We start from the raw sequence: 48,296 nt of genomic DNA, 5'->3' as shown, positions 1-48,296 counted from the left end.
GCCCGGGACCGACCACCCTCTTGCAGCCGACCGCCGACCTGGAGCACCGATGAGCCACGTACCCGACGTCGTCGTCACCGGACTGGGAGCCACCACGCCTCTCGGCGGTGACGTCCCCAGCACGTGGGCAGCCGCGCTGAACGGTGAGTCGGGCGCACGACGCTTCGACAACGACTGGGTCGAGCGATTCAGCCTCCCCGTCGAGTTCGCGGCGACCATCAAGGTCGACCCCTCCGAGGCCCTGACGCGGCCCGAGATGAAGAAGATGGACCCGTCCGCGCAGTACGCGGTCATCGCCGCCCGCGAGGCCTGGGCACACGCGGGCTCGCCCGAGGTGGACGGTGACCGGCTGGGTTCCGTCGTGTCCTCCGGCATCGGTGGCATCCGCACGATCCTGGACGCCTGGGAGGGCCTGCTCGCGAGCGGCAACGCGCGCCGGGTGCTGCCCATGACGGTGCCGATGCTCATGCCCAACTCCCCGACGGCCTACGTGTCGCTCGAGTTCGGCGCTCGCGCCGGAGCCCACGCCGTCGTGTCCGCCTGCGCCTCGGGCGCCGAGGCCATCGGCTACGGCGTCGAGATGATCCGCAGCGGGCGTGCCGACATCGTCATCGCCGGCGGCACCGAGGCGTCGATCCACCCGATGAACGTGGCCGCGTTCGCCGCGTCGCGCACGCTCTCGCTGCGCAACGAGGACCCGGAGCGGGCCTCGCGCCCCTACGACGTGGACCGCGACGGCTTCGTCATGGGCGACGGCGCCGGTGTGGTCGTCCTGGAGAGCGCCCAGCACGCTGCTGCTCGTGGCGCCCGCGTGTACGCACGCATCGCCGGTGTCGGCCTCTCCGCCGACGGGTACCACATGACCTCCCCCGAGCCGTCCGGCGAGGGCCAGATCCGCGCCATGCGCGCCGCGCTCGAGGAGTCCGGGATCGCCCGCCTCGACGTGGTGCACGTCAACGCGCACGCGACGTCGACGGTGGTGGGTGACCTCATCGAGGCTCGCTCGATCCGTGGCCTGCTGGGCGACGAGGCCGACCACGTGGCCCTGTCGGCCACCAAGTCGATGACCGGCCACCTGCTCGGCGGCGCCGGTGCGCTGGAGACGATCTTCACCATCCTCGCGCTGCACGACCGGCAGGCTCCGCCGACGATCAACGTCGACAACCCCGACCCCGAGCTCGTCCTCGACCTGGTGCGCGACAAGCCCCGCACCCTGCGCGACGGTGACATCGCCGCGATCAACAACTCGTTCGGATTCGGCGGCCACAACGTCGCCCTGGTCGTCGCGTCGGTCTGACGACGCGCGCACGACCCGGCGATCACCGGCGCGGGGCGAGTCCGTCGCGTCGGTGATCGCCGGGTCGCTCAGTAGCCGCTGAACGCGTCCGTGCGGATCCGGCGGACGCCCGAGCGGCGCAGGACGCGGCGCGAGTGGTCCACCATGCCCGGTCCCCCGGAGACGTACGCGACCCGTCGGCCGGCGTCGGGCACCGTGGCGTCCAGGATCGTCCCGTCGATCGTCGGGCCGGTGACGAACTCCCAGCCGTCCGGCAGCGCGGGCGGGGGTTCCGGGCTCACGACGACCACGCGTGCCCCGGAGCCGACGAGCACGTCGGCGTACGGCGCCTCGTCACCGGGACCGAGCAGCAGCACCACGACGACGTCCCGCTGCTGACCCGACCGCGCGAGGTCGGCCAGCTGGCTCACGAACGGCGTGATGCCGATGCCACCCGCGACGAGCAGCAGGGGGACGGCGGAGTCCTTGGGCAGGACGAAGTCGCCGCCGACGCCGGTCGCGCGCACGAGGCCACCCTCGGGCAGCGCGCTGAGCGCCTGCTTGAACGAGCTGAGGGACTCCGTCACCCGGAACGCGACGGCGACCCCATCGGCGTGGTCGGGCGGGGTGGCCAGCGAGAACACGCGTCGCGACCCGCGCGCGTCGGCACTCGTGTGCGGGACGTGGAGCTCGATCCACTGCCCGGGCCGGAACCGCACCGTGGCATCGGACGCGAACGCGACTTCGCGGATGCCCGGCGTGACCATCCGCTGGGCGCGCACCCGCAGGTGGACGGCTCGGCGCTGGCCCAGCGTGAAGGCCAGGACGTTGCCCACGACGAGCGCGAGCTCGGGTGACGCGTACAGGACGCCGAGGCTGAACGGTACGACGGTGAGCGCGCCGACCAGAGCGGCCTCCGACAGCTGCTGCCAGCGGCGCGGCGGCAGCGTGAGCGGCTCGGTGAGCATGAACCCGGCCGCGAAGACGAGCGGGTACGACTGCAGGGCCGTCAGGAGGGCGTCGAGCGGGGCGGCGCCGGCGGTGACGAGCCGAGGCAGGAGCACGGCCAGCGCGACGGCGAGGTAGGTGGCCACGAGCGCGAACCGACGGGTGCGCAGCACGACGACCAGTGCGGCCACGGTGACGACGGGCAGCAGGGCGGGCGTCGCMACCCACCAGGTGGCCCCGAAGCCGCCGAAGACAGGCGCGAGCAGACCCGCAGCGAGCGCGCCCGCCGCGGCGGGGTTGAGGACGTGTCTCGCGCGGACCGCCATGACGAACTTGGACAGCGCGGCGAGGGCGGCCGCCAGGGCGACGACGCCGAGCCCGGCCGGCGTGGTCTCCGGCCAGAACAGCAGCGCCAGGATCAGACCCGTGATGACGGCGGACTCGGTGTGCACGCGAGTGCGCCAGAGGGCGCCGCACACGCGACCCGCGAGCACGCTGACCCCCACGGCGACCACGGTGCTGACGGCGACGGCGACGGGGTCCTGCTGCACGGGACCGAGGACGGACAGCACCAGGGCAGCCAGCAGGACGCCACCGAGGGCGAGCGTGACCAGCCGGTACATCGTCACGCGGCCGAGGACGGCGTCGACGGCGCTCACGAGAACAGCTCCCCGGGGAGGCCGAGCGAGTAGCGGACGCGACCGTCCGCGTGCACCCGCACGTAGGTGTGGTCGAACGCCGCCTCGAGCCGGTCGGGGTCCGCGAAGAAGTGGGCCGTGCTCAGGCCGTCCGCGACCATCGCGGTGCCGGCGACGACCCAGGTGGCGACGACGTCCCGCGTCGGCTGCCCCGTGCGTGCGTCGACGACGTGGTGGAGCCCGTCGCCCCACGCCCGGCGGTCGACGGCCGACCCGCACAGCGCGGCACCGTCGAGCTCCACGACGCCGATCGCCCGCGTCGGGTCCCCGGGCTGCTGCAGGGCCACCCGGAACGCCGCGCCGCCGCGGTGCACCAGGTCACCGCCGGCGTCGACGACGTACTCCTCGATGCCGCAGTCGCGCAGCTCGGCCGCGACGAGGTCCACGAGCTGCCCCTTGCCCGCCGCACCCACGTCGAGCAGCACGGGCTCACGGACGACGAGCGTGGTTCCGTCGCGTTCGAGCACGTCGTCCCACGCCGGTGCCGGTTCCGGCTCCCCCGCGGGCCGCAGCGAGTAGCCGGCGTCGTACCCGAGCCGGACCAGGCTGCGGGCGACCAGCGGAGACACGGCACCGTCGGTGCAGCGGCCGAGCGTCGCGTACAGGTCGAGCAGCGGGCCCGCGTCCGCAGGGAGCCGGTACGTCCCCGGTTCGCGGGACATCCGGGCGACCACGGAGTCGTCGCGGAACCGCGACCAGACGGCGTCGTACGCCGCGATCCGGGACCTGACCCGTGCGAGCGTGACGACGTCCAGCGGTCCGTCGACGTGGATCGACCACCGCGTCCCGATCGCGTCGAACGACGCCTCAGGCGTGCGCATCCGCGGCGATCTCCACGAGCGCCGCGTTGAACCCGTCGGGGGTCAGCGACGAACCGGAGACGGTGTCGACGGTGAGTCCCTCGATCGGCTGCCCGACGACGACGTCGGCGACGCCGGAGGCGAACTGGGACTGGAACTTCTGCGATGCCGGGTTGGTCGCCTCCGGGGTGACCACGACGGCCGACACCACACCGTCCGCGAGCGTGATCGAGACGCCGACCGTCTCGGGCCCGGCGGGAGACTCGTACGAGCCGGTCGCGGTGTAGGTGCCGTCGGCGTACTCGGGCTCCTCGACGGCGGCTGCGGTCTCGGCCGGCTGCTCGACGGCCTCGTCCGCGGTGTCCGGGCTCGCGGCTCCGCTGCTGCACGAGGCGAGCCCGAGTGCACCGGCGACTGCGGACACCCCCGAGACGAGCACGATCGTGGTCCTGCGTGGCGTCCTCATGCGTGAAGTCCCCTCATCGTGTCCCCCTGGCCCGACCTGCGACGGCCGTATTGCAACAGGTCAGGACGCTAGGGTCCCCGGCTGGGCGCACGCTGTGAACGTCCAAGGGGCGAGCGAAGCGATTAAGCGCTCCTCAGCCCACGCGGTGCAGCCAGCGGACGGGCGCGCCGGCGCCGGCGTACCGGAACGGCTCGAGCTCGTCGTCCCACGCCTGACCGAGCGCGAGGTCGAGCTCGGTGCGCAGCCGGACCGGGTCGGCGGCGTGCTCGAGAGCGGCACGGATCCGGTCCTCCGGCACGACGATGTTGCCGTGCACGTCGGTCGCGGCGTGGAAGATGCCCAGCTCCGGCGTGTGGCTCCAGCGGGAGCCGTCGACGCCGTGGCTGGCTTCCTCGGTGATCTCGTAGCGCAGGTGGGCCCAGCCGCGCAGCGCGGACGCCAGGCGCGCGCCGGTGCCCTGTGCGCCCTGCCACGAGTGCTCAGCGCGGTAGAACCCCGGACCGGCCGGCTGCGCCGTCCAGTCGAACGTGGTGCGTGAGCCCAGCACGTTGCCTGCCGCCCACTCCACGTGGGGGCACAGCGCGCGCGGTGCAGAGTGCACGAAAAGTACACCGCGGGTGATCGCACCAGCCATGTCGTCCTCCTGAACGGGCTCGAGGTTCGCCTTCCCCAACGACCTCAGTCACGTTCCCAGGCTCACGCATGACATGCAGACAGCTTCGCGGCGTGCTGGGGACAGCATGCCGGACGACGGGCGAGGACGCCAGCGAGCTACAGCGTGTCGCGGATGGCGCGCATGGCTTTCTTGCGCACGGATCGCTCCAGGCGGTCCAGGTAGAGCATCCCGTCGAGGTGGTCGACCTCGTGCTGGAGGCAGCGGGCCATGAGCTCGACGCCCTCGACGACGACCTCCTTGCCGTCGAGGTCGGTGCCGACGACCCGCGCGTACCAGGACCGGTGCGTGGGGAACCAGAGGCCGGGGACCGACAGGCACCCCTCGTCGCCGTCCTGGTACTCGTCCTYGGACAGCTCGACGATCACGGGGTTGAGCACGTAGCCGACCTCGTCGTCGATGTTCCACGAGAACGCCCGCAGGCTGACGCCGATCTGGTTCGCCGCCAGGCCCGCGCGCCCGTCGGTGTCGACGGTCTCGAGCAGGTCGTCGACGAGGCCGCGCACGCGGTCGTCGATCGTGGTGATCGGGTCGCAGGGGGTGCGCAGGACGGGGTCCCCGACGGTCCGGATCTCTCGCATGGCCATGCGGAAGATCCTCGCACGACGTGCCGGTCCACGAGGCAGGGACAGGGCACCGGGGCGGTTGGGGCGCGCGAGTGTGAGCAGGACGACACCCCCGTCGGGCGCGCACGGGCGTAGTATTTTGTACTGACCGGTCAGTTTAAGGAGTCGTCATGATCGAGCCCGCCGTCACCGCCCTCGGCCTGCAGCTGCACGGCGACCGAGGACCCGTCTTCGGGCCCGTGGACCTCGAGATCGCCGCCGGGACCCTCACCCTGGTCCAGGGGCCGCAGGGCGCCGGACGGACCAGCCTGCTGCTCGCGCTCGCCGGGCGGATGGTGCCGGACCCGTCGTCCGACCTCGTCGTCCTCGGGCACCGGCTGCCGAGGCAGCGGACCCTGACGCAGCGCGAGGTCGCGCTCGCCGGCTTCACCGGCATCGACGAGCTCGACGACTCGGTGACCGTCGGTGACCACGTGCGCGAGCGGCTCGCCTGGCTCGCGCCCTGGTACCGGCKCGCACCCCGGGCCGACCAGGCGATCGTCGACCGCGCCCTCACACCCGTCTTCGGCGACCTGCCCCTCCCCGGCGCCCGGACGGTGGTCTGGCACCTCGACGAGGTCGACGCGCTCCTGCTGCGGATCTCCCTGGCGATGGCGCAGCGGCCCCGGCTGCTCGTCGTCGACGACGTGGACCAGGTGCACGACCGCGCCCGCCGGCGGATCGTCTGGGACCGGCTCGACGCGCTCGCCGCCTCCGGCGTCACCGTCGTCGCGTCCTGCGCCGACCCGGACGAGGCCGCCGGCACCCGCTGGACCGTCCTGCCCGTCTCCGCCCCGACCCTCTGAAGGACCGTCATGCTCTCGCTCACCTCCGGTACCGAGCTGCGCAGGTTCGGCCGCGGCCGCCTCCCCCGGCTGGCCGTCGCCGCGATGCTGCTGGTCCCGCTCCTCTACGGCGCTCTGTACCTCTGGGCGTTCTGGGACCCGACGGGCCACCTCGACGCCATGCCCGTCGCGCTGGTGAACTCCGACGTCGGCGCCGACCGTGACGGCACCCGGGTCACCGCGGGCCAGGACCTGACCGAGGAGCTGACCGACGGCGCCGCGCTCGACTGGGTGGTCACGGACCCCGCCGACGCGGCCGCGGGCGTACGCGACGGGGACTACTACTTCGCGGTGACCATCCCCGCCGACTTCTCGGCGGACCTCGTCTCGGCGGGCGGGGACGAGCCGACCGCCGCCCAGATCGACGTCACCTACAACGACGCCAACTCCTTCATCGGCACCACGCTCGGCCGCTCCGCCATGGACCACGTGCGCGACGGGGTCGCGGCGACCGCCGGCGAACAGGCCGTCGGCCAGGTGCTGGTCGGGCTCGGGTCGGCACGCGACGGCATGCTGCAGGCCGCCGACGGCGCGCTGTCCCTGCGCGACGCGTCGGAGCAGCTCGGGGACGGCGCGCAGCAGGTCGCCGACGGCGCGGTCGACACCCGTGACGGTGCCGCACAGCTCGCCGCCGGGGCCGCGACGCTCGACGACGGGATCGGCGCGGTGGCGGGCGGCGCCGACCGGCTCTCGTCAGGCGCGGCGCAGCTGTCGGACGGCGCGCGCACCGCCGCCGACGCGAGCGGCACCCTCGCCACCGGCACGCAGGCCGTCGCCGACGGCGTGCACAGCGCCACCCAGCAGGTGGACGCCGTGGCAGGAGAGCTGCCCGCGCTGGCCGACGGGCTCACGCAGGTCGGTGCCTACCTCACCGCCCGCGCCGCTGCGGGAGACCCGGACGCCGCCGCGCTCCTGGCGAGGCTGGGCGGAGCGGACCTGCCGGACGCAGCCGCGGTCTCCGCGATGACCGACCAGCTGCACGCGCTCGACTCCGGTGCTGCACAGGCCGCCGCCGGCGCGCAGTCGCTCAGCACGGGCCTCGCCACGCTCTCCGACTCGTCGACCACCCTCGCGTCCGGCGCGTCGACCCTCGCCTCCGGCGCTGACCGGGCCGCAGCCGGCGCCGACACGCTGGCCGAGGGGTCGGCGTCGCTGGCCGCAGGCACGGCCACCCTCGCCGACGGCGCCGCCCAGGTGGCGGACGGGACCGGCCGGCTCGGCGGMGGCGCCCAGGAGCTGGCCGACGGGCTGACGGACGGCGCGACGCAGATCCCCGACGACAGCACCGCGCAGCGCACCGCCCGCGCCGACGCCCTGGCGACGCCGGTGGCGATCGACGACGAGGACGTCGCCCCCGCCGCGAGCCTCGGGGAAGGATTTGCTCCCCTGTTCATCCCGCTCGCGCTGTTCGTCGGCGGCCTCATCACCTGGCTGCTCCTGCGCCCCCTGCCCACCCGAGCCCTGGCGACGCCCGCGTCCGGGTGGCGGGTCGCCCTCGCCGGCTACCTGCCGTCGCTCGTCATCGGCGCCGGACAGGTCCTCCTGCTGCTCGGCGTCGTCGGGTTCGGGCTGGGCCTCAGCATCGGGCACCCGATCGGGACCGTCGCGTTCCTGCTCCTCGTCGCCGCGTCGTTCCTGGCCGTGCAGCAGATGCTCCTGTCCGTGCTCGGCTCCGCGGCGGGCAAGGTGGCCGCGATCGCGCTGCTCATGCTCCAGATCACGTCGGCGAGCGGCACGTACCCGGTGGAGACCACGCCGGGGTTCTTCCAGGCGATCCACCACGTGCTGCCCATGACGTACGCCGTCGGCGGTCTGCGCAGCCTCGTCACCGGATCGCCGGACGCCCGCCTGTGGACCGCCGTCGCCTACCTCGCGATCGTCGCCGTCGCGTCGCTGGCGGTGACCGCGTGGAAGGCGGGGCGACTGCGGACGTGGACCGTGGCGCGACTGCACCCCGCGCTGAGCATCTGAGAGGCTGACGAGCATGCGCGCCACGGCCACCCGGGACCACATCGTCGAGGCCGCGCTCTCCCTGGTGGCAGACCGCGGGTTCACGGCCACGTCCGTCGACGACATCGCGTCGGCCGCCGGGGTGGCCAAGGGCAGCGTCTTCTACAACTTCGGCTCGAAGTCGGGGTTGTTCGAGGCGATCATCACCGAGGGCGTCGCACGGCTCACCGCAGCGCTGCGAGCCGCCACCGACGGCCTGCAGGGCCGTGACGCGCTCGAGGCGCTGGTCACCGAGCTCCTCACCCAGATCCGGGCACACCCCGACTTCGCGAAGCTCATGGTCGCCGAGACGTTCCGGACCGGTCGCAGCTGGCAGGACTCCATCCGGCTGGTGCGCGACGAGTCCATGGGCGCGTTCGCGGCCGTCGTCGCCGAGACCTGGCCCGACCGTGACGCGTCGCTGACGGCCGCCGCCCTGTTCGGCGCGACGCTCCTCGCCGGGCTCGAGTGGCTGGTCTTCCAGCCCACGCGCACCCTGGAGGACGTGCGAGCAGCTGTGCTCGCGACCGTGCACTGAACCCACCGGAGGCGCCGAGATGCCGACCGACCCACCGAACGGCGTGCACTCCGAGGTCGGGCGCCTGCGCCGGGTGCTGGTCTGCGAGCCCKGCCTCGCGCACCGCCGCCTGACCCCGACCAACGCGTCCGACCTGCTGTTCGACGACGTTCTCTGGGTCGAGAACGCGATCAGCGACCACCGCGCGTTCGTGGCCGAGCTGCGGGCGCGCGACGTGGAGGTGCTCGAGCTGCACGACGTGCTGGCGCAGACGATGGCGGTGGCCGGGGCGCGCGACTGGTTGCTCGACCGCAAGATCGTGCCGGACGACGTCGGTCTGGAGCTCGTGGACGACACCCGGGAGTTCCTCGAGCGCCTCGAGGCCCGCCGGCTCGCCGAGTTCCTGATCGGCGGGCTGGCGACCGTCGACATCACCGGCGGGTTCGACGACGACCACTTCGCGCTCGCCGAGTACTCCCCCGACACCCGCGAGTACGTCATGCCCCCGCTGCCCAACACCCTCTACACGCGCGACACCACCTGCTGGCTCTACGGCGGAGTCACCCTCAACCCGCTCTACTTCCCGGCCCGGCACGACGAGACCCTGCTGATGAAGGCCGTCTACCAGTTCCACCCGGCGTTCGTCGGCTCCACCGTCTGGTGGGGCGACCCGGAACAGCACTGGGGCCGCTCGACCCTCGAGGGTGGCGACGTCATGCCGGTCGGCAACGGCACGGTGCTGGTCGGCATGAGCGAGCGGACGTCACGGCAGGGCATCACCCAGCTCGCAGCCGCCCTGTTCGCGCAGGGTGCCGCCGACCGCGTCGTCGTCGCGGGGATGCCGCGGCTGCGCTCGGCGATGCACCTCGACACGGTCTTCACCTTCGCGGACCGCGACGTGGTGACCCTGTACCCGAAGATCGTCGACGCKATCCACTCGTTCACCCTGCGTCCCGGCGACGGCGGCCGCGTGCACCTCACCGACGAGGGCACCACCCCGTTCGTCGACGTCGTCGCCACCGCCCTGGGGCTGCCGGGGTTGCGCGTCATCGAGACCGGCGGCGACGTGTACGCGTCCGAGCGCCAGCAGTGGGACAGCGGCAACAACGCGGTCGCCGTCGAGCCGGGCGTCGTGTTCACGTACGACCGGAACACCACCACGAACGCCGCGCTGCGGGCGGCGGGAGTCGAGGTGCTCGAGATCCGTGGGGCGGAGCTGGGGCGTGGTCGCGGTGGTGGGCACTGCATGACGTGCCCGGTCAGCCGCGATCCGATCGACCTGTGAACAATGCAGAAAGCCCCCCGTGCTCAATGAGCTCGGGGGGCTTTCCGAAGTGCTGTGGAGAGTGGGTTCACTCCGCCGTGCGCTGCGTGGGAACGCCGGTGAGGAGCGAACGCACCTCGGACTCGTGGAAACGGCGGTGGCCGCCGAGGGTGCGGACGGCGGAGAGCTTGCCGGCCTGGGCCCAGCGGGTGACCGTCTTCGGGTCGACGCGGAAGAGAACGGCGACCTCGCCCGGCGTGAGCAGTGCGCCCTGCGAGAGGGGGGCGTCCGTGGTGGTAACAGCCATGATGGATCTCCTGTCGTTCGGTAGCTCGGCTGGCCCTGTAGGCCCCGTGGCTTTGCGTCCCCGCCTTGCAGCGGGTTTGCCGTTGTCGCTGACAAAAGGAACTATGCCCGAAACTGGACGCTTGTGCAACAACCTCCGACGCACGATTCGCGCGCAAACGGGTGATTTAGATGCGGCCATATCGGGCGCGGACGAACGAGTAGATGCCGTAGGCCACGAAGCCCAGGGCGACGATGACCAGCATGAAGACACCCGCGGGCTGGTCACGCAGGGCGTGCAGGGCGCCGTCGAGCCCCGTCGACTTGGACGGGTCGGCCGTCACGGCAGCGGTGACGAAGAGCACACCAACGATGCCCAGGGCAACTCCCTTGGCCACGTAGCCGAGCACTCCGAGGCGCCGGACGACAGGCCCGGCCGTCCCGGACGGCAGCCGCTGGAGGTCCTCGAGGAACTTCTTCTTCCACCCCTTGTAGACGTGGTAGAGGCCCACCCCGATGATCGCGAGACCCACGGCACCGACGAGCAGCCGCCCTCCAGGGGCAGCCATCAGCTTGGCGGTCGCGTCCGCCGTCTGCGTCGACGCGTCCGAACCGCCACCGCGGGCGAAGCTGAGAGCCGCGAACGCGAGCGCGAGGTACACCACAGCCCGCCCGACGGCCTTCGCGCGCTCCCCCGTGTCGTTCGACCCGAAGCTCCCGTGGATCGCCTTGGCCACCTGCCACGCACCGAGCGCGACGAACGCCAGGACCGAGAACCACAGGACCAGGGCGCCGAACGGGGTGCTGGCGATGGTGCTCAGCGCACCGGACTGGTCCGCCTGCTCCCCGCCGTTCCCGAAGGCCACCCGGAAGGCCAGCACACCGATCAGGATGTGCAGCACACCGCTGACCGCGTACCCCGCCCGCGCCGCCAGCTCCCATGACCGTTGTGCGTTCGCCGTGCTGCTCGTCGTCACCGCTTCATCTCCTCGCCTCGGGCCCCCGGCGCCGATCGTGGCAGCAGAGGGGCACTCCGGCGACCGGAGAGCACGGGAAGGTGGTGGGGCAGGTGGGGCTTGAACCCACGACCGACGGATTATGAGTCCGCTGCTCTGACCGGCTGAGCTACTGCCCCGAGGCACCGCACACCCTATCGAGGCCGCACGGGTGCGCCGGGCCCGACGCACGCGCGGGTACCGTGAGTCGGTGGCCCTGTTCTCCCGTCATCGACTGCCCGCGACCGACCGCACCCGGCTGGACCTGCGGTCCGGCGACGCCGTGCTGGTGAGCACCGAGCTCTCCGACGGTCGGTGGGCCGTCGCGTCCCGGCGGGCCCTGCACCTCGTGCCGGCCGACGGTCCTGTCGTCCGGCACCCGTGGTCCGACGTCGACCATGGCTCCCTGGACCCGGCGACGCGCACCATGACGCTGCGCTGGGTGTGGGGCGAGTCGGAACGACTGACCTTCTCCGAGGTGCCGGGGTCGTTCGCGTTCTCGCAGACGTTCCGCGAGCGCGTGCAGCAGTCGGTGGTGCATGCGGTGTCCGTCACACTCCCCCGCGGTCAGCGCGCGCGGGTCGTCCTGCGGCGCGACGAGGCCGGGACGATGTTCACGCAGGTCCTCGGGGACGCGTCGATCGACCTGTCGGACCCGGCCGTGGCGGCCGTCGTGGACGCGGCCGAGGACGAGGTCCGTGACGCCGTCGGCCTTCCTCGTTGACGTGCCCCGCTGACCTGTCCGGGGCACCCGTCGACGGCTGCTAGAGTTTCTTCCCGCACGATCCCTCGTAGCTCAATTGGCAGAGCATCCGACTGTTAATCGGACGGTTACTGGTTCGAGTCCAGTCGAGGGAGCCAGAGTCACCGCAGGTAAGGCCCCCTTTCGAGGGGGCCTTCGTGCTGTCGTGCCCACGACGTGCTGATGTCCTGCGTGCGTCGTCTGACGCTGCTCGGCGGCGTCACCCGGATGCGTCGTCGAGCAACCCGTCACGCGTACCGATGATCGGTGTGGGTCCTGACGGAGGGCCCTGCGAGGGGGAATGGTGAGAACCGAGCTGCGGGCGTCAGCAGTGTTCCTCTCGCTGCTCCTCCCTGCATCGCTCCTGGTCGGCTGCCAGAGCGCCTCGGCGGGATCGAGCCAGGACACGTCACCGCTCCGTCCCACGCCCACGGCGGGTCCTGAGGAGCCCAGGCGGACACCGGCCTCCGTCCCCGTTCCGACAGCGGACCCGAGCCCGAACGTCCTGGGAGTGGCGCCCGGGTCGGACGCGTGCCGCGCGGCATACGCGCAGGAGCTGCTCGCCCAGGACCCGACGTACTTCGACCACCGCCCCGCCGACGACCCGGTCGCCCTGCTGACGTACGACCGTCTCAGCGAGACCATCACTGCGGACGAGCACGCCCGCTGGGGGATACAGCGGCTCTTCGAGCCGGAGGCCGTCCCGCAGGAGTACCACCTGCCCGACCTGAGCGGCGAGGGCCCTGATCCCTTGACCGGCATCCTGCTCCTCTCGATGTGGGAGGCGGAGTGCCTCCCGATGGAGACGCAGCAGTGGGTCAGCGACACGATGACCCCGACCATGCTGCCCTAGCGTCGCGCTGGCCGGACCAGGTCCGACCCTGCCGGCATACCTGGGCGCTGAATCAGTCATCACCCGTACGGCCTACAGTCAAGGCGACTACAACTGCTTTACGTTCTCCTATGACAGGCAGGGGGAACTCCTAGGAGGCCCCTTCCGCACGGGCCGCAATGGCGCGGTCGTGATCGATCGAYGGGGGATGGAATGTCCACAGCACCTCGCAGGACCCTCTCACTGGCCACTCTCATGGCGACAATTGCCGCGCTCTGCTTCGGAGTGGTGGCAGCTCCGGCAGCCCAGGCGGCGTCCGGCACGGGAACCACCTGTTTCGGAACGGTCTGGGCTGGAACCGACGCGCAGTACTCCTTGCTGCGTATCAAGAACTGCGCCGCCAGCCCGGTGTGGATTGCGATGGATCCCGGAACCACGACGTTCGACGTGTACGCGTACTGCGTCGCCTCGGGCGGCTACCGGACCATCGACCGCACGTACCGGGCGGGACCGATGAAGACCGGAGGCGGCTACCCGATCTACTGCTCGACGGGCCAGGTCGGGACCAGCACGGTCGTGGCAAAGAACAGCGTGTCCTGGGGGCAGAAGACGATTCCCATCAGCTAGGCATTCACGGAAAGGTGCGCCTGTCTGTCGGCGGTCGTCGCAGGACGTATCGCCGCAGTAGAGGCGCACCTTTCTGGGTTGCGCGTCCTGAGGGATTCCGTCATGGCCGCGGTGGAATGCTCCCCAGCCCAGAAGGACCCAGGTCTGCAGGTGGTCGACCGGTCATCTGGCGAGCGCGACAGGGGGCCGTCGAGAGCCTGACCCGCGCCTACGCTGGGGCGATGGCTCTGACTGACGTCGACGTCGCGCTCGCTGCTGCGCAGGCGGGCGCGGTCGTCGTCCGGCGGGACTACGCCGTGGACCACGTGCGCCACGCGAAGCGCGGGATCGACTTCGCGACCCAGACCGACCTCGACGCCGAGCGCGCCATCGTCGCCGTCCTGCGCGCGCACCGCCCCGACGACGCCGTTCGCGGCGAGGAGCTCGGAGCCTGCGGGGGCACGTCCACGACGCGGCGGTGGCTCGTCGACCCCCTCTGCGGGACGTTGAACTTCGCCGCCGGAACACCTCTGGTCGCCGTGAACGTCGCCCTGACCGATCAGCAGCGTGTCGCAGCGGCGGCGGTGGTCGACCCGATCGCGGCGGACGTGTTCTGGACCGACGGGACGGCGGCGTTCGTCAGGGTCGACGGGTCGGACCGGCCGCTCCGACCGAGCCCTGCCTCGTTGCTGGTCGACGTCAACTGCGACGGACCGGTCKACCGGGCACTCGTCGGTCCCCAAATCCTGGCCGACCCCCGGTTCCGGACCAGGTTCGGCCCGCGCGTCATCTCCTCGACCCTCGCGGTGGCGTGGGTGGCCGCCGGGCGTCGCGCGGCCTACGTCTCGGACGGGGGCTTCCGGGACGACCTGCACTTCGCGGCGGGCATCGCCCTGTGCGAGGCGGCCGGGTGCGTGGTGAGCGACCTCGCGGGCGACCCGCTGCACACCGGTCGCGGGCTCGTCGTCGCGGCGGACGAGGACACCCACGGCGCGCTCGTCGAGATCGTGCGGCCCCACCTGGCGGGCGCCTCCGTGTCAGTGGCCGGCGCCGAGGGTCCGCGCGGGCCGTGAGCGGCGGTCGGCGCTGTCCGGGTCGATGCCGACGATCGTGACCGGCCGACCTCGCAGCGTCGCCCTGCGGACCTCCCCGGGGCTCAGCCGGCGGCGGGCGACGCGGCCAGCACCTCGGCGTAGAGCCGCCAGACGGCCACGTCCGCGTCCGCCTTCCGGCCCTCGATCACGGCGGTCGCGTACTCGCGGATCATCGCGCGGCCACGCTCGGAGGAGATCGCACTGCTACGGACCGCGTACCACCGCAGGCGGGCAGTGAGCAGGTCGTCGATCTCGCGGACGACTGCGCTCTCGCTCGCTCGTTCGATCGCGGCTGAGAGGCGGACCGTCGAGTCGAGAACGGTCCCGGAGCCGGGCGTCGCATCGAGTGCGTCCAGCACCTCGAGAGCCGCCTCGAAGTCGCGCGCGAGCTCGACCGGGTGCTCGTCCATGGCCCGCTGGAGCCGAACGCGGCGCACGACCCCGATGGCTCGCATCCCGTCGCGGAAGCCCTCGTCGTCGACGGTGGCGATGCTGGCGGCGCGATGGTGGTGGAGCACCACGAGCCCGCGCCGTGCGAGGACGGCGAGTGCCTCCCGCACGGGCGTGCGGGACACGCCGAGCCACGTCATGAGGTCGGACTCTCGAACCTGCTCCCCCGGGACGAGGGTGCCGTCGATGATCGCGTGCTGAATGGTCTCCACCGCCTTCTCCCGCAGCAACGGCACGGACGGCCGGGCCTCGGCATCCCGCCCGATCGCCGCCGTCGTGACGAACGCGTCGTCCGCGATGCGCCGCACAGCAGCCCAGGCGCCCTGTGCGGAGTCGAGGTCTCCGGTCAGTGAGGCGTCGACGACACGGCGCAGGTCCGGGAGGGCGGCGTCGAACCGGTCCGAGGACATCGCGAGGGCGCGCTCGACGTACGGGCCGAGGGTCTCCGCCAGCCGCTGGTACTCCGTGTTGCGCGCMGCCTGGAGGAACGGGCCGTGCAGGTCACGCAGCACCGTCGCGGCTCGGAGGCCTGCCCGCAGGGACTCCTCGCTCGCGAGGGCGGTCGTGCGGAGCTGGGCGAGGCGCTCACGTCCGGCGGGGGTGAGTCGGGTGAGCCCCTCCTCCATCGCCTGGCCGACGACCGCACCGAGCAGGTCGGCCGAGTCCCGCGCGCGAGGGTCGTCCAGACGGGTGACCTCGGTGAACCTCCGCGGCGACACGGTCACCAGCCCGACGGCGGCGAGCCGGTTCAGCGCCTCGCGCAGCGGCGCCCGCGACGTGCCGGTGATCTCAGTGAGGTCGTGGTCGGTCAGCCGCGAGCCGGGCGCCAGCTCGCCCGAGATGAGCAGGGCCTCGAGGCGCGCGTAGGCGCCGGCGCGCGCGGGGACGCCCTTGATGTCGATCGGCGTCGTCGGAACGGGCACGTGGCCATTGAACCGCATGCCGTTGACATCAGGACGTTGGTCCCACGCTCATCGATGAACGGTGAAATACGTTGTTGATATCAAAAATCGACTAGACCACCGAGGGATCACGATGAGGACCGGAACCACCACCCCCCCGAGGACGAGCGTGGCCTCCCGCACCCCAGCGCGGCGACTTCTCCTTCCGACGGTGCTCGTGGCCGGCCTGGCCGCGGCCTCGGTCGCGACAGCGGGACCGGCCTTCGCCGACGGTTCCGACTCGACCACCCCGTACACCGTGACGGCCGCCGGCCTGACCCTGCCCGACGGCAGGACCTTCGAGGAGAACGGGCACATCAACTATCGCGTCACGGCGCTCGACGGGTCCGGCGAGAAGACGTTCAACGTGCACCAGTCGGTGCCGCACAACGGCGTCTGGCCGCGCGCTGCGTACGTCGGAGCGTCCTCCTACCCGTGGACGGACCACCCGGATTTTGCGGCTGCCTTCCCCGACGACTACTGCATCTCGTGGGTGCAGGTGAGCGGCTACAACGAGCATTTCGGAGAAGGAGGGCAGGCGCCGGTGTGCACCGACGACTCGGACCCGGTGGATCCCGTGGACCCGGTCGAGCCTGTCGACCCGGTTGACCCCGTCGACCCGGTTGACCCTGTTGACCCGGTTGACCCCGTCGACCCCGTTGACCCCGTTGACCCGGTTGACCCCGTCGGCCCCGTCGACCCGGTTGACCCCGTCGACCCTGTTGACCCTGTTGACCCTGTCGACCCCGTCGACCCCGTCGACCCCGTCGACCCCGTCGGCCCCGTCGGCCCCGTCGACCCGGTTGACCCCGTCGACCCCGTTGACCCGGTTGACCCGGTTGACCCCGTCGACCCCACCACGCCCGTCGACCCGACCACGCCTACGAACCCGGAACCGGTCTCCGCGCAGGTGCTGGTCGCTGACGACGAGCTCGGGGCCGACGTCGGCGTGCTGGCAAGCACGGGGTCCGAGGCCGGCGCCCTCGCCGCCCTGGCCGCGGGGATGGGCGTCGCCGGTGGAGCGCTCGTGCTCCTGCGGCGCCGGCAGGCTGCGACGAGCTGATCCGACGAGCTCGAGGCCGCACCCACCGCCAGGCATCCTGCGGCGGGTGCGGCCTCGTCGCGAGCCTGGCGATGCTGACGGCCGCCGGGCCGCGGCCGCCTCGCCGCGGACGCGGGCGGGGCGACCGACCTGTCGATCGCGCTGGAGACGACGAGCGGGTCGAGGTCGGCCGCAGCCCAATAGCGTGCCGTCGGCAAATTGGTTGCCGTTCTTGGTCATATTCACCCGTTCGCGTGCCGATAGAGCGGGTGAGGCCGACGTCAGACACCCCCGTCGGACGGGACGGCCTCTCCAGCTGAACCGACGTCACACCGCAGGAGGCCCCCCGTGACCAGCCAGCAGACCCTCCCCATGCCCACTGTCGGCCTGAGCGCCCTGACCCAGCGCGAGCGCGTCGTCATGGGCGAGCTCGGCGAGGACATCACCCTCGAGGACATCGCCGCGCGCCTGTGGGTGACCCGCAACACCGTGAAGACGCAGCTGCGCAGCGCGTACCGCAAGATCGGCGTGTCCACGCGCGCCGAGGCGGTCGCCTGGGCTCGCGCCCACGGCATCTGACCTCGCTACGCCGGCTCCGCACGGCGCTCGAGCGGGTCGAGGACGTCCCGCTCGTCGCCCGGTCGGGCCGGCGGGTGTGGCCCCGGCTGAGTCCCGCGGCCCTGGAGGAGCACCTMCGCGGCGTGGTCGGCCAGCGCGAAGCCCGCCGAGCCGTACAGGTGGAACACCGCGTCCGCACCGTGACGCTCCAGCTCGGCGACGTCGTCGTCGTACCGGGCGACCGCGGCCACCTTGCCCGTGAAGCCGGCGGCCTGGAGCCGTGCCAGGGCGATGAGGTTGGCGTTGTGGAACGGCATCGCGAGGACGGCCATCTTGACCCGGCCGGCGCGCTGCACACGGTTCCAGAACTCCAGGTCGGTCGCGTCGGCGCGGACGACCTCGTAGCCCTCGTCCTGGAGCGCGTAGACGCGGGTCTGGTCGTGCTCGACGCCGACGACGGACAGCCCGTACTCGTCGCGCAGGCGTGCGTAGGTGGCGGAGCCGACGCGGCCCAGGCCGAGGACCAGCGCGTCCGCGTCGCCGACGTCGACCAGCCGGTCGTCGGGGTGCAGCCGTTCGCTATCCCGTGCCGGGAGCAGGCGCGACAGCCGTGAGGCGAGCTCGACCCCGCGACGGTTGACGATCGCGGACAGGCCGAAGCTGAACGCCACGGCGAGCGAGATGACCACGACCCACTGCCCGTCGAGCAGGCCGGTGCTCGCTCCGACCGCGACGACGATGATCCCGAACTCGGAGTAGTTCGACAGCACGAGGCCTGCCAGGAAGGACGTGCGCCGGCGCAGCCGCATGAGCCAGAGGACGACGGCGTAGGCCGCGACCTGCAGCGGGAGCAGGAGGAGCAGGAGCAGCGCCAGGCCGACCTCGAGCATGTGCGGCGTGCCGTGCAGCCCGATCTRCACGAAGAACGCGACCAGCATGAGGTCCTTGAACGTCATGAGGGACCGGGACAGCTCGCCCGCCTGGGGGTGGGACGCGAGCAGCACGCCCACCACGAGGGCTCCGACGTCACCGGCGATGCCGACGAGCTCGAACAGCCCGTACCCGAGCACCACGGCGACACTGACCCCGAAGAGCGCCTGCAGCTCGCCGTGACCGATGCGGTCCCAGATCAGGTAGAGGATCCGCCTGCCGGGGATGAGCAGGACGAGCAGCAGCGCCCACGGGCTCGGCGGCTCGCCGCTGGACAGCGACAGGAAGATGACGGCGGCGACGTCCTGCATGACGAGCACACCGACGGCGATCCGCCCGTACAGCGCGGTGGTGTCCGAGCGGTCGTCGAGCACCTTCACGACGAACACCGTCGAGGAGAACGACAGCGCGAACCCGACGAGCGCGAGCGCGCCGAACGACTCGCCGCCCAGGAACCCGAACCCGATCACGGCGAGCAGACCCAGGAAGCCGAGCGCGATCGCGACGCTGATCCCCAGGTGCACCACGGTGGTCAGCCAGATCTCGCGGCGCAGGAGGGTGCGGACGTCGAGCTTCAGCCCGATCGCGAACAGCAGCAGGACGACCCCGAAGCTGGCGATCGGCTCGAGGTACGGCAGCTCCGGCGCACCCACGGCGCCGAGGGCGAAGCCGGCCGCGAGGAAGCCGACGAGCGGCGGGAGGCGCAGGAGCACTGCGAGGAGCCCGCCGAGCAGAGCGGCGCCGAGGTACAGGGCCGCTGCTGCCATGAGGTTCCTCTCGCCGAAGCGGTGGTGAGCCCCTATCTTGCCCGCTCCGCGGAGACCCACGACGCACCGGGCGGTCCGGACCACGTCGGGGCGACCTGCGCGAGCGTCGACCCCGCGACAGCGAGCAGGTCGAGCCGCCGGTCGCGTGCCCGATCGCGAGCTGCGCCACGGCCGATGCCGGACGTCAACAGGCATAGTGTGGATCTGCGTCACGGCGTCGTGGCGAGCGTCCCGGAGGTTCAGCAACGGGTCTTGCGTTGCCGATCTCCACGGTGCCGGTCCTGGGGGTTCCCGATGACGGCGACGAGCACGCAGGTGGGCAGCTTCCGGTTCGGTGCGGCGACCGGTCGCTGGTGGTGGTCCGACCACATGTTCCTCATCCACGGCATGCAACCGGGCGACGTGGTGCCCACCCGTGAGCTCCTCCTCACCCACGTCCAGCGCGAGGAACGTGCCGCGGTGGGCGATGCGCTCGACCGGTGCGTCGGCGAGGGCGAGCCCCTGGCGTGCGACTACCTCCTCGTGGACATGACGGGTGCCCTGCGTCGCGTCGTCCTGGCGGTGGCCGGCGAGGGGGACGGGGACATGACCGGGTTCCTCGTGGACGTCTCCCCGGCCTACGCCGCGCTGCTGGCCGAGCGGGTGAACGCCGAGCTGACGCTCGCACTGGAGTCCCACGCGGCGATCGACCAGGCCAAGGGCATCCTCATGCTGACCTACGGCGTCGACGAGGACGCCGCCTTCGGCATCCTCAAGGAGAGCTCGCAGCGGCACAACACGCGGCTCCGCGAGCTCGCCCGTCGGGTGGTGGAGGTCGCGGCCCGCGGGCTGGAGTCGACGACGAGCGAGCTGCTCGACGAGACCCTGTGCGGGACGTCCGCCGACCAGAGCCCGCCGCCGACCAGCCGGCGGCGGCACCTGGACGTCTCCGTCGAGCGCACCGCCGCCGGGTCCGTGGTGCGGGTCTCGGGGGCGGTCGACCTGTCCAACCGGGACGAGCTGGCCGACGCGCTCTCGGTGGCGATGCTCGGGGCGGGCGACCTCGGGCGGGTCACGGTCGACCTGCGCGGGGTCGGCCGGATCGGGCCCGCGGTCGTCGACCTGCTCACCGCGGCCCTGCGGCGCAGCGCCGCGCACGGCATCGTGCTGACGATCGTCGGCGGCGGGGGCCCGGCCGACGCCTCGAACCCGGCCGCGCAGCGGTCGTCGATCGCCTCCCGCAGCTGACCCGCACCGGTAGCGCCCGGCGAGGTCCGTCGCCAGACTGAGCCGGTGCGATCACGGACACCTGGAATGTGGTGGGGACCGGCCATCGAGGCACCCGACCCGTCGGCCCTGGCGGCGTTCTACTCGCAGCTGCTCGGCTGGCCGGTCGTCCACGAGGAGCCGGGTACCGCGGTCATGGCGGCGCCGGGCGGGTCGACGTTCTTCGTGTTCCAGCAGGCTGACGGGTACCGGTCGCCCGTGTGGCCGCCGGTCGACGGCGAGCAGCGCCCGATGATGCACCTCGACTTCCAGGTGGGCGACCTCGAGGGTGCCGTCCAGGACGCCGTCGCGCTGGGGGCCACGGTGGCGACGTCCCAGTTCCGGGAGAACGTGCGCGTGCTGCTGGACCCGGCGGGGCACCCGTGCTGCCTGTGCCTGGACGAGGACTAGGCGCTCACCGTGTCCGGGTGCTGCACCCGCCCTCAGGCGGAGCGCAGCACGAGCAGGAACTGACCGCCGCCCGGCTCGACGTCGGCGGTCACGCGCAGGTCGGGCGCGTACCGGGAGAGCCGGTCGACCAGCCAGACCGCGGCCGCCTCGCCGTCCGCGCGCGTGGGGCAGCGACCGACGACCTCGCGGCCGCCCTTGCGCGTGAGCCGTTCGACGCTGGCGACGATCGGTGCCGGGTCGACGACGAAGAGGTCCGGCGACCAGGCGACGACCGGCTTCACGGCGCCCTTCTTCGTGTTGCACGCCCGGTGCGCTAGCCGCTCGGACCCGGGGGTCGGCTTCTTGCCCTTGGGCGTCGCGCCGCCGTCGATGCTGGGGCCGCGGTCGGCATTGACGGAGGCGTCCGGGTCGACCGGCTCGTCGCAGAGCCAGCATCGCCAACCGTCGCGTTCGCCGACCTCGTGAAGGGTGCTCATGGCCCGGAGACTACGGCGCTACCGTCGGTGGATGGGTTTCGACGTCACCCCCGACGTGTATCTCCGGTTCATGGGCCGGTTCTCGGAGCCGCTCGCCGCGCAGTTCGCCGCCGCGCTCGACCTCCCGTCCGGTGCCCGGGCGCTCGACGTCGGCTGCGGACCGGGAGCCCTGACCGCCCACCTCGTCGCGCGCCTGGGCGTCGATGCCGTCACGGCGGTCGAGCCCTCCGAGTCGTTCGTCGAGGCGGCGCGCGCGCGGTTCCCCGGGCTGCGCGTCCTGACCGGCGTCGCGGAGAGGCTCCCGCTGCCCGACGACTCCGTGGACCTGACGGTCGCCCAGCTCGTCGTGCACTTCCTGACCGACCCGGTGGCCGGGCTGACGGAGATGGCGCGGGTGACCCGACCGGGCGGGGTGGTGGCGGCGAACGTCTGGGACCACGCGGGCAACGGTGGACCCCTCGACGCGTTCTGGCGCGCGGTGCACGACCTCGACCCGGCCGCGCCCGGCGAGGCTGCCCTGCCGGGGACACGGGAAGGGCACCTCGCCGAGCTGTTCGGCGCAGCGGGGCTCCGGGACGTCCGGTCCTGGAGCGAGGCGGTCGGCGCGCGCTACGAGACCGTCGACGAGTGGTGGGCCACCTTCACCCTCGGCGTAGGACCGGCAGGCGCGTACGTCGCCTCGCTCGGGGACGCCGACCGGGACGCGCTCCAGGCCTGCTGTGCGGCGCGGCTCCCGCCGGCGCCGTTCGAGATCCCCGCCGTGGCGTGGTGCGCGAGCGGGTCGGTCGCCTGACCGGTCAGACCGTGGCGGCGCGTCTCGCGAGGTCCCCGATCTCCCCCGCGACCGTCGGCCACAGCTCGGCGGGCAGGTCGTGGCCGACGCCGGGCAGCGTGACGAGACGCGCCCCGTCGATCGCCTTCGCTGTCGCTCGTCCCGCCGCGACCCGCAGGATCGGGTCCGCCTCGCCGTGGAGCACGAGCGTCGGCCGGTGCAGGTCACGCAGCCGCGGGCCGTGCCACTGCGCGCCGATCTGGCGGCTCTGCGCCTTGGTGTCCCGCGGCCCGCTGTCGACCGCGCGCTCGATCCACTCCCGGGCGGCGGTCTCGTCGAACGGGTAGGCGGGCGACGCCACCCCGCGGGCGACCGCGAGGCTCGCCTCGATGTCGCCGTCGCGGCCGTCGGGGAACGTCGTGCGCGCGAGCCGCGCGAGCAGCCCGACGCGCAGGTAGCGGGCGACCCCGAGGCCCGAGACGTCGCTGGGCAGGGCCGCCGAGGACACGACGCTGAGGACCCGGTCGGGGTGCCGCAGGGCGATCCGCTGGGCGACGACGCCGCCCATCGAGTGCCCGACGACGTGCGCCCGGTCCCAGCCGAGCTCGTCGAGCACCGCGACGGCGTCGTCGACCATGTCCTCGGCGGTGTACGCGTCGCCCTTCTTCGCGAAGAGCGCCCGGAACGGGTTCGACCCGGCGACGTCGGGCAGCCGGGTGGACTCGCCCGCGTCGCGCTGGTCGTAGCGGGCCACCTCGAAGCCCTGGCGCGCGAGCTCGTCGCACAGGCCCGTCGGCCACCAGAACCGCGAGGTGGCCAGTCCCATGACGAGCAGCAGCGGCATCCCGGCGGAGCCGGCGAGGCGGTCGTACGCGATCTCGACGTCGCCGTTGCGGGCGTGCTGCGTGGGGGTCCAGGTAGTCATCGGGGCGCTCCTCCGTTTATTGCGATCAGTGTTCGCAATTCTAGCCTACGGGTGAGAGGGTGAGCGCATGGAGATGGAGACGGAGCACACCAGCATCTGGCTGCGCCCCGTGCGCGGCAGCCGGGGCCGGGCTCCGGAGCACACCCGCGACGGCATCGCCGCGGTCGCGGTGCAGCTCGCCGACTCCGACGGGCTCGGCGCCGTCACCATGCGCTCCGTCGCGCAGGCCCTCGGGGGCGGCTCCGCGTCGCTCTACCGGTACGTGCAGTCCCGCGACGAGCTCGTCGCGCTCATGGTCGACCAGGTCAACGGGGAGATCGACTACTCCGTCCTCGGGCACACCGACTGGCTCGCGGACCTCCTCGCGCTCGGAGGGCAGAGCCGCGCCGTCTACCTGCGGCACCCGTGGCTGACGGACACCCCCGCGGCGCCCGGCGACCTGGGTCCGCACGCCGTCGAGTACCTCGAGCACGCCCTCGGCGCCCTGCAGGGCCTCGACGTCGAGGGCCACCGCAAGCTCGAGGCGATCGGCGTCTTCAGTGCCGTCGTGCGGCTGCTGGTCCGCACCGAGATCGAGCAGCTCGGCACCGACCCCGTCGACCGTCGTCGCCGGCTCGCCGCCGCCGCCCACGTCGCGCACCTCGTGCAGGACGGCGCCCACCCGCACCTCGCCGCCGCGCTGTCCGCACCACCGGCCGAGGCCGACGAGAACCAGACCGAGCGGCTCCTCACGCGCGTCCTGCGGGGGCTGCTCGGCGTCTGACTCCTACGCCGCCCGGTCGTAGCCTGCGCGGCGCCCTCGACCCGAGCCCGTCACCGCCGCGCCGTCCGGAACCACCTGATCGGCCGCCACGGTGGCCCGCTGCTCGATCGAGACTCCCTGACCGACACGCGCACCCGCACCGACCCTCGCACGGGCGCCCACGCGCGTCGCGGCGCCCAGGTGCACGTTGCTCCCGACGACCGCTCCCGCGCCGACCACGACGTCCACGTCGACCCAGCTGCCCGGGCCGACCCGTGCACCGTCGTGGACCACCGCGCCCGCCTCGACGTAGGACGTCTCGGCCAGCCACGCGCCCTCGTGCGCGTGCGCGGCCGGCGAGACCAGACCCCCGCCGTTCGCGTGCCGCACGTAGCGCACGACCGCTCCGCGGTCGTCCTCGAACTCCACCAGACCCTTGATCCGTCGCGACATGCCTCTCCTTCGCTGGGACTCCTGCAGGACATAACGACGTTGCGTCCCGGGAGTTTCCCGAAACGGCTCAGCCCGCGGCGAACACCCCTGAGAGACTGCGCGGCATGATCGAACGGGTGCTGCCGGCGGGGGTGGAGGTGGCCGAGCACACCGGTCCCCCGCTGCCCGCCGCCCTGCACCCGTCCGAGGAGGCCGGGGTCGTGAACGCCGTGCCGGCCCGTCGCGCCGAGTACGCCGCCGTCCGCGGGTGCGCCCGCACCGCCCTGCGCCGGCTCGGCCTGGTGGACGCCGTCGTCCCCGCCGGGCCGGACCGCGCGCCGGTGTGGCCGGCGGGGATCGTCGGGAGCATGACGCACGTCGACGGGTACCGGGCGGCCGCCGTCGGTCGCAGCGAGACCTGGGCGGGTCTCGGGATCGACGCCGAGGAACGGGCGCCGCTGCCKCCCGGGGTCGCGGACCTGGTGCTGAGCCCGGACGAGCAGGCGGCCCTCGTCCGCACCGACCCGGCGCTGTGCCTCGACCGCGTGCTCTTCTCGGCCAAGGAGTCCGTGTACAAGGTCTGGTACCCCGTGACGCGGACGTGGCTCGGGTTCGAGGACGTCGAGGTCCGGCTCGGTGACGGCACGTTCGTGGCGCGGGTCGGCCTGCCCGGGCTCGGGACCGACGTGCTGCACGGTCGGTGGGCGGTCGGCGACGGTCTGGTGGTCACCGCGGTCGCGCTGGCTCGGGTCTGAGCGCTGCACCCGGCCGTCCTCGACCACGAGGACCTCCCGGGGCCGGCGCGAGCGTCGACCACGCGGGCGCTGTGCCTGCCCGAGAGCCCAGGACCCCAGAACTCGCCGAGCCGACCACGCTCGGCGGTGTCCTGGTCGGGCGGCTGGACGGTGTAGACGACGGGCACTCCCGCGTCGGCCGCACCCCGCCGGAGCCCGATGATCTGCGCGATCGCCGACTCGACAGGACCCTGCGGGACGAAGGCGTCGACGAAGTACGCCTGCATGTCGTGCACCAGCAGGGCGGCGCGGTCGAGGTCGACCCGCCAGTCGACCCGGCCGGCCGGGAGCTCGACGGCCGTCGGCACGGCGTACCGCTCGATGCGCGGGAGTGCCGTGGTCGTTCCTTCCGTCAGGCGCCGGCGACGGCGCCGTCGAGCACGGGCAGCAGACGCACGAGCGCCCACGTCTGGCTCAGCGGCGTCGGGTACGCCAGGGGTGAGGCAACGTCGTCGTCGACGACCGCGTAGTGGCCGTCCTCGACCGCCGGGACCTTCAGGAAGAGCGCGTCGGCCTCGAGGGCGTCGCGGCGGATCAGGCCCGCGTCACCGAACGGGTAGCCGACGAGCAGGACGTCGGCGTCGAGCAGGTCCATGTTCTCCTTGCTCACTGCGCTGTCGGTCTCGTTGAACTGGGACGCCGTCTCGGGCAGCGTGAAGCCCAGGTCGGTGAAGAAGCTGACGTCGCTGCCCGCCGTCGAGATGTAGGTGATCTGGTCGGGGTGGATGACGGCGTACGTGTAGCTCTTGCCCTCGAACTGCGGGTGTGCGGCGCGCGCGTCGGCGAACGCCTTCTGGACCCCCGCGATGACCGCGGCACCCTCTTCGGACAGGCCCAGCGCGTCGGCTGCGACGGTCGTGCGCTCGGCCCACGTCATCGCGGAGAGGCCGTCGTCCCCCTGGAACGACACGATGGGGGCGATCGTGGCCAGCTGGTCGTAGTCCTCGTCGAGGGTCCACCCGCTGGTCGCCAGGATGACGTCGGGCTCGGCCGCGGCGATCGCCGCGTAGTCGGTGCCGTCGGTCGAGTCGTAGAAGTCGACCTCGTCCTCGACGTCGGCCAGTGCGTCCTGCGTCCACGGGTCCGGCGGGTAGTCGCCGAACTTCGGCGCGGTGACGGGCACGATCCCGAGGGCGAGCGCGATGTCGAGGTCGACCGCGGAGACCACGGCGACGCGCTCGGGCTGCGCGGTGAGCTCGGTGGTGCCGAACGGGCTGTCCAGCGTGATCGGGTAGACGCCGTCCGCCGCGGTCGCGGCCGGCGGCTCCGGCGTGATCGCCGCGTCGCTGCAGGCGGCGAGGCCGGCGGCGAGAGCCATCGCGCCGACGGTGGCGAGCGCCCGGGTGAGTCGGGTGGTCATGAGTCGTCCTTCGCGTCGGTGCGGGCGGGACCCGCGAGGAGAGGACCGGCTGGAGCGTCCATGCGGCGTCCGGACGGTCGCGCTTGCGTCGCGACGACGAGTCCGGCGACCAGACCCACCGTCACCAGCACGGTGCGTGCGCCGCTGGCCGGGCGTGGTGCGGGCGGTGCCTGCGGGCGTGCGACGAGGACAGCCGTCATGCGTCGCTCCCCCTTCGTCGGATCCAGGTGCTGCCGGTACCGGCCAGGTCGCAGGGTGACCGGTACGACCGGATTGCGAAGATACTGTCCAGCACCTGCGTCGGGCTGCTCACACTCAGCGATCGAGGTCTCCCCTGCAGCGCTCGGCGTCGGTCACACTCGACGCTCGGGTCTCACCCATCGGGACGATCGATCCCGACGGGCCGGCGGACCGCGTCGACACGTGGCCGCCGGACGCCGGCCGGTACGCGGACCGTGGACGCGACGCACGCCGTGTGAATCCCCGCGGGGTCGAGCACAGCGCGCGCTCCGACGCGGAGTTCTGCCCGGTCGCGCTCTCGGCACCGACCCGCACCGCGAGGACCGTCCGGACGATCGCCCTGGACCTCGCCGCGCGCGCAGCGCTCCTGGCCAGCCACAGGGACCCACCGGCCACCGTCGAGGCGCTCCTGGCCGCCTGCCGCCGCCACCTCGGCCTCCCGCCGTCAGCGATGCACCCGGCGGCCTGAGCCGAGCCGGGGGGCTTCGTCGGCGGGGTGAACGACCCCGTGCCGGTGCGCCGGGACGGCCGTCGGCTGGACGTTCTGGACACCGCGCGGCGCACCGACTGACGGGCCGGACGGGGACGCGGCGCGATGACCGGCTACTCATCGGTAACCTCTCTCGTCGCGGCCCTCGACGGAGGCGTTGACGAGAGTGCGAGGCGGGCCTCTGACCTGCGGTTTCATCAGGGTGTGTCCGCGGGCTGGACGGATCGCCCCGCGAGCCTCACACTTGCGCCTGCCCCCCTGATGGTCCGGCCGCCGATGGCCGGGAAAGGACCCCCGGCCGTGCTGCGCACCGTCACCTCGCACCTGTCCTTGGACGTGCGCAACCCGCTCGAGATCCTGCTCTCCGTCGCCGTCGCGGACGKGGCGTACGACCGCTCCGAGATCCTGTCGGTGCGCCACGAGGACGGCCCTCTGGACGTCGCCGAGATCAAGATGGCGCACGGGGGTCGCATGCACCGCGTGCTGTCCCCCGCGGGCCGCCTGGTCGTCGACTACCAGGCCACCATCACCGGCCAGAGCGACCTGCCGGCCGTCGAGGACGTCGACCTCGTCGAGTACCGCCGGCCCAGCCGCTACGCCGACTCGGACCGCCTCCTGGCGTTCGCCCGGGACCAGTTCCGCGGCATCGAAGGGCCCGAGCTGCTCGACGCGGTCGTCGCGTGGGTCACCGGCCACGTCACCTACCTGTCGGGCTCGAGCCTGCCCACCGACGGCGCCACGGACACCCTCCTCAAGCGTCGCGGCGTGTGCCGTGACTTCGCGCACCTCGTCGTCGCCCTGCTGCGCGCCATGGACGTCCCCGCCCGTCTCGCCTCCGTCTACGCCCCCGGCCTCAAGCCGATGGACTTCCACGCGGTCGCGGAGGCCTACGTCGACGGCGCCTGGCACGTGGTCGACGCGACCCGGCTGGCCCCGCGCGAGTCGCTGGTCCGCATCGCCACCGGCCGCGACGCCACCGACACGGCGTTCCTGTCCTACTACGGCGGCCAGCTCTCGATCCGCGCGATGACCGTGACCGCAGCCGTGCACACGGTGCCCGCTGCGCTCCCGGCCGACGACGGCACGGGACTCGTCGCGCTGCGCTGACCGGACGGCTAGATCGTCAGCCCGACGAACGCGCCGACGGCGTACGTCACCGCCATCGCCACCGAGCCGCCGAGCACGTTGCGCACGACCGCCCGGTGCGGCTCGGCATCGCTGAACCGCGCCGCCACGAGGCCGGTCACGACGAGCGCGGCGACGACCGCGGCGAACGTGGCCGGCACCCGCGCGCTGCCCCACGGCGCCAGCACCACGAGCAGCGGCACCAGCCCACCGACGAGGAACGCGCCGAACGAGGCGACCGCGGCGTGCCACGGGTTGGTGAACTCCTCGGTGTCGGCGACGACGAGGGTCGGCAGGACACGTCCTCGCCGCACCGCCGACCGCTCGGCGTCGCGCTGGCTGCTCACCGACACGTACTCCCCTGCCGCCATCGACAGCGCCCCCGCCACGAGCGCGGCGATGCCGGCGACGGCGATGGTGCCGACCGCGGTGGCCGCTCCCGCGACGCCGAGCACGGTCGCCGCGACCGAGACGATGCCGTCGTTGGCGCCGAGCACCCCGGCGCGCAGCCAGTTCAGGCTGCGCAGCGTCGGTACGGGACGAAGGTCGTCCGTGGGGCGACGTGTCGGCAGGACGGTCATATCTCCACGTTAGGCACCCGCGGCACTTGTGTCATCGAAGCAAAGCCTGCCCTGACCTGCAGTGATGCAGGATTGCCTTGCCTCAGTCAGGCGCTCTCGCGCAGGTTGCGACGGCGCCCTTCGACCTCGACCAGCTCCGCGAACGCGGCCTGGTACGCGGCGGGGTCGGCCTCGGCGTCCATGCGCTGGAGGCGTCCGCGCAGGTCGGCGATGTGCCGCGTGAACCCGATCTCGACCAGCCGCAGGACGACGCCCTTGACGTAGCCCTCGAGCGACTCGGGCCGGTCCTCGGGCAGGGGCGCGACGGCGAGCTCGGTGACGAGGGGGCGGACAGGCTCGGCGGCCTCCTCGATGACGGCGCCGACCCACCCGGTCGAGCCGCCGGACGCCTGCAGGAGCGGACGCGCGGCAGTGAGACCGCCTGCCGCGCGGATGGCCTCGTGCACCGCTCGGTAGGCGGGCGCGCCGAACGCGTCGGACGGGAGCTCGTCGAAGTCGGCGGCCACCAGGTCGGGACGCTGGAGCACCACCTCGAGGGCGGTGCGCTCGATCTGCGCGACCGGGTCCCGCCGGTCCGGCACGGGCATCCGCTGGACGGGCACCGGAGTCGGTTCGGACGACGGGACGGGACGGTCCTGGCGGCCCGTCGCCTGCGGACGCGTCGACGCCCCCTGCACGGCCCGGCGCACGGAGTCCTGGTCGTCGATGCCGAGCCACCCCGACAGCAGCCGGGTGTACTCGGGGCGCAGCGCGGCGTCGCGGATGCCGGCGACGATCGGGGCGGCCGCGCGCAGGGCGCCGATCCGGCCCTCGGCGGTGCGCAGGTCGTAGGACGCGAGGGTCGAGCGAATGACGAACTCGTACAGCGGCGTCCGGCCCGCCACCAGCGCACGGACGGCGTCGGGGCCCTTGGCCTGGCGGAGCTCGCACGGGTCCATGCCCGACTTCTCGACGGCGACGAACGTCTGCGCCGAGAACGACTGGTCCTCCCCGAACGCCCGCAGCGCGGCCTTCTGACCGGCCGCGTCGCCGTCGAACGTGAAGATGATCTCGCCGCCGACCGAGGCGCCGGACGCCAGCTGGACGCCGCCCGAGGATCCCGAGTCGCCGATGAGCCGCCGCACGATGCGCGCGTGGTCGGAGCCGAACGCGGTGCCGCAGGTGGCCACGGCCGTGCCGACCCCCGACAGGTGCATGGCCATGACGTCGGTGTACCCCTCGACGACGACCACCCGCTTGTCGCGCTGCAGGTCCCGCTTGGCCAGGTCGATGCCGTAGAGCACCTGCGACTTCTTGTAGAGCGGGGTCTCGGGGGTGTTCAGGTACTTGGGGCCCTGGTCCTCGGCGAACAGGTGCCGTGCCCCGAAGCCGACGGTCTCCCCCGTCACCTCGCGGATCGGCCACACGAGCCGCCCGCGGAACCGGTCGTAGACCCCGCGCTGCCCCTGGCTGACCAACCCGGACAGCGTGAGCTCGGCCTCKGTGAACCCGCGGCCGCGCAGGTGCCGCATGAGCGAGTCCCAACCCTGCGGCGCGAACCCCACGCCGAAGTCCGCGGCGGCGGCCCGGTCGAAGCCCCGCTCGGCGAGGAACTGGCGGCCGGCGGCGGCGGCGGGGGTGCTGAGCTGCTCCCGGTAGAACTCCTCGGCCACCTTGTGGGCCTCGATCAGCCGACGGCGCTTGCCGGGCTCCTCGCCGGGACGGGGGGCGCCGCCCTCCTCGTACCGGAGCTGGAGCCCGACCTTGCCGGCCAGGTACTCGACCGCCTCGGAGAACCCGAGCCCGTCGACCTTCTGCACGAAGTCGATGACGTCGCCGCCCTCGCCGCAGCCGAAGCAGTGGTAGCGGCCGACCTGCGGGCGCACGTGGAAGGACGGGGAACGCTCGTCGTGGAAGGGGCACAGGCCCTTCATGGAGCCGACGCCCGCGGACCTCAGCGTGACGTGCTGGCCGACGATCTCCTCGATGTGGGCACGCTCGCGGACCGCTTCCACGTCCTCCCGCCGGATGCGTCCTGCCACGCGGAGAGTCTAGGCGTCGGCGCCCTCAGGACCGGACCGTTCTCAGACCAGGACGGGTGGTCCGCCATGCCGGGGCGGGTGAACCAGCCGGGCATGCAGCTCGGCGGCGGACACGTCGGTGAGCGAGGCCACCTGGTCGATCACGACGCGGAGCCGGGCGGCGTCGTTCGCGGCCTCCACCCAGTCGGCCGCGAACGGAGGCTCGAGGGCGATCGGGGCGCGCTCGGACAGCACGTGCACCAGGTCGACCAGCACCTCGCGCTGCCGGTGGTAGAGCGGTTCGAGCTCGCGCGGGGCCATCACGTAGGTGACGGCGAGGCCCTTGAGCACGAGGATCTCGGCCAGCGTGTCGTGCGGCACGATCAGGTCGGCCGCGTACCGGGTCAGCGGTCCGGGGCCGTACTGCTCGCGCGTGGCCAGCTGCGACGCCTTGGCGAACCGGCCGATGAGCTGGCTGGTGGAGTCCTTCAGCGACGCCAGCGCGGCGCGGGAGCCGTCGAACCCCGGACGCCACAGCCGCGCGGCCACCAGCCGGTCGATCGCGTCCTGCAGCCCCTCGGCGCTCACCGCGTCGCCGTACCAGGTCTGCACGGCCTCGACGACGCGGTCACGCTCGCCGGGGACGCCGAGCACCTCGAGGTCGAGGCGCCCACCGACGACCGCGTCCTCGACGTCGTGCACCGAGTAGGAGATGTCGTCGGCCAGGTCCATGACCTGCGCCTCGAGGCACTTGCGACCGCCGGGCGCCTGCTCGCGCAGCCACTCGAAGACCGGCAGGTCGTCCTCGTACACGCCGAACTTGTGCGTCGGCCTCCCGCTCGCGGCACTGACCGGGCCCTGCAGGTGCCGCCACGGGTACTTCACCGAGGCGTCGAGGCTGGCGCGCGTGAGGTTGAGCCCGACCGCGCGCCCGTCGGGGGCGACGACCTTGGGCTCCAGGCGGGTGAGCAGCCGCAGCGTCTGGGCGTTGCCCTCGAACCCGCCGATCCCCTTGGCCAGCTCGGCGAGCGCGCGCTCGCCGTTGTGCCCGAACGGCGGGTGGCCGAGGTCGTGCGCCAGGCACGCGGTGTCGACGATGTCGGGGTCGCAGCCCAGCGCCTTGCCGATCTCCCGGCCCACCTGCGCGACCTCGAGCGTGTGCGTCAGCCGGGTGCGCACGAAGTCGTCCGACGACGGCCCCAGCACCTGGGTCTTGGCCCCGAGGCGGCGCAGCGCCGAGGAGTGCACGAGCCGCGCGCGGTCCCGTTCGAACGCCGTCCGCTCGCGCGACTTGACCGGCTCGGGGACCCAGCGCGCCCGGTCGGCGTCGACGTACCCGTCGAGGTCGAGAGACTGGTCCAGTGCGGTCACGGGGCCAGCGTAACGATCAGGCCAACCGCCAGACCTGCACGCCCGGACCGTCACCCGGCAGCCGGAGGCGATCCGGATGCACCCCGAGGTCGCCGTCGCCGTAGAGGTTCTCCGGCGACGCGCCCGGAACCAGCAGGTGCCGCGGCAGGTCCGTGCCCTCCCAGGGCGCCCGGGCGACGAGCACGAGCACCCGCTCGTCGAGCGTCTCGCGCAGGTACGCGACCGCGTCCGGCGTCACGACGGCCCACCGCATCCCACCCTCGCGCAGCGCGCGGGAGCCGCGGCGTACCGCGATGAGCGACCGGTAGATCTCGAACGTGCCGGCGTCCCAGCGCGGTCCCCCGCCGGCGTCGATGTCGTCCCAGGGCATCGCGACGCGGGAGTGCTCCCCGTTGGTGCCGGTCAGCCCGCCCTCGTCACCGGCGAACATCGCCGGCGTCCCCGGGTAGGTGAACAGCAGGCCCGCGGCCAGCTCGACGCGCTCGCGCGTGCCGACGACGGTCCGCAGCCGGGCGGTGTCGTGCGAGCCGAGCATGTTCCACTGGTGGGTGGTCACGGCCCACGGCACCGTCGAGTCGAAGTCGCGCATCGTGTCGACCATGGACACCCCGTCGCGACGCGGGATCGGCACCGGCATCCCGAGGAAGCCGAGATCCAGGTCGGGGTCGACGAGCCACGTCCACACGGGCCGGGTGAACGCCGAGTAGTTCATGTTCGCGTGCCAGCCGCCCGCGGCCAGGTCCGTGCCGGCGTCGTGGAAGTGCTCGGAGACCAGCACCGCCTCCGGGTTGAGGGCGTGCATGGTCGACCGGATCGTGCGGGCCACCTGGAGCGTCAGGTCGTCGTCGGCGTACCGGCCGGTCATGTTGGCGACGTCGATGCGCCAGCCGTCCAGGGAGTACGGCTCGACGAGCCAGCGTCCGATCACGGAGTCGGGGCCCTCGACCATGCGGCCGGCGAGCGCCGGGGCGTTGTAGTTGAGCTTGGGCAGCGACGCGTGCTCGAGCCAGCCGACGTAGCCGGGCTCGTCGTCGGTCCAGTAGTAGAAGGACCCCTCCTCGCTCGACCGGTCGGCCAGGGCGCGGCCGAACCACTCGTGGCCCGCCCCCGTGTGGTTGGTCGTGAGGTCACCCAGGATCCGCATGCCGCGCCCGTGCACCGCGCGGCTCAGGGACGAGAGCGCCTCGTCGCCGCCCAGCAGCGGGTCGACGACGTCGAACGTGCTCGCGTCGTAGCGGTGGTTGGAGCGGCCCGGGAACACCGGGGTCAGGTAGAGGGTGTCGACGCCGAGGCGCTGCAGGTGGTCGAGCCGCTGCTCGACACCGGGCAGGTCGCCGCCGAAGTACTGCTGGGCGACGCCGGGACCGGACGCGATCGGCTCGTCGTCCCACGACGCCGGAAGGGCCCAGTCCGGGAGGGGGCCGGTCTGCCTCCCCGACCGCGCGAACCGGTCGGGGAACACCTGGTAGACGACGGACGTGTCCATCCAGGCAGGCGCGGGGTCGTGCACGGTCAGCCGGAAGTCGCCCGCGTCCGGCACGTCACGGGAGTGCAGCCCGCGACCGTTCAGCCAGCGGTAGCCGCCGGGCTCGTCGAGGAGCACGCGGTAGCCGGCGACCGGGTTGTGCACCGGGACCTCGCCGACGTACCAGCGGGCGTCGTCGTCGACCCGTTCGAGCCGCGTCGGCACCATCCGCGGCTCCGCGTCGCGCACCGTGCGCAACCAGACGGCCCGCTCGGTCCCCGACGCCGGTACCCGGATCCGCACCGGGACGACGTCGCCCAACCGCGGCGTGGCGCGCCGGACGTAGACCTCGGACCCGTCATGGTGCGGCTGGTCGAGGAGGTGGCGCGGCGCGCTCAACCCTTGACCGATCCTGCCGTGAGCCCCGAGACGATGTACTTCTGCAGGAAGAGGAAGAGCAGGACCACCGGGATGGCGGCCAGCACGGCGCCCGCCGCGAACAGGCCCCAGCGGGCATTGCGCTCGTCGGCCGCCCAGAAGTACAGGCCGACGGCGAGCGTGAACTCGTCGGGCCGCTGCAGCACGACCTTGGCGATGACGAACTCACCGAACGTGCCGATGAACGACAGCAGCCCGACGACGGCGAGGATGGGCGCGACGAGGCGCAGGATGATCGTCCAGAAGATCTGCGCGTGCGAGGCGCCGTCGATCTTGGCCGCCTCGTCGAGCTCGCGCGGAACGGTGTTGAAGAACCCGTACATGAGGAACGTGTTCACGCCCAGCGCGCCGCCGAGGTAGACCGCGATGAGGCCGAGCCGGCTGTTCAGGCCGAGCATCGGGAACACGTCACCGAGGGAGAGCAGCACCAGGAAGATCGCCACGAACGCGAGCATCTGCGGGAACATCTGCACGATCAGCAGCGCCGTCAGACTGCCCTGCCGCCCCTGGAACCGGAACCGCGAGAAGGCGTAGGCCGCCGCGCCACCCATGAGCACGGTGCCGAGCGAGGTCACCGTGCAGATGACGATCGAGTTGGCGAACCACTGGGGGTAGTTGCCCTCGAGCAGCTCGTTGTAGTTGGCGAGGTCAATCGTGCGGAACAGCTGGTTCGAGCCGGTCAGCGTGCCGCCCGGGTTCAGCGACGCGGACAGCACGTAGATGAGCGGAAAGACGCAGAGCACGATCGTCACGATGCCGACGACGTGCCGCCACCCGATCTCGATCCACCAGCGGCGCCCACGGGGTGCGGTGTCGCGCTCCAGAACGGTGCTCCGTGGCTCGCGGTCCACGACGGTGCTGGCCATCTCAGATCTCCTCGAGCTTGCGGGTCTGGCGGAAGCCGACGTAGCTGATCAGGCCGACCACGATGAAGATGAGGATCGACAGGGCGCTCGCCAGGCCGTACTGCTTGTTCCCGCTCTCGAAGGCCACGGAGTAGACCATCGTGATGAGGATGTCCGTGTGGCCCACCACGACAGGGGTCCCCACGAAGTTCGGGCCTCCGCCGGTCAGCATGTAGATCAGCGTGAAGTTGTTGAAGTTGAACGCGAACGACGCGATCAGCAGCGGAGCCACCGAGATCATCAGCAGGGGCAGCGTCATGGCCCGGAAGATCCGCCACGCCCCCGCACCGTCGATCTTCGCGGCCTCGATGGTGTCCGCCGGGATCGCCTGCAGCGCGCCGGTGCAGACGATGAACATGTACGGGAAGCCGAGCCAGAGGTTGACGCCCAGGATCGACAGCTTGGCCAGCCACKGGTTGGTGAGCCAGCCGATGTCGGCACCGCCCAGCAGAACCTCGTTGATGAACCCGAACCGCGGGTTGAGCAGGCCCTTCCAGACGAGCGCGGACAGGAACCCCGGGAACGCGTACGGGAGGATCAGCAGCGACCGGTAGAGCTTGCGGCCGCGGATCCGCGGGTCGTTGAACACGATCGCGAGGAACAGCCCGACCGCGAACGTGGTGAGCACCGAGAGGAACGCGAAGGCGAACGTCCACGCGGTGATCTGCGCGAACGGTCCCGCCAGCCGGGAGTCGGTGAAGACCCGCGTGAAGTTGTCGAGTCCGACCCCGACGCGCCAGCCGGGGGTGAGGACGTCGCCGTCCTCCGACACGAAGTTGCCGGACTCGGACGGGGTGTACGTCTCGCCCGTGGCCGAGTCGGTGAAGGTGTCGGTCGCGTCGTCGTACACGAGCGTCGACTGGTAGACGTAGCCGGTCGAGCCGTCCTGCGTGCGGACCGACCCTTCCGACGGGTCGTCGGAGAACGGGACCCGCAGCTCGGTGATCGCCGCCTGCTGCTCGGCGATCTGGGCGAAGCCCAGCACCTCCCAGCCGGGGACGGCGGTGACGCGCTCACCCTCGACGGTGGCGTCGTCGGCCGCGGTGAACGGTTCCTCGGCGGTGCCGACCTCGGCCTCGCCGTCCTGCACGACCGCGAACCCGAGCTCGCCGTCGCGCTGCACGACGGTCAGCGGGAGCGTGGGTGACCCCTCGACACGCGTCTCGTTCTGGATCGAGATGGCCTCGATCGCGTCGGACTTCGTGGAGTTGTGCCCGTCGCCGTAGTTGGTGAACGCCACGTAGCCCGTGTAGGCCATGACGAACAGCTGGTAGACGAGGAGGAACAGCAGTCCGGGGATGAGGTACTTGCCCGGGACAGCGCGCTTGGAGAAGTAGATCCAGTTGACGGCCACGAGGGCCAGCACGAGGAACGCGAGGATCCCCCACGACTGGACCGCCAGGGCCGCGAGGACTCCGTACACGCCGAGCGCGTCGACGAGAGCGACGAGGATCAGCTTGACGACGAAGCCCGCCGAGAAGTTGCGGGCGTGGGAGCCGTCGCCGCGCGAGCGCCGAGGCGACCCGGGGCCGGGCGCCTCCGGAGGGGCAGGGGGCTCCAGGGTCTGCTGGTCGGTCATGCGAGTCCTCCGGGACGACGGTGTCAGCTTCGGGATCGCCGGGTAGGCACGGCGTGGGAGAAGGACGTCCCACCGGGCGGCTCTGCGCCGCCCGGCGGGACGTCCTCGACCGTCAGACCTTGTCGACGGCGTCCTGCACGTTGGCGACCATCGTGTTCCACGTGCTGACCGGCTCGGCCTGCCCGCTGATGATCTGCGCCTCGGTGGCACCCCAGAAGGCCMACACGGAGCTCATCGCGGGGATGGCCGGCATGGGGGCGCCGGTCGCGCCCGCCTCGCCGAAGCCCTTGAGGATCCCGTTGTCGACCTTCGCGGCCGACGCGGAGTTGGCCGGCATGCGGCCGCCCTCGGCGTACAGCGCGTCCTGCGCAGCCTCGGTCGACAGGAAGTTCACGACGAGCTCGTTGGCGAGCACCGGGTTCTTCGACTTCGCGGAGACGAACGCACCCTGGACGCCGACGAACGGCTGGGCCGGCTGGCCACCCGCGCTCGGGACGGGGAGCACGGCGATGTCCATGCCGGCCTCCTCGAACGCCGAGGTGTTCCACGGACCCGTGATCATGTACGGCGCCTGGCCGTCGAGGAACGCCTGCTTGGCCTTCTCGCCGTCGACCGCGAGGTCGAGGACGCCTTCCGTGCCGAGCTTCGCCAGGTAGGCAGCGAACGCGTCACCGGCGGGGCCACCCATCGCGAGGGTGTCCGTGTAGGAGCCGTCCGCGGACTGCTCGAACACCGGGGCGCCGAACGAGGTCTGCAGCGGGTACAGGTGGTACGGGTCCGAGTCGGGGCCCTGCTGGACGAGCACCGAGAAGGGGGTGCCGGCGGTCTTGGCCTGGGCGACCAGGTCGTCGAACGTCGTCGCGGGGGTGTCGGCCAGCAGCGCGTTGTTGCGGACGAGCGCGATGTTCTCGATGGACAGCGGGGTCCCGTAGACCTTGCCGTCGTAGGTGACACCGGCGATGGCCGAGTCGGAGAAGTCGCCGGCCTTGTCGCCGAGCTCGAGGGGGGCGACGACGCCGTTGTTGACCCACTCGCCCAGGCCGTCGTGCGCCGAGATGATGACGTCGGGGCCCTCGCCGGTCGGGACCTGCGCGACGAAGTCCTTGCCGATGTCGCCGGAGGCCTTCTGGACGAGGTCGACCTCGATGCCCGTCTCCTCGGTGAACGTGGCGACGACCGGCTCCATCTCCTTGATGCGGGTGTCGTCGACCCACATCGTCAGGGTGCCGGTCGCACCGGCGCTCTCGCTCGGTGCGCTCGACGCGTCGTCGCCCGAGTCGTTCGAGCTCGAGCACGCGGTCAACGCCAGCGCAAGGCCGATCGTCGCCGCGACGACAGGGATGCTCCGTCGCATCGTCATCTCCAAAGTGGGGGTGTGTGCCGCGCGGCGGAACCCCACCGACGCTGGCCTGATTCGCCGAAGTTAGCGTCGTTGCCACAGCGCTTGCAAGTCGTTACGGTAACTTTCAGGCAACGGTTTCAGAGGACGTGCAGACGCGTCGCTGCGCCCACGACGAACCACCCATGAACGATTACGGACGAGGAGGTCCGGTGTCCCCTACGCTGCCGCCTGTGCGCACCCGACTGACGGATCTGGCCGAACAGGCCGGCGTCAGCACGGCAACGGTGTCTCGGGTCCTCAACGGCAAGCACGGCGTGTCGGCCCAGGCGCGGCAAGCCGTGCTGGCGGCCCTCGACGTGCTCGGGTACGAGCGACCCGAGAAGCTGCGCACCCGGTCCGCCGGCCTCGTCGGCCTCGTCGTGCCCGAGCTGTCGAACCCCGTGTTCCCCGCGTTCGCGCAGGTCATCGAGACGATGCTCACGGAGCGGGGGTACACGCCGCTGCTGTGCACGCAGTCCCCCGGCGGGACCACCGAGGACCAGTACGTCGAGATGCTGCTCGAGCACGCCGTCGACGGGATCGTCTTCGTGTCCGGCCTGCACGCCGACACCACCGCCAGCAAGGAGCGGTACCACCGCCTGCGCAGCCGCGGCATGCCGATCGTGCTGGTCAACGGCTTCGCCGAGKGGGTCGACGCGCCGTCGGTGTCGACCGACGACTCCGCGGCGCTGGACCTCGCGTTCCGGCACCTGGTCTCGCTCGGCCATCGCTCGATCGGCCTAGCCATCGGGCCGGAACGCTTCGTTCCCGCCGCCCGCAAACGGGTGGAGTTCGCGGTCAACCTGGAGCGCCACCTCGGTGTGACGGAGGCGGACGAGCACGTCGTGACGACGCTGTTCACCGTGGAGGGTGGCCAGGCGGCCGCGCTCGAGCTCATCGACTCCGGGCACACGGCGATCATCTGCGGGTCGGACCTCATGGCGCTCGGCGCCATCCGCGCGGCCCGCTCGCGCGGGCTGTCCGTGCCGGGCGACCTGTCGGTGGTCGGCTTCGACGACTCCCCGCTGATCGCGTTCACCGACCCGCCGCTGACCACCGTGCGTCAGCCGGTGCTGTCGATGGGGCACGCCGCGGTCTCGGCGCTCGTCGGCGAGATCAACGGCACTCCCGCGTCCCGGACCGAGCTGAAGTTCCACCCCGAGCTCATCGTCCGCGGCTCCACGGGCGCCGCACCCGTTCTGACCTCGGTCGCTGTGACCGCTGAGGCCCCCGCCGTACTCTGATCGGACCGTGAGTCCTCCGGGACCCCTGTTCGGCAACGGCGCCTCCCCCTTCTGACACCCCCCGAAGTGAGGCATGCCCGCATGACGACGATCGACACCCGACCTCTGCGCACCCTGGTGCACACCGCCGGCGCGCCTGACGGCGAGTGGTGGCGGGACGCCGTGATCTACCAGGTCTACCCGCGCTCGTTCGCCGACGCGTCGGGCGACGGGATCGGTGACCTGCCCGGCGTGACCTCACGCCTGGACCACCTGGCCGAGCTCGGCGTCGACGCCGTGTGGCTCTCGCCGTTCTACCGGTCCCCGCAGGCCGACGCCGGTTACGACGTGGCCGACTACCGCGACGTCGACCCGCTGTTCGGGACGCTCGCCGACTTCGACGAGATGCTCGACCGCGCGCACCGCCTCGGCCTGCGCGTGATCGTCGACCTGGTGCCCAACCACACCTCCGACGAGCACGTCTGGTTCCAGGCGGCGCTGGCAGCCGCACCCGGCTCGCCGGAGCGCGCCCGCTACCTGTTCCGCGAGGGCCGCGGGGTCGACGGGACCGAGCCGCCCAACAACTGGCAGTCCATCTTCGGCGGGCCGGCGTGGACCCGGACGACGGACCCCGACGGCACTCCCGGCGAGTGGTACCTGCACCTGTTCGACTCCCGCCAGCCCGACCTGGACTGGGAGCACCCCGACGTCCGGTCCGAGTTCGAGGACGTCCTGCGGTTCTGGCTCGACCGCGGCGTCGACGGCTTCCGCATCGACGTGGCGCACGGCATGGTCAAGGCCCCAGGGCTGCCCGACTGGGACGGCCACGTGTCCATGATCGACGGGTCCGACGACGTCGAGCCCACCGACACGGTCTCCGGGTCCGGCAACCAGGGTCCGATGTTCGACCAGGACGGCGTGCACGACATCTACCGCGCCTGGAACAAGGTCCTCGCCGAGTACCCCGGCGACCGCGCGCTCGTCGCCGAGGCCTGGGTGGAGCCGCTGTCCCGGCTGAGCCGCTACGTGCGCTCCGACGAGATGCACCAGGCCTTCAACTTCGCGTTCCTGGCGACGCACTGGGACGCCCCCGCGCTGCGCACGGTCGTCGAGGCCTCCTACCGCGCCTCGGACGCCGTGGGCGCCCCGACCACCTGGGTGCTCTCGAACCACGACGTGGTCCGGCACGCCTCGCGGCTCGGCCTGGCCGAGCCCGGCTCCCGGCCGAACGGCATCGGGCACGGCGACGAGCAGCCCGACGAGGTCCTCGGCCTGCGCCGCGCCCGTTGCGCGTCGCTGCTGATGCTCGGCCTGCCCGGGTCGGCGTACCTGTACCAGGGCGAGGAGCTCGGCCTGCCCGACCACACGTCGCTCGACGACGACCTGCGCCAGGACCCGGCGTTCTTCCGGACCGGCGGCGCGGAGCGCGGTCGCGACGGCTGCCGCGTGCCGCTGCCGTGGACCGCGGCCGACGAGGGCTTCGGCTTCTCGCCGACGGGTGTCACCTGGCTCCCCCAGCCGGCGGAGTGGGCCTCGTACGCCCTCGACGCCCAGCGCGGCGTCGCCGGGTCGACCTACGAGACCTACCGGTCGGCGCTCCAGCTGCGCCGCGARTCGGGCCTGGGCTCGGGCGGGATGGAGTGGCTGCACGGCCTCGGCGACGACGTCATCGCGTTCGTGAACCGGGACGTGCTGGTCGTCGCCAACCTCGGCTCCGAGCCCGTGGCGCTGCCCGCGGGCGCCGAGGTGCTGCTGGCCTCGATCGACCCGGCGGTCGCCTCCGACGGCTCGGTCCTGGTGCCGTCGGACGCGACGGTCTGGGCGCGCTACACGGTCTGATGCTCGGGATGAACGGCCCCGCCCTCACGGCGGGGCCGTTCGTCGTTCACGGTCGCGAGGACACGTCCCACGCCTGCGCCGAGCGCGGCGGCACGGTGACGGCGATCGTCCCGTCCCGGACCGTCGACTCCGCGCAGTCGTCGGTCGACAGCACGTCGCAGTAGGCGCCGTCGGCCAGGCTCGTCGCCAGGTCGGCGCGCAGCTCGTCGTCGCCGGCGTTGACGACGACGAACCCCCGGTCGCCGCGTCCGAACGCCACCGCGTCGTCGTCCGACCACACGTCGGCCCGGGGCGCGTCGCCGACGACGTTGCGCCAGCCGACCATGCCCGCGACCTGCGGCCAGCGGTGCTGGCAGACCCAGTCACCGTCCGGCTGGCAGGAGGCGCCGACCACGCGGCCGTCGGCGTCCTGCGGCGGTCCGGCGTCGCGGTCGGAGAACGCGTACCCGCTGTAGACCACGGGCGTCCCGTACGAGCCCGCGAGCATGAGCACGTTCGCCAGCGCGTACTGCTCGCCGTCGGCGTAGCTCAGCGTCGAGCCGTTGCGCTCGGTGTCGTGGTTGTCGACGAACACCACGGCCTGGTCGGACGGCACCCACGTCGAGGAGGTGCCCAGGTCGAGAGCGCGCCCCGGAGAGCCCGCCAGCACGCCCTGCAGCTCCTTGCCGTACGCGAACTCGTAGACCTTGCCGTTTCCGAGGTACTGGTCCGGCGTGATCGGCTCGCCGCTGCCGCGGATGACCTCCTGCGCGATGCCGGTCCCCTCCGGCAGGCCCGCCACGATCGCGGCGATGTCCTCGGGGGCCATGTGCTTGGCCGCGTCGATGCGGAAGCCGTCGACCCCGAGGGAGAGCAGGTCCTCCAGGTACGCGGTGATCGTCGACCGGACGTGCTCGGTCTCGGTGGCCAGGTCGGCGAGGTTCACCAGCTCGCAGGTCTGCACCTGGTCAGCGTCCTGGTAGCTGGCGATGTCGTCGTTCGCGGTCAGGCCGCAGTGGTGGAAGTCGGCGCCGGTCCAGATCCCCGGGTACTCGTAGTGCTCGTACGACGAGCCCGCCCAGCCGGTGCCGGGCGTGTCCATGCCGGTCATGTGGTTGACCACCGCGTCGGCCCACACGTCGACCCMGGCGTCGTGGCACGTCTGCACCATGGCCGCGTACTGCTCGCGGCTGCCCAGCCGCGACTCCACCCGGTAGCTCACTGGCTGGTAGGACGTCCACCACGCCTCCCCGGTGATGTGCTCCTGCGGCGGGCTGGTCAGCACCCACCCGTAGCCGTCGGGGCCCAGGGTCTCGGTGCACTCCGCGGCGATCGCGTCCCACGTCCACTGGAAGAGCTGGACGCCGACGTCCCGACGTTGCTCGGCGGCCGGGGGTTCCGGCGTGCCCGAGCAGGCGGCGAGGAGCATCAGCGCGCCCACCAGGGCGATCGCACGGGTGGGCAGGCGCGTCATCGTCACCATCCGGAGTGGGCCGCAACACGTTGCAGCAACTTGCAGGTGCGCACACCCTAGCGCCCTAGGGTGAGCACCGTGCCTCTCGTCCTGGTCAACGGTCCCGCGTCCTGGAACACCCTGGTCCGGCTCCCCACCCTCCCGGAACCGCGCTCGCAGACCCTCTTCGCCAGCGGCCACCACGACGGCCTGGGCGGGACATCGGCCGGCAAGGCGCTCACGCTCGCCGCCCTCGGCATCGACGTGATCCTGCGCACCGCGATCGGCGACGACCGCGAGGGTTCCCGGGTCCGCGCCGCGCTCGCGCACCCGCGGATCTCGCTGGTGGTCGAGCAGGTCGCCGCGACAGAACGGCACGTCAACCTCATGGCCGACGACGGCGCGCGGGTCTCCCTCTACCTGGAGCTGCCGTCCCCGGACCCCGACGCGCTCCCGTCCCTCGACGGCGTCGACGCGGCCGTCCTCGACCTGGCCGACCACAGCCGCCCCTTGCTCGTCGCCGCCCGCGCCGCCGGGGTGCCCGTCTGGTGCGACGTGCACGACGACGACGGCCTCGCCGACTTCCCGCGCGACTTCGCGACGTCGGCCGACGTGCTCCTGGTCAGTGCCGCTCGGCTGGCCGACCCCCGTGCGTACCTGTCGGCCGCGGTCGCGCGCGGATGCCGGCTGGCGGTGTGCACCGACGGCGGTGCGGGTGCCCTCGCGCTCGACGCCGACGGCTGGATCGAGGTGCCGGCCGCGCCCGTCAACGACGTCGTCGACACCAACGGCGCCGGCGACGCGTTCCTCGCGGGGCTGATCAGCGGCACGCTGGACGGTCTGCCGGTCGAGGCCGCGCTGGCCCGCGCGTCCGCGGCGGGCGCGGTGGCGGTGGCCACCCGCGACCTAGGAGCCCCCACGGCCACCCTCCCCACCCTTGACCGCCTCGCTGCGACGGTGCGGGTCAGGCGCAGCTGACGACCGAGCCGTGAGCGTCGGCGCACTCGGGGCTCGTTCGACGACGTCAGCCGCCCGAGACGCTCAGCTCGGCCTCGTGCAGGGCCTTCGCGAACTCCTCCGACAGGTCGCGGGAGTCCAGCCAGCCGTACGGGAGCAGCGGGCGCTTGGGCGAGCCGGCGCGGCCGCGCTGCCCCTCGGCGCCGGCCCCGGGGTAGCCCTKGTCCAGGTCCAGCCGGCCGAGGCGCTCGTCCAGCTCGGCCATCGTCGACACGAGCCCGAGCGCAGCCCGGGTCTCCCCACCGACGACGTAGCCCTTGAAGTACCAGGCCATGTGCTTGCGCATCTCGCGCAGCGCCTTGCCCTCGTCGCCGAAGTGCTCGACCATCAGCTCGGCGTGCCGGCGCACGATCGTCGCGACGTACCCGAGGCCGGGCCGGATGCGCTCGTCGGACCCCGCGAACGCGGCGGCGAGGTCGGCGAACAGCCACGGCCGGCCCTGGCAGCCACGGCCGACGACGACGCCGTCGCAGCCGGTCTGCGCGACCATCTCCAGCGCGTCCTCGGCGGACCAGATGTCGCCGTTGCCCAGCACCGGGATGTCGGTCACGGTGGCCTTGAGCTGCGCGATCGCGTCCCAGTCGGCCGTGCCGGAGTAGTAGTCGGCGGCGGTGCGGGCGTGCAGCGCGACGGCGGCGACCCCGACCTCCTGCGCGACGAGCCCCGCCTCCAGGTAGGTCAGGTGGTCGTCGTCGATGCCCTTGCGCATCTTGACCGTGACGGGCACGCCGTAGGGGCTCGCCGCGTCGACGGCGGCCGTGATGATGGCCCGGAACAGGTCCCGCTTCCAGGGCAGCACCGCTCCCCCGCCGCGGCGCGTGACCTTGGGCACCGGGCAGCCGAAGTTGAGGTCGACGTGGTCGGCGCGGTCCTCGCTCGCGATGAGCTTGACCGCGGCACCGACCGTCGCGGGGTCCACGCCGTACACCTGCACGGACCGCGGCCGCTCGTCGGGCTCGTGCGAGATGATCCGCATCGACTCCTCGCCACGCTCGACCAGCGCGCGGGACGTGACCATCTCGGCGACGTACAGGCCGGCGCCGGACTCGCGGCAGAGACGGCGGAACGCGGCGTTCGTGACCCCGGCCATGGGTGCCAGGACGACGGGCGTGTCGATGGTCAGCGGACCGATGCGCAACGGCGGCAGCACGGCGCCGGGGCGCGCCGGAACCGCAGGAGTCGTCAAGGTCATGCCCCTAGTGTCCCTCAGCCGAGCAACCAGCCATATTCCTGCGCCAGTCGGACCGCCTCGGCGCGCGTCCGGCCGCCCGTCTTGCCCATGGCGGCGGACAGGTAGTTGCGCACCGTGCCCTCGGACAGGAACGTCTCCCGGGCGATGTCGGCGACCGTCCCACCGCCCGCCGCCGCCACCAGCACGTCCCGCTCGCGCTCGGTCAGCGGTGACGTGCCGACGGCGAGCGACTCGACCGCCAGCTCCGGGTCGACCACCCGCAGCCCGCGGTGCACGCGACGCACGGCGTCGGCCAGCTGGTCGGCGGGAGTGTCCTTGACGACGAACCCGCTGGCCCCGGCGTCGAGCGCACGCCGGACGTAGCCCGGCCGCCCGAACGTGGTGACGATGAGCGACCGGCACGCGGGGTGCCGGGCCTTGAGCTCCGCGGCAGCCGTGATGCCGTCCATCCCGGGCATCTCGACGTCGAGCAGGGCGACGTCGGCGGCGTGCTCCCGCGCGGCGTGCAGCACCTCGTCGCCGCGACCCACCTGAGCGACCACCGTGAGGTCCGACTCGAGCTCCAGCAGCGCCGCGAGCGCGCCGCGCACCAGGGCCTGGTCGTCGGCGAGCAGCAGTCGGATCATCGGGCGCCCTGGGTGGTCACCAGCAGGCGGTACCCCCCGAGCGGGCTCGCCGACACCTCGACGCGGGCCCGGGACTCGCGTGCGCGCTCGGTCAGCCCGCGCAGCCCGTTGCCGGGCACCACGTCGGTGTTCGCCGGCCCGTACCCGTCGTCGTCGACGATGAGCGTGTCTCCCGTCATCGTGACCCGGACGCGGCTCGCCGCCGCGTGCCGCAGGACGTTCGTGGTGCCCTCGCGCACCGCCCACGCGAAGAGCTCGCGCAGGTCGTCGGGCACCTGGTCGACCGTCCCCGGGACGTCGGCGTCGACGCCGGCCGAGTCGAACGCCTGGCGGGCTCCAGCGAGCTCGCCGGCGAGGGTCACCGCGCGCGTGGCGGAGACCATGCCGCGCACGTCGGCGAGCGCCGCGCGGGCCAGCGCCTGGACCTCAGCGATCTCGGCACGCGCGCGGTCGGCGTCGAGGTCGAACAGCTTTCCGGCGAGCTCGGCCTTGACCGAGATCACCGTCAGGGAGTGGCCGAGGATGTCGTGCATGTCCCGCGCGATGCGCTCGCGCTCCCGCTCCACGGCCAGCACGGCGACCTCGTCCTGGGCGAGGGCCAGCTGCCGGTTGCGCAGCACCAGCTGCGTGAAGCCGTAGACGGCGACGGACGCGAGGACCACCGAGATCACGAGGTCGTCGATCGGCTCCCAGCCGGGCACGATCCGTGGCACCACGACGATGACGACGGAGGCGAAGACGGCGACCAGCAGCGCCCGCGGGTCGCGCATCAGGAAGATCGCGGAGACGCACACGAACACGAGGCCGACCAGGCCCTCTTCCCCCGCCGCGAGGGTCGACACGCCGACGAGGACGACCTGGCCCGCGAGCACGAACCCGGTCCTCGGGTCGGGGAGGCTGCTGCCGTGCGGTCCCGCGCGCGTGAGGACGACCCATGCGAAGCTCACCGCCAGCCCCGCGATCGCGACGAGCGAGAGCGTGCGCTCGATGCCGTGCGGGGCGTCCCACGCGGCCTGCCACGGCTGCAGCAGGAAGACCGCCCAGACGATCCCCATGACCGGGCCGACGACGCGCATGACCCGGCGCGTCCGGGGACGGGACGGTCCGTCGTCACCGACGAACGCCTCGCGACCGCCCCAGCGCGGCGCCGACCGGCTGCGGTCCGGAACCTCGCTGCTGGTCACAGCGTCCACGGTATCCGGACGGCAGCCGGTCGGACCGGCGGCGCTGCTGGTCACACGCGCGCCGTGTCGCGGCGGAACCGCCACGCGGCGCCGCCGACGAACACCGCCGCCCAGCCGACCACGTTCACGACGGCCCAGATGCTCGGGGTCTCGCCGGTCAGGGGTGCACGGACGATCTCCGCCAGGCCGTAGGTGGGGACCAGCTTCGCGATGTCCGCGAACAACCCGTCGCCGAGCGGCACGAAGAGCCCACCCGCGAACGCGAGCAGCGCGAGCACCGGGCCGAGGATCTGCATGACGTTCTCCGCCGGCAGCAGGTAGCCCATGAAGAGCCCGAACGCGGCGAAGACCACGGAGCCGACCCACGCCAGCCCGAGAGAGGCCGCGAGCGCCCCGGCGTCGCCCGTCGCGCCGCTGGCCAGGCCCACGATCGCGACCACGACGACGGCGGCGAGCCCCATGACCATCGCGACGAGCACCTTGGTGAAGACGTAGGTCGACGGTCGCAGCGGGGTGAGCCGCAGCTGCCGGGTCCACCCCTGCGAGCGCTCGACCGACACGCTCGCGCCGCCGCTCGTGGTGGCCAGCATCGCGCCGTACAGGGCCATCGAGACCATGATGAACGCGGTGACGTTGCCGTTGCCGACCGACTGGGTCGTGTACATGTCCGCCGTGCCGAAGATGAGGAAGAACGCCGGCGGCATGATGAGCGTGAAGATCACCGTCCGGCGGTTGCGCAGCAGGCGGCGCAGCTCGATGGCCAGGAACGGGCCGTTGACCAGGCCGGTGCGCGGCGTGCGGTCGGCCGGTCGGACGGTGGTGACGGCGGCGGCGCTCATGCTGCACTCCCCTGGGTGTCGCCGGTCAGCGCGAGGAACGCGTCCTCGAGCCCACGGGCGGTGATCTCGATGTCGCTCGCCGCGGTCGCGGTGAGCAGGTGACGGGCGACGCCGTCGGAGTCGGAGGTCCGCACCAGCAGCCGGTCGCGACGCAGCTCGACCGACTGCACCCCCGGGATMGCCTCGAGGGCCGCGGTCTGCGCGGGGGTGACGTCCGGCAGCGTTGCGGTCACCAGCCGGCCCGACGCGAGGTTCTTCACCTGGGCCGCCGACCCGTCGGCGACGATCCGCCCGTGGCTGACCAGGACGATCCGGTCGGCATAGGCGTCGGCCTCCTCCAGGTAGTGCGTGGCGAACAGGATCGTCCGGCCCCGCGAGGCGTCGGCCCGCAGGGCGGTCCAGAAGTCGCGGCGGCCCTCCACGTCCATGCCCGTCGTCGGCTCGTCGAGCACGATCACGTCCGGGTCCGGCAGCAGCGCGAGCGCGAACCGCAGCCGCTGCTGCTGGCCCCCCGAGCACTTGCCGACCTTGCGGTCCGCGATGTCGGCGATGCCGGCCCGGGCGAGCACCTCGCCAGCCGAGCGCGACGCACGGAAGAACGATGCCGTCAGCTCGACGGTCTCGCCGACCGTGAGGTCCTTGAGCAGGCCGCCGCTCTGCATGACGGCCGAGACCCGGCCCTCGGCGATCGCGCGGTTCGGGTCGAGCCCGAGCACGGAGACCGAGCCGGCGTCCGGCCGGGCCAGGCCCAGCAGCATGTCGATCGTCGTGGTCTTGCCGGCCCCGTTGGGACCGAGGAACGCGACGACCTCGCCCGGCGCGATCGCCAGGTCGATCCCGTCGACGGCACGGACGTTGCCGAACGACTTGTGCAGGCCCTGGAGGTCGA

General features: G+C 72.6%; 47 protein-coding genes, 2 tRNA genes and 1 riboswitch (1 of these 50 only partly in view). Of the genes, 22 read left to right on the top strand and 27 right to left on the bottom strand.

Annotated features, from left to right (window positions below):
- Positions 1 to 49: 49 nt before the first annotated feature.
- Positions 50 to 1,297, top strand: a complete 1,248-nt coding sequence (locus ACXJKF_RS12980; RefSeq protein ID WP_456788125.1) for a beta-ketoacyl-[acyl-carrier-protein] synthase family protein — start codon at positions 50 to 52, stop codon at positions 1,295 to 1,297.
- Positions 1,298 to 1,365: 68 nt separating this feature from the next.
- Here the strand turns inward: ACXJKF_RS12980 and ACXJKF_RS12975 are convergent, their stop codons facing one another.
- The 5 genes from ACXJKF_RS12975 to def form a co-directional block, all read right to left on the bottom strand.
- Positions 1,366 to 2,883 (bottom strand): FAD-dependent oxidoreductase, encoded by a 1,518-nt coding sequence (locus ACXJKF_RS12975; protein ID WP_456788124.1) that lies wholly within the window; start codon positions 2,881 to 2,883, stop codon positions 1,366 to 1,368.
- On the bottom strand, positions 2,880 to 3,743 hold the full coding sequence (locus ACXJKF_RS12970) for an FAD:protein FMN transferase (RefSeq protein WP_456788123.1): 864 nt from the start codon (positions 3,741 to 3,743) through the stop codon (positions 2,880 to 2,882). The genes ACXJKF_RS12975 and ACXJKF_RS12970 overlap by 4 nt, the downstream gene beginning before the upstream one ends.
- Entirely contained in the window at positions 3,730 to 4,188 is a 459-nt protein-coding gene (locus ACXJKF_RS12965) for a hypothetical protein (RefSeq protein ID WP_456788122.1), read from the bottom strand. Before ACXJKF_RS12965 ends, ACXJKF_RS12970 begins: the two co-directional genes overlap by 14 nt.
- Before the next feature lie 133 nt (positions 4,189 to 4,321).
- The gene (locus tag ACXJKF_RS12960; RefSeq protein WP_456788121.1) at positions 4,322 to 4,822 is read right to left on the bottom strand and encodes a DUF3145 domain-containing protein; all 501 of its coding nucleotides are present in this window, start codon (positions 4,820 to 4,822) and stop codon (positions 4,322 to 4,324) included.
- A 137-nt stretch (positions 4,823 to 4,959) separates the two neighbouring features.
- A complete protein-coding gene (gene def, locus ACXJKF_RS12955) occupies positions 4,960 to 5,448 on the bottom strand; it encodes a peptide deformylase (protein ID WP_456788120.1) in 489 nt (162 codons plus the stop codon).
- Between the two features lie 149 nt (positions 5,449 to 5,597).
- On the opposite strand from def, the gene ACXJKF_RS12950 reads away from it, so the two are divergent.
- The 4 genes from ACXJKF_RS12950 to ACXJKF_RS12935 are packed head-to-tail and all read left to right on the top strand — an operon-like array spanning position 5,598 to position 10,102.
- A complete protein-coding gene (locus tag ACXJKF_RS12950; protein ID WP_456788119.1) occupies positions 5,598 to 6,272 on the top strand; it encodes an ATP-binding cassette domain-containing protein in 675 nt (224 codons plus the stop codon).
- 9 nt (positions 6,273 to 6,281) lie between these two features.
- Positions 6,282 to 8,282, top strand: a complete 2,001-nt coding sequence (locus ACXJKF_RS12945) for a YhgE/Pip family protein (protein ID WP_456788118.1) — start codon at positions 6,282 to 6,284, stop codon at positions 8,280 to 8,282.
- 13 nt (positions 8,283 to 8,295) lie between these two features.
- The gene (locus ACXJKF_RS12940) at positions 8,296 to 8,838 is read left to right on the top strand and encodes a TetR/AcrR family transcriptional regulator (RefSeq protein ID WP_456788117.1); all 543 of its coding nucleotides are present in this window, start codon (positions 8,296 to 8,298) and stop codon (positions 8,836 to 8,838) included.
- Positions 8,839 to 8,857: 19 nt separating this feature from the next.
- Positions 8,858 to 10,102, top strand: coding sequence for an arginine deiminase (locus ACXJKF_RS12935; RefSeq protein ID WP_456788116.1), 1,245 nt, complete (start codon positions 8,858 to 8,860; stop codon positions 10,100 to 10,102).
- 67 nt (positions 10,103 to 10,169) lie between these two features.
- Here ACXJKF_RS12935 and ACXJKF_RS12930 read toward each other — a convergent pair whose 3' ends face one another.
- From ACXJKF_RS12930 to ACXJKF_RS12920, 3 genes are all read right to left on the bottom strand, one after another.
- Positions 10,170 to 10,388: a BldC family transcriptional regulator gene (locus ACXJKF_RS12930; protein ID WP_055913562.1), complete on the bottom strand. Its 219-nt coding sequence runs from the start codon at positions 10,386 to 10,388 to the stop codon at positions 10,170 to 10,172.
- A gap of 16 nt (positions 10,389 to 10,404) precedes the next feature.
- A riboswitch (cyclic di-GMP riboswitch) is annotated at positions 10,405 to 10,479 on the bottom strand.
- Between the two features lie 75 nt (positions 10,480 to 10,554).
- On the bottom strand, positions 10,555 to 11,343 hold the full coding sequence (locus ACXJKF_RS12925) for a DUF1206 domain-containing protein (protein WP_456788115.1): 789 nt from the start codon (positions 11,341 to 11,343) through the stop codon (positions 10,555 to 10,557).
- 81 nt (positions 11,344 to 11,424) lie between these two features.
- A tRNA-Ile gene (locus tag ACXJKF_RS12920) sits at positions 11,425 to 11,501 on the bottom strand.
- 71 nt (positions 11,502 to 11,572) lie between these two features.
- Here ACXJKF_RS12920 and ACXJKF_RS12915 point away from each other — a divergent pair.
- The 5 genes from ACXJKF_RS12915 (at position 11,573) to ACXJKF_RS12895 (ending at position 14,614) form a co-directional block, all read left to right on the top strand.
- Positions 11,573 to 12,085, top strand: coding sequence for a hypothetical protein (locus ACXJKF_RS12915; RefSeq protein WP_456788114.1), 513 nt, complete (start codon positions 11,573 to 11,575; stop codon positions 12,083 to 12,085).
- A gap of 61 nt (positions 12,086 to 12,146) precedes the next feature.
- A tRNA-Asn gene (locus ACXJKF_RS12910) sits at positions 12,147 to 12,222 on the top strand.
- Between the two features lie 392 nt (positions 12,223 to 12,614).
- Positions 12,615 to 12,956: a hypothetical protein gene (locus ACXJKF_RS12905; RefSeq protein ID WP_456788113.1), complete on the top strand. Its 342-nt coding sequence runs from the start codon at positions 12,615 to 12,617 to the stop codon at positions 12,954 to 12,956.
- A gap of 399 nt (positions 12,957 to 13,355) precedes the next feature.
- Positions 13,356 to 13,562, top strand: coding sequence for a hypothetical protein (locus ACXJKF_RS12900; RefSeq protein WP_456788112.1), 207 nt, complete (start codon positions 13,356 to 13,358; stop codon positions 13,560 to 13,562).
- Positions 13,563 to 13,783: 221 nt separating this feature from the next.
- Positions 13,784 to 14,614, top strand: coding sequence for an inositol monophosphatase family protein (locus ACXJKF_RS12895; protein ID WP_456788111.1), 831 nt, complete (start codon positions 13,784 to 13,786; stop codon positions 14,612 to 14,614).
- A gap of 83 nt (positions 14,615 to 14,697) precedes the next feature.
- Here ACXJKF_RS12895 and ACXJKF_RS12890 read toward each other — a convergent pair whose 3' ends face one another.
- Positions 14,698 to 16,008 (bottom strand): GntR family transcriptional regulator, encoded by a 1,311-nt coding sequence (locus ACXJKF_RS12890; RefSeq protein WP_456788110.1) that lies wholly within the window; start codon positions 16,006 to 16,008, stop codon positions 14,698 to 14,700.
- Between the two features lie 148 nt (positions 16,009 to 16,156).
- Here ACXJKF_RS12890 and ACXJKF_RS12885 point away from each other — a divergent pair, with 148 nt between their 5' ends.
- Positions 16,157 to 17,089: an LPXTG cell wall anchor domain-containing protein gene (locus tag ACXJKF_RS12885; protein ID WP_456788109.1), complete on the top strand. Its 933-nt coding sequence runs from the start codon at positions 16,157 to 16,159 to the stop codon at positions 17,087 to 17,089.
- A 351-nt stretch (positions 17,090 to 17,440) separates the two neighbouring features.
- Positions 17,441 to 17,647: a LuxR C-terminal-related transcriptional regulator gene (locus ACXJKF_RS12880; RefSeq protein WP_456788127.1), complete on the top strand. Its 207-nt coding sequence runs from the start codon at positions 17,441 to 17,443 to the stop codon at positions 17,645 to 17,647.
- 5 nt (positions 17,648 to 17,652) lie between these two features.
- Here ACXJKF_RS12880 and ACXJKF_RS12875 read toward each other — a convergent pair whose 3' ends face one another.
- A complete protein-coding gene (locus ACXJKF_RS12875; protein ID WP_456788108.1) occupies positions 17,653 to 19,323 on the bottom strand; it encodes a cation:proton antiporter domain-containing protein in 1,671 nt (556 codons plus the stop codon).
- Between the two features lie 294 nt (positions 19,324 to 19,617).
- Between ACXJKF_RS12875 and ACXJKF_RS12870 the strand changes: the two genes are divergently transcribed.
- Together ACXJKF_RS12870 and ACXJKF_RS12865 are read left to right on the top strand one after the other, a co-directional pair.
- Positions 19,618 to 20,550 (top strand): ANTAR domain-containing protein, encoded by a 933-nt coding sequence (locus tag ACXJKF_RS12870; protein WP_456788107.1) that lies wholly within the window; start codon positions 19,618 to 19,620, stop codon positions 20,548 to 20,550.
- A 66-nt stretch (positions 20,551 to 20,616) separates the two neighbouring features.
- Positions 20,617 to 20,979 carry a VOC family protein gene (locus ACXJKF_RS12865; RefSeq protein WP_456788106.1) on the top strand — a complete coding sequence of 121 codons (363 nt, stop codon included), beginning with the start codon at positions 20,617 to 20,619 and terminating at the stop codon, positions 20,977 to 20,979.
- A 32-nt stretch (positions 20,980 to 21,011) separates the two neighbouring features.
- Here the strand turns inward: ACXJKF_RS12865 and ACXJKF_RS12860 are convergent, their stop codons facing one another.
- A complete protein-coding gene (locus ACXJKF_RS12860) occupies positions 21,012 to 21,455 on the bottom strand; it encodes a hypothetical protein (protein ID WP_456788105.1) in 444 nt (147 codons plus the stop codon).
- A 31-nt stretch (positions 21,456 to 21,486) separates the two neighbouring features.
- Here ACXJKF_RS12860 and ACXJKF_RS12855 point away from each other — a divergent pair, with 31 nt between their 5' ends.
- The gene (locus ACXJKF_RS12855; RefSeq protein WP_456788104.1) at positions 21,487 to 22,248 is read left to right on the top strand and encodes a class I SAM-dependent methyltransferase; all 762 of its coding nucleotides are present in this window, start codon (positions 21,487 to 21,489) and stop codon (positions 22,246 to 22,248) included.
- 4 nt (positions 22,249 to 22,252) lie between these two features.
- Here ACXJKF_RS12855 and ACXJKF_RS12850 read toward each other — a convergent pair whose 3' ends face one another.
- Positions 22,253 to 23,152, bottom strand: a complete 900-nt coding sequence (locus ACXJKF_RS12850; RefSeq protein ID WP_456788103.1) for an alpha/beta fold hydrolase — start codon at positions 23,150 to 23,152, stop codon at positions 22,253 to 22,255.
- Positions 23,153 to 23,219: 67 nt separating this feature from the next.
- Here ACXJKF_RS12850 and ACXJKF_RS12845 point away from each other — a divergent pair, with 67 nt between their 5' ends.
- The gene (locus tag ACXJKF_RS12845; RefSeq protein WP_456788102.1) at positions 23,220 to 23,915 is read left to right on the top strand and encodes a TetR/AcrR family transcriptional regulator; all 696 of its coding nucleotides are present in this window, start codon (positions 23,220 to 23,222) and stop codon (positions 23,913 to 23,915) included.
- A 3-nt stretch (positions 23,916 to 23,918) separates the two neighbouring features.
- Here the strand turns inward: ACXJKF_RS12845 and ACXJKF_RS12840 are convergent, their stop codons facing one another.
- Positions 23,919 to 24,347: a transferase gene (locus ACXJKF_RS12840; RefSeq protein WP_456788101.1), complete on the bottom strand. Its 429-nt coding sequence runs from the start codon at positions 24,345 to 24,347 to the stop codon at positions 23,919 to 23,921.
- Positions 24,348 to 24,451: 104 nt separating this feature from the next.
- Between ACXJKF_RS12840 and ACXJKF_RS12835 the strand changes: the two genes are divergently transcribed.
- A complete protein-coding gene (locus tag ACXJKF_RS12835) occupies positions 24,452 to 25,081 on the top strand; it encodes a 4'-phosphopantetheinyl transferase family protein (protein WP_456788100.1) in 630 nt (209 codons plus the stop codon).
- 391 nt (positions 25,082 to 25,472) lie between these two features.
- On the opposite strand, the gene ACXJKF_RS12830 is transcribed toward ACXJKF_RS12835, so the two are convergent.
- Positions 25,473 to 26,480 carry an ABC transporter substrate-binding protein gene (locus ACXJKF_RS12830; protein ID WP_456788099.1) on the bottom strand — a complete coding sequence of 336 codons (1,008 nt, stop codon included), beginning with the start codon at positions 26,478 to 26,480 and terminating at the stop codon, positions 25,473 to 25,475.
- Between the two features lie 475 nt (positions 26,481 to 26,955).
- Here ACXJKF_RS12830 and ACXJKF_RS12825 point away from each other — a divergent pair, with 475 nt between their 5' ends.
- Positions 26,956 to 27,189: a hypothetical protein gene (locus ACXJKF_RS12825; protein ID WP_456788098.1), complete on the top strand. Its 234-nt coding sequence runs from the start codon at positions 26,956 to 26,958 to the stop codon at positions 27,187 to 27,189.
- 321 nt (positions 27,190 to 27,510) lie between these two features.
- The gene (locus ACXJKF_RS12820) at positions 27,511 to 28,317 is read left to right on the top strand and encodes a transglutaminase-like domain-containing protein (protein WP_456788097.1); all 807 of its coding nucleotides are present in this window, start codon (positions 27,511 to 27,513) and stop codon (positions 28,315 to 28,317) included.
- An 8-nt stretch (positions 28,318 to 28,325) separates the two neighbouring features.
- Here the strand turns inward: ACXJKF_RS12820 and ACXJKF_RS12815 are convergent, their stop codons facing one another.
- The 7 genes from ACXJKF_RS12815 to ACXJKF_RS12785 all read right to left on the bottom strand — a co-directional run bounded on the left by ACXJKF_RS12815 (position 28,326) and on the right by ACXJKF_RS12785 (position 38,034).
- Positions 28,326 to 28,916, bottom strand: a complete 591-nt coding sequence (locus ACXJKF_RS12815; protein ID WP_456788096.1) for a VIT1/CCC1 transporter family protein — start codon at positions 28,914 to 28,916, stop codon at positions 28,326 to 28,328.
- An 86-nt stretch (positions 28,917 to 29,002) separates the two neighbouring features.
- Positions 29,003 to 30,937, bottom strand: a complete 1,935-nt coding sequence (dnaG, locus tag ACXJKF_RS12810) for a DNA primase (RefSeq protein WP_456788095.1) — start codon at positions 30,935 to 30,937, stop codon at positions 29,003 to 29,005.
- 42 nt (positions 30,938 to 30,979) lie between these two features.
- Positions 30,980 to 32,287, bottom strand: a complete 1,308-nt coding sequence (locus tag ACXJKF_RS12805) for a deoxyguanosinetriphosphate triphosphohydrolase (protein WP_456788094.1) — start codon at positions 32,285 to 32,287, stop codon at positions 30,980 to 30,982.
- Between the two features lie 16 nt (positions 32,288 to 32,303).
- On the bottom strand, positions 32,304 to 34,151 hold the full coding sequence (locus tag ACXJKF_RS12800; RefSeq protein WP_456788093.1) for a glycoside hydrolase family 13 protein: 1,848 nt from the start codon (positions 34,149 to 34,151) through the stop codon (positions 32,304 to 32,306).
- Positions 34,148 to 35,056 carry a sugar ABC transporter permease gene (locus ACXJKF_RS12795; protein WP_456788092.1) on the bottom strand — a complete coding sequence of 303 codons (909 nt, stop codon included), beginning with the start codon at positions 35,054 to 35,056 and terminating at the stop codon, positions 34,148 to 34,150. The genes ACXJKF_RS12800 and ACXJKF_RS12795 overlap by 4 nt, the downstream gene beginning before the upstream one ends.
- 1 nt (position 35,057) lies before the next feature.
- Positions 35,058 to 36,674: an ABC transporter permease subunit gene (locus tag ACXJKF_RS12790; RefSeq protein ID WP_456788091.1), complete on the bottom strand. Its 1,617-nt coding sequence runs from the start codon at positions 36,672 to 36,674 to the stop codon at positions 35,058 to 35,060.
- Between the two features lie 112 nt (positions 36,675 to 36,786).
- Positions 36,787 to 38,034, bottom strand: coding sequence for a sugar ABC transporter substrate-binding protein (locus ACXJKF_RS12785; protein ID WP_456788090.1), 1,248 nt, complete (start codon positions 38,032 to 38,034; stop codon positions 36,787 to 36,789).
- Positions 38,035 to 38,198: 164 nt separating this feature from the next.
- Here ACXJKF_RS12785 and ACXJKF_RS12780 point away from each other — a divergent pair, with 164 nt between their 5' ends.
- The gene (locus ACXJKF_RS12780) at positions 38,199 to 39,299 is read left to right on the top strand and encodes a LacI family DNA-binding transcriptional regulator (RefSeq protein ID WP_456788089.1); all 1,101 of its coding nucleotides are present in this window, start codon (positions 38,199 to 38,201) and stop codon (positions 39,297 to 39,299) included.
- Positions 39,300 to 39,380: 81 nt separating this feature from the next.
- Positions 39,381 to 41,117 carry a glycoside hydrolase family 13 protein gene (locus ACXJKF_RS12775; RefSeq protein ID WP_456788088.1) on the top strand — a complete coding sequence of 579 codons (1,737 nt, stop codon included), beginning with the start codon at positions 39,381 to 39,383 and terminating at the stop codon, positions 41,115 to 41,117.
- 46 nt (positions 41,118 to 41,163) lie between these two features.
- On the opposite strand, the gene ACXJKF_RS12770 is transcribed toward ACXJKF_RS12775, so the two are convergent.
- Positions 41,164 to 42,570 carry an alpha-amylase gene (locus ACXJKF_RS12770; RefSeq protein WP_456788087.1) on the bottom strand — a complete coding sequence of 469 codons (1,407 nt, stop codon included), beginning with the start codon at positions 42,568 to 42,570 and terminating at the stop codon, positions 41,164 to 41,166.
- A gap of 69 nt (positions 42,571 to 42,639) precedes the next feature.
- Here ACXJKF_RS12770 and ACXJKF_RS12765 point away from each other — a divergent pair, with 69 nt between their 5' ends.
- Complete coding sequence (locus ACXJKF_RS12765; protein ID WP_456788086.1) at positions 42,640 to 43,527, top strand: carbohydrate kinase family protein; 888 nt, start codon at positions 42,640 to 42,642, stop codon at positions 43,525 to 43,527.
- A 46-nt stretch (positions 43,528 to 43,573) separates the two neighbouring features.
- Here the strand turns inward: ACXJKF_RS12765 and dusB are convergent, their stop codons facing one another.
- The 5 genes in view from dusB to ACXJKF_RS12740 are tightly spaced (at most 50 nt apart) and all read right to left on the bottom strand, a layout consistent with a single transcriptional unit that may run on beyond the window.
- Positions 43,574 to 44,758: a tRNA dihydrouridine synthase DusB gene (dusB, locus tag ACXJKF_RS12760; RefSeq protein WP_456788085.1), complete on the bottom strand. Its 1,185-nt coding sequence runs from the start codon at positions 44,756 to 44,758 to the stop codon at positions 43,574 to 43,576.
- A 14-nt stretch (positions 44,759 to 44,772) separates the two neighbouring features.
- A complete protein-coding gene (locus ACXJKF_RS12755) occupies positions 44,773 to 45,384 on the bottom strand; it encodes a response regulator (protein WP_456788084.1) in 612 nt (203 codons plus the stop codon).
- Positions 45,381 to 46,568, bottom strand: coding sequence for a sensor histidine kinase (locus ACXJKF_RS12750; RefSeq protein WP_456788083.1), 1,188 nt, complete (start codon positions 46,566 to 46,568; stop codon positions 45,381 to 45,383). Before ACXJKF_RS12750 ends, ACXJKF_RS12755 begins: the two co-directional genes overlap by 4 nt.
- A 50-nt stretch (positions 46,569 to 46,618) precedes the next feature.
- Positions 46,619 to 47,407, bottom strand: a complete 789-nt coding sequence (locus ACXJKF_RS12745; protein WP_456788082.1) for an ABC transporter permease — start codon at positions 47,405 to 47,407, stop codon at positions 46,619 to 46,621.
- A protein-coding gene (locus ACXJKF_RS12740) for an ABC transporter ATP-binding protein (RefSeq protein ID WP_456788081.1) crosses the window boundary here: on the bottom strand, positions 47,404 to 48,296 show its 3' portion. It continues 58 nt past the right edge of the window; the window shows 893 of its 951 coding nt (coding positions 59–951); its start codon lies beyond the right edge, outside the window; it ends in the stop codon at positions 47,404 to 47,406. Before ACXJKF_RS12740 ends, ACXJKF_RS12745 begins: the two co-directional genes overlap by 4 nt.

Source organism: Cellulomonas sp. P5_C5 (assembly GCF_054049655.1).
Note: the sequence above shows the minus strand (reverse complement) of the source record. Positions and strands in the feature narration are given on the sequence as shown.

Coding starts and splice junctions, on each gene's coding strand:
- ACXJKF_RS12980 (WP_456788125.1), top strand. CDS start 50: ATGAGCCACGTACCCGACGTCGTCGTCACCGGACTGGGAGCCACCACG.
- ACXJKF_RS12970 (WP_456788123.1), bottom strand. CDS start 3,743: ATGCGCACGCCTGAGGCGTCGTTCGACGCGATCGGGACGCGGTGGTCG.
- ACXJKF_RS12965 (WP_456788122.1), bottom strand. CDS start 4,188: ATGAGGACGCCACGCAGGACCACGATCGTGCTCGTCTCGGGGGTGTCC.
- ACXJKF_RS12960 (WP_456788121.1), bottom strand. CDS start 4,822: ATGGCTGGTGCGATCACCCGCGGTGTACTTTTCGTGCACTCTGCACCG.
- ACXJKF_RS12940 (WP_456788117.1), top strand. CDS start 8,296: ATGCGCGCCACGGCCACCCGGGACCACATCGTCGAGGCCGCGCTCTCC.
- ACXJKF_RS12930 (WP_055913562.1), bottom strand. CDS start 10,388: ATGGCTGTTACCACCACGGACGCCCCCCTCTCGCAGGGCGCACTGCTC.
- ACXJKF_RS12900 (WP_456788112.1), top strand. CDS start 13,356: ATGGATCCCGGAACCACGACGTTCGACGTGTACGCGTACTGCGTCGCC.
- ACXJKF_RS12880 (WP_456788127.1), top strand. CDS start 17,441: ATGCCCACTGTCGGCCTGAGCGCCCTGACCCAGCGCGAGCGCGTCGTC.
- ACXJKF_RS12870 (WP_456788107.1), top strand. CDS start 19,618: ATGACGGCGACGAGCACGCAGGTGGGCAGCTTCCGGTTCGGTGCGGCG.
- ACXJKF_RS12865 (WP_456788106.1), top strand. CDS start 20,617: ATGTGGTGGGGACCGGCCATCGAGGCACCCGACCCGTCGGCCCTGGCG.
- ACXJKF_RS12860 (WP_456788105.1), bottom strand. CDS start 21,455: ATGAGCACCCTTCACGAGGTCGGCGAACGCGACGGTTGGCGATGCTGG.
- ACXJKF_RS12855 (WP_456788104.1), top strand. CDS start 21,487: ATGGGTTTCGACGTCACCCCCGACGTGTATCTCCGGTTCATGGGCCGG.
- ACXJKF_RS12850 (WP_456788103.1), bottom strand. CDS start 23,152: ATGACTACCTGGACCCCCACGCAGCACGCCCGCAACGGCGACGTCGAG.
- ACXJKF_RS12845 (WP_456788102.1), top strand. CDS start 23,220: ATGGAGATGGAGACGGAGCACACCAGCATCTGGCTGCGCCCCGTGCGC.
- ACXJKF_RS12840 (WP_456788101.1), bottom strand. CDS start 24,347: ATGTCGCGACGGATCAAGGGTCTGGTGGAGTTCGAGGACGACCGCGGA.
- ACXJKF_RS12830 (WP_456788099.1), bottom strand. CDS start 26,480: ATGACCACCCGACTCACCCGGGCGCTCGCCACCGTCGGCGCGATGGCT.
- ACXJKF_RS12815 (WP_456788096.1), bottom strand. CDS start 28,916: ATGACCGTCCTGCCGACACGTCGCCCCACGGACGACCTTCGTCCCGTA.
- ACXJKF_RS12795 (WP_456788092.1), bottom strand. CDS start 35,056: ATGGCCAGCACCGTCGTGGACCGCGAGCCACGGAGCACCGTTCTGGAG.
- ACXJKF_RS12755 (WP_456788084.1), bottom strand. CDS start 45,384: ATGATCCGACTGCTGCTCGCCGACGACCAGGCCCTGGTGCGCGGCGCG.
- ACXJKF_RS12745 (WP_456788082.1), bottom strand. CDS start 47,407: ATGAGCGCCGCCGCCGTCACCACCGTCCGACCGGCCGACCGCACGCCG.